Consider the following 56,167-nt stretch of genomic DNA (forward strand, 5'->3'; position numbering starts at 1 on the left):
TTTTTATGGGCGCTGAACCAGGCATTCGAGGCTACCGATGGCACCCTTGGCGTCTATTACGCCGTCAGCGCATTTCCTTTGTCTTCGAGGTCTGATCGCAGCCTGTTGATACGCCCGCCCCCCGGGAACATTGCATTTCGGCCAATCCGCACTAGCTTTATGCCGTCAGGGATGGCACTTGGCCGCAATGGAGGCGGGAGATTCTTGTGGTTCCAAGGGGCGTCCCTGTGCTTGCCGATGTTGTATGGACCTGCTGCCGCTCTGCGGCGGGCCCTATCGTCTGACCGTCCTGGAGCACAGGAGAACACCATGAAAGGATTTAAACCGGCACACGCCTGCGGCGCAGGTGCCGCGCTGGCGCTGACCTGCTTTATGCCCGGCGCCATGGCCGCCGAGGCCCTGCGAAGTTTTGCCAACCCCCCCAGCCTGGAACAGCAGGCACCGGTACAACAGGCCGGGCACAGCACCTTGTTGATGTCGTCCGAACCGGCCTCGGCCGCCCAGAGCCAACCGCGCGCCCATGGCGGCAGCGAGCGGGCCCTGGAGCTGAATATCGATTACACCAACAGCACGATTTTCGATCCCGCCAGCGGGCGCGATGTCGCGGTGCACCTGCGTGGTTACCAGGGCAAGGACGTGGACCCCAAGGCGCCCTTTATCGCCCCCACCATCGATGTAACACCAGGCGACACGGTGCGCGTCACCCTCAACAACAAGCTCAAAAACGACCAGCCGTGCGCCGAACACTCCGCCGAACCCGGCAAGCCCGAAAACCCCGACCAGCCGCAGTGCTTCAACAGCACCAACCTGCACTCCCACGGCCTGTGGGTCAGCCCGACGGGCAACAGCGACAACGTGCTGCTGTCGATCAACCCCGGGGTCAGCTTCCAGTACGAATACAACATCCCGGCGGATCACCCGGCCGGGACCTTCTGGTACCACCCCCATCGCCACGGTTCCACGGCCATCCAGGTTGCCAGCGGCATGGCCGGTGCGTTGATCATCCACGGTGATCGCAAGCCCAGCGAGCACGCCAACGGTGACATCGATACCTTGCTCCGCTCGGACCAGGGTGCAGCGTTCCCGGAGCGGCTGCTGGTGATGCAACAGATTCCCTACGCCTGCAAAGGGGTCAAGGTCGATCCGAAGACCGAGAAAAAGACCGTGGACTGGAGTTGCGGTCCGAAGGAAGTGGGTGTGGTCGAGGACTTCGCCCAGTTCGCCCCGGGAAGTTGGGGCGAGTCCGGGCGCTACACCAGCATCAACGGCCTGGTGCAGCCGACGTTCAGTGCCAGCAGCGGCCAGGTGGAGCGCTGGCGCCTAGTGCACGCGGGGATTCGCGACACCATCAAACTGGAGTTTCGCAAGCTCGCCGACAGTGGCCTGCTGAAAAGCAACAGCGGTGTGGCGGCGGCCGATGCCGACAACTTCGTCAGTCAGCAATGCGTCGGCCAACCCGTGGCGTACCAAGTGATTGCCGCCGACGGCCTGACCCTGAATCAGGCCCAGACCCTGAGCCAGGTTACGCTGCAGCCGGGCTACCGCAATGACCTGTTGATGGTCTTTCCCGAACCCGGCCGCTACTGCGTGGTCGACGCTGCGCAGTCGGCCAACAGCGGTATTTCCCAGGCCGCGAGCGGGCGCCAGATCCTTGGCTTCGTCGACGTGACGGGGGATAGCATCGTCAAGGACACCAAGGCCCACGTGACCCAGGTGCTGGTGGAGTCGGCCAAGCACAACATGCCCACCGAGGTGCAGCAGCAGGTGGTGGCTGACCTGGAAAAAGACCTGCGCCTGAGCAAGTTCGTACCCCACGCGAGCATCGGCGACGAGGAAGTGAAGGGCGTACCGGAGGAGAAACTGGTGTTCTTCATCGACACCAAAGACAAGAAAAACACCAAGTTCGAAGTGGGCACCAGCATGGCCGACGTCAAGCCTTACCAGCCGGGGGTGATCAACCGCCGCCTGACCCTGGGCACGGCGCAGACCTGGGTCTTGCAATCGGGCTTTGCCAGCCATCCGTTCCACATCCACGTCAACCCGTTCGAGGTCGTCAAGATCATCGCGCCGGATGGCGTCACTGACCTGAGCGTGCCGGGGGCTGTGGATAAAACCGACGGCGATACCCAGTACGCCGGGCTCAAGGGCGTGTGGAAGGACACCCTGTTCGTCAAGGGGCCGGTGGAAGGCAAGCCCTATACGCTCTATGTGCGCACCCGTTACGAGCGTTACATCGGCGAGTTCGTGCTGCACTGCCACATCCTCGATCACGAGGACCAGGGCATGATGCAGAACGTCAGCATCGAACTCTCCAATGGCCAGGGCGGCACCGCGCCCGCGCATCACTGAGGTCGGATGGGTAAGTGGAAAAAGGGCGCCGAAGAGGGCGCCTTTTTTTTAATCGTCCGGTTGCATGGCGAACTTCAACTGCCCGCCCTGCAGGTACACCACCGCCTCGCGGCCGAAGATATCCACAGGCCGCGCCGACATCGCCTCATGCTCCGGCACGATCTTCGACAGCACCTTGAGGCGCACATCGACCCGCCAGACACAGGCCTTGGCCCCGCTGTTGTCGAAATACAGCACGGGCCGGGTGGCGCTCCAGGTCGGGTTGACGATGCTCCAGCCGTCATCCGGCTCGTTCTGGTCGGTGATGGTTTCCTGGTAGGAGCCTTGGGTGGGCGCGTCGTACTGGAGCGACAGGCTGTTACTGCTCTCGTTCAGTTGCTCCCGCACTCGGGCCAGGGCATGGCGATGGGTATTGGACGCCGCCTGGAACACGTGCTGGCTTTCCTCGGCAGGGCTGCGCGAGCCCAGCCGGTAGCTCATGGCTTTTTGCAGGTTGCCGCCGATGTGCTGGCGGTAATAGAGCACCCCGTCGACGATCCCGGAGAAGCGGATGCCCTGATCGTTGCTCCCCGGCGAGCTCCAGCCGACAAAGGCAACGTCCTTGGCAATGGCGTGCAGACCCGGACGGTCATCGCGGTACTCGTAGAGGGTGCCCACATACGTCGGCTCGCCGGCCAGGTAACGGCCGACAAACAGCACCACGTGCAACACGTTATCGATCACCTGGGCATCGACGATCTGCTGGTCGCCGGGGATCGAGGCCGGGGTGAACGTGGCCAGGGTGAAGCGCGGCCAGTTATCGCTTTCAGAGACGGTGTAGTGCTGGCCGGGGGCCAAGGGGCGCAGTTGGTCCGGGTTCGGCAGCGCCGGAATCGGCACCGGGCCGAGCAGCTTGACCTGGGCCCGGTAGGTCGCTTCCAGGCAGTCGCTGGTCTCGCAGGAACTGCGCACATCGCTCAGCCAGTACGCCTGCAACTGGCGGATCACCTGCAGGTGTTTGAGCGTCTTGTAGCGGCGGTTCAGCTCGTCTCCTTGGCGGACAGGGTCGGGGTGTCGCAGACCGTCTTCTCAATCAGCGTCGAGGCCTTGCTGCAATCGAAACCGGCGGCTGCGGCCGGCGGCGTGAGCAGGGCAAGGGCCAGGCCGGCAGTGGCCAGGGACAGGCGGGGGAGTCTCATCAAACGTCCTTGTAGGGCAGGGGGAGAGTGACAGGGCAATACCGAAAATAGCTAAAACTGCACCCGCCACCAGGAGTCGGCCCCTGGTGGCAAAACATGAGCCTGGTGGTGGGCGAGTTCCGCGTGGGACGCGCTTTTTTCCGGGCCGTTGTGAAATGATGCTGCGGCGAATTTTACGGGTTTGTTTCCCTTGAGGGACAGAGCCGGTCTATCGTGCCGGCTCACCGAGCGGTGCCTGCCTGCTGTGCTGAGTCACGGATGGGGCGGGAGTGGCAAATGGATGGAATTTTTCAAGAGAGATGGGCATGGGCTATCTGAAGGATCACTACTGGAAGCGCTGGCTGAAAAAGCACCAGTGCAAGTTGGCCGGCGGCCTTTCGCAACTGCACAAGAACACCGAGTTGGTGATTGAGGCGAGCGCGCAAATCGGCCATGTGCCCATTGGCGCCCATGTGCGTGAAATCGGCGCCCACAGCTACATTCGTAGCGAGGGAGAGCTGGCCCTGGTGTCTTCGATCGGGCGCTTTTGCTCGTTTGGCGTGGGCGTGGTGGTCGGCCAGGAAAAGAACAATCACCCGATTGATTGGCTGAGCACTCACCCCTTCCAGTACACCGATACCGCCCATGAGTATCACGCGAAGATGGACATGGCGGTCATTGGGCATGACGTCTGGATCGGCCACGGCGCGATGATCCTGGAAGGTGTGCAGGTCGGTACCGGAGCGGTGATCGCGACACGCGCCATGGTCACCAGTGATGTGCCGCCCTACGCCATAGTCGCCGGCTTCCCGGCGAAGATCCTGCGCTACCGGCACTCTCCGGAGATTATCGAGCGCTTGCTGGCCAGTCGCTGGTGGGAGCTGGAGGTGGAGACGTTACTGACGCTGCCGCTCAATGACCCAGAGGCGAGCCTGGATAAAATGGCTGCCATGGACGCTTTACCCAAAGCCAGCTACCAGAAGATCGGACTCAACCGCCAAGGTTGCCGATTGCTTTGAACGCCCCCCTGCGCGGGCTCGAATGCCCAGCCTTCAGGGACGCCCCCGAATCGTTGCATCGGCGATATGCACAGTTTGTGGCGGCGCCCGAGTATTCATCATCGAGTGCCGGGCCACTGGTAGCGGACCTGCACCAGCACGCCATGAACCTGGGCTGTTCCAAGGCCCATGAAGCGTCGCCGGATATCTATTGGCTGCTGCAAAGCGCCGCCGTGGTTGCACTCTTGGCCTTTGGGCCAGGTTCGGAGATTTTTCGCCGCCAGCGGGTCGAAGTGGCCTATTACGGTGCCTTTGCCGATACCCGGGAACGGGTCCGTGCTTTCGAAGATTTTGTGGCGCAATGGGCGCTCTAGAGCATCAGGTGGGAACTGGGTCACAGATCGGCAGATTAAGGGGGTGATGGCGGAACGATGTTGTTTGGCCATGCTCGAAGCAGTTCCTGAACGGCCGGCCCCAAGCCTGTGGCCGTCAGGAAGGACCGTGGTTTCGCCTTGTCGAACCTCTTCGGCCGGCGCGGGATTCGCGGCTGACTTCCCCCCCACTCTGCTCAGGGACGCTAGAGCTTTATGCAACCATCCTCTTCTGCTCAACCCACCTCCAAAGGCGCCCTGCTCGGGCGCTTCAGCCATAGCCAGGCGCTGCCCATCGGGCTGCTGGTTTTTTCCCTGGTGTTGTTCGGCTTCTCGGCCTTTGTGCTGTACCTGAGCACCATTTTGCCGGTGGACGCGGCCAGCGCGGGCCCGGTCCATTTGCAGGGGCGCCGTGGCTTGGAGATGAACTTCTCCAGCCCGTTGATGCTGATCTACTTCACCAGTGGCCTGCTGGCGGTGCTGGGGGTGTGCATGCTGTTGATGCGGGCCTGGCAAAAGCGCCTGCGCAAATCCAGCTTCGAGGTCTACGAGAACGGCATCGCCGAAGTCACCGGCAACCAGAGCGAGTACCTGGCCTTCAGCGACATCGGAGACCTGTACCTGTTCTCCTCCGGGCAAGTCGCGCTCACCGGCATGATCACCAACCTGGCCTATCGGCGTAATGCCAGCCAGCCTTGGCATCACGCTATTTATTCGCTCAAGGGCTTCAACGACTTCCTCCAACTGGTGCGCGAACGTTATGTGCGCGGGCGCCTGCCGAGTGTGCTGCAGGCCCTGCAGGCCGACCAGGCCGTGACCTTCAACTTCATCAGCAGCAACCAGGTGTGGCGCAAGCGGGTCACGGGCGGCTTCCTCAAGATCAATACCCAGCCGATCACGCTGACCCAGCACGACCTGCAAGTGCAGGGGCGTAGCGTGCCGCTGTCGAGCCTGCGCAGCGTCGACCTGAACACCTGGACCGAGAAGGTGGTGATCCGCGACGAGGCCGGCCACGAAGTGCTGTCGACCCTGGCCACGGGGATCCTCAGCCACGACCTGTTTCTGCATACCCTGGATGCGCTGGTGGGCGTGCCAGACACCGAGCAGCGCCAGGCGCAAACCGTGCTGGTCTGAGTTCGACGGCAGGCCTGAAGCAAAAAAACGCCGCGTGCTCCAACCGCAGCCCGCGGCGTTTTGCCGGGTGGCTGCAGGCGTGCCCGGGTTACAGATCCTGGAAGGTTTGCAGATAGGCCAGCAGGTTCTCGACCTTTTCCGTGTCGCTGATGCCCCAGAAAATCATTCGCGTACCGGGCACCACAGCCCGGGGCTCGTCGAGGTAGGCCACCAGCTTGTCCCGGGTCCAGACGATGCCGGAAGACTTCATCGCGTCCGAGTACTGATAGTCCGCCACGCTGCCCGCCGTGCGCCCGAAAATGCCGTTGAGCTGGGGCCCGAAGGAACTGCGCACTGAAGGCCCGACGTTGTGACAGCCGCCGCAGATGCGGGTGAACAGCTTGCCACCGGCTTCGGCATCGCCGGCTGCCTGGGCCGCGCCGTTGAACAGCGCCAGGCCCAGCAGCAGGGCCAGGGGCAAGAAGGTGGATTTCTGCATGTACGGCTCCGTATCGGCGGTGGCTCAGGGGCGGGCTATTGGAGCATGTCGGGCGGCGATTGTGGATGGTCTGGGGCCTGTGCGGCCGATTCAGGTAATCTGCGCATCCGGTGATCACACACACAGGCCCACGCATCCAGCGTGTCGTTAAGCGAGGATTCATGGCTAGAGCACGGGTAATCGGCACCTCGATCGAGGCCATCCAAGCCGCTGAAAAAGAGTTGGGCCGAACCCTGCCAGGGGCTTTTCGCGATTGGCTGCTGGTGAACAATGGCCGCTCCCTGGGCGCCTTGACCCTGTTTCCGGTGTTCGATGAACGGGATCCGCGCAAGACTTGGGAGTCCATCGTCCGCCACTTCAACCAGGGCTGGCAGGCCTGGCTGGAGGTTCACGCCCAAGGTGCCAGCGACAGCGCCGCGCTGCTGCCTTTCGCCGAGTTCGGCACCGGGGATTACTACTGCTTCGACTACGGGCGACAAGGCCAGGCCGGCGAGCCAGTGGTGGTCTTGTGGTCCCACGAGACGGCGCAAACACGACAGGTGGCCGAAGGCTTTGCAGATTTTTTGCGCACCGTCGAAGGCCCGGGCGAGGCGGACTGACCATGAATATTGCCACCCATCAACAAGCCTTCGCCCTGGCTCAGGCCTTGGTCCACGCCCTGGACCAACGGGATCACCAGGCCCTGCAACGCGACTTCGGCCTCTCGCCTGCCGTGCAGGAAGAGCTGTACCAAACCCTCGCCGACTTCTTCGAGGCCGACACCCGCCTGTCCCTGGCCCCTGAAGCACAAGCCTTTGCCAGCGAGGGCCGGGCCCGTCCCTTTATCGACACCTACATCACCCACGCCCAGACCTTGGGGTTGGAGTGCGTGCTCTTTGCCGACGGCACCCCGAGCGAGGCGATATTGCACCTCGAAGTGCTGGAGCAGGATGGGCAGTGGGCGTTGTACTGCAAGTACATTGGTTCTTGAGGGCGCGCGCCTGGTGTTGCATGACGCGGCACCCGGTGTCGAACGGGGACGTGGCTGAGGGGGAAGCGCCTGCCGACTACTGACTTTTCAGGTATTCGATCACAGGCACTACATGGCTGAGTGGCGGGGCCTGTGCGATGACTTCGTCAGCCTGACACCACGGATAGCGGAGGGGCTGTAACCAATCCATCACCGACACCAGCTCCACGGCCGGGCTGACCTGCATGTGTTCAATGGTGATGCTCAAGTGGCTGACGAGCCCTGATCGAGGATCAAACTGCCAGTGGTATTCACCGCAGCCGACCCGCACTTCCCCCGTGCTTTTGACGGACATTCCCACCAGCCATTTGCAGGTGTGTGCCAATGCGCCCGCCAGCGGTGGTTCGCCGAGGCAGAAGGTGTAGATGTTTTCATAGGTCTGGTTGAAGCGACGCACCAGGACGTCGGCAATGGCTTCGAAGCCTTCGACATCGGGCGGAAAGGCAATCGTGTCCGTATGCACGAGCATTTTGACCGTCGCCTCGGCCGTGAATGCCTGGCGCAGTAGATCAGGTCGATTTCCATCCTTGGCCAGAATGTATTTTTCAATAGCGTGGCGGTTGCTGATCATGCTGGTTGTTCCTCCATAAAAACGTAATGTCGCGCTGGGTATCGGGTTTGATTCCGTGCGATCCAACCAGGGGCGAGTAGTGTGCCCCATCGCTTCATCACTTGAACGTCTGCATCTCACTGACGAACACCAGGGTGGCGATCAGTCCTATCTTCTGGTTGAACTTTAAATGTCGGCTCATGCTATTTGCGCCTATGCCTATGAAGGCGCCTTGAACAGATCGGAAAGTTGCGTTGCAACAGGTAAAAGCATCCTTGCTGTCTCTATCTGTCAGGCGCACGAAGTTGCGCACCTGTGAAGGTCCAGGGTGAAGTTTTAACGGGTGGGATAGAACTTAAGTTTGAGCGTTATTACGGGACCGAGTGCTTACCACAGGGCCAGGGTGTAACTCAGGATCAAGCGGGTTTCGTCCAGGTCATTGCCGAAGTTCGAACGAACCGTGGCATTTCTGACCTTGAGGCCGAGGTTCTTCAGCGAGCCGCTCTGTATCACGTAACCGATATCGGTATCGCGTTCCCACTCTTTGCCGGTGTTGTGGCCGGCGACCAGGGCGTTGTCACCTTGGACATAACGGCTCATGAACGTCAGCCCGGGGATGCCCAGGGCGGCGAAGTTGTAGTCGTAGCGCAACTGCCAGGAGCGTTCCTGGGTGTTGGCGAAGTCGTTGATCTGCACAAAGTTGACCAGGTAGGGGTCGCTGTTGGCGATGTAGGGGAACGGGTCATCACCGCTCATGCGCTGATAGGCCGCGGTGAAGACGTTGGAGCCCAGGGTGTAGGCGACCTGGCCGTTGGCGGCACGGTTGTCGAGGGGGCGGAAGTTGCCGTCGTCGGTGCTTTTTGAATAGCGCAGGTCGAACTTCAGCGACTGTTGCGCGGCAAGGGGAATCTCGTAGACCACGCCGCCAAACAACTGTCGATAGACGTTTTCCAGGTTGCCGTAGTACAGGCTGGTGCTCAGGGCCTTGCTGAAACTGTAGGTGCCGCCGGCAAAGCGAAAGTCATCGCTGACCCCGCCGATGCGGTTGCCGGTGAAGTCCTCGTAGTTGGAGGAACTGTTGAATTTGATTTGTTGCAGCTTGCCGCCTTGCAGGGCCAGCCGGTCAATGTCGTTCGAGGTCAGCAGCGCCCCTTCGAAAGTGGACGGCAGCAGGCGGGTGTCGTTGCTCGATACCACCGGGCTGCGAAAAGCCAGCGAGCCGACCTTGAGTACGGTCTGGGACACCTTGGCTTTGGCCGTCAGCCCCAGTTTGGAATACTCACTCTGGGAGCCGCGGCGGTTGTTCGAACTCAGGTCGGCCGGCAGTAAGCCGGTGCCGCCAGAACCGTCCCCGCCGTCGAGCTTCACGCCGAGCATGCCCAGGGCATCCACGCCCAGCCCCAGGGTGCCGGCGGTGTAACCCGACTCGAAGCGCACCATGGCGCCCTGCGCCCACTCCGCTGCTGAGTCACGCTGGGCGGTAGGCGGGCCGTTGCGAAAGTCACGGTTGAAATAGAAGTTGCGCAGTTCCACGCTGGCTTTGCTGTCAGCAATAAAGTCTGCCGATGCAGTTAATGGGAAAACTAACGCGCACGCACCGGCCAGGGTAAAAACCTTATTGATCAACATGCTCTTTATGCTCCAGATAACGGCAGATTTATTGATTGAGTTTTATCGTTATGTTGAGTGCAAAGTTACATCTACAGTTTTCTGCGGGCAGCACGCAGCAACCGGGTTATTACCCCGTTGCGCGTACTGTCTGCGAAAAGAAAAGCGTTTAAATCAATCAGCGGTCTTGATGCGGCCGATCACGGAACCGGCTTCGAAGTAGGCACCGGCCTGTTGGCCAATCTGCACCTGGCCGGCACAGGGGGCGAGGATCGAGGTTTCCATCTTCATCGCTTCGACCACCGCGATCACTTGCCCCGCGCTCACCGCTTCGCCGTCTGCGACGACCCAGGTATGCAGATTGCCCGCTACCGGTGTCAGTACCGCCTGTGGGTCAGCGGCTTCGCTTGGACGGGGGCTTTCGCCGGCGGGGCCTACTGCAGTCAGGCTGACGCCCCGCAGCAGCGCGGCCGGCAGGCCCAGTTCATGGCGCTTGCCGTCGATCTCGACGAAGGTGCGCAGCACGTCAGGGTCGGCCGACACGGGGTTGCGTGGGGCGATGGTGATCTGCTCGGCGAAATCGGTCTCGATCCAGCGGGTGTGCACGGCGAATCGATCGGCACCGGTGAAGTCGGCATGGTCCATCACGGCCCGGTGGAAGGGCAGCACCGAGGCGATGCCCTCGATCTTGAATTCGGCCAGGGCGCGTCGAGCGCGGGCAATCGCCTGTTCGCGGGTGGCGCCGCTGACGATCAGTTTCGCCATCATCGAATCGAAGGTGCTGGGCACCCGTGAACCACTGACCACGCCGCTGTCCAGGCGCACGCCCGGGCCGGAGGGCGGCAGGAATTCGCTGATTTCCCCGGGTGTGGGCAGGAAGCCCTTGCCCGCGTCTTCGGCGTTGATGCGGAACTCGAAACTGTGGCCACGCGGGGTCGGTGTTTCGCTGAAAGACAGCGGCAAACCGTCGGCGATGCGCAGTTGCTCGATCACCAGGTCGACGCCGGTGGTTTCTTCAGTCACCGGGTGCTCGACTTGCAGGCGGGTGTTGACCTCAAGGAACGACAGGGTGCCGTCCTGGCTGAGTAGGAACTCCACGGTGCCGGCGCCCACGTAGCCGGCTTTGGCACAAATCGCCTCGGCGGCCTGATGAATGCGCTGGCGCTGGGCGTCGTTGATAAAGGGCGCAGGCGCTTCTTCCACCAGCTTCTGGTTGCGTCGCTGCAGCGAGCAGTCACGGGTTCCGACCACCACTACCTTGCCGTGTTTGTCGGCCAGTATTTGCGCCTCGATGTGTCGAGGGCGGTCGAGGAACTGCTCGACGAAGCATTCGCCACGACCGAAGGCCGCTTCTGCTTCACGTACGGCGGACGCGTAGAGTTCGGCGACCTCGTCCAGGCGCCAGGCGACTTTCATGCCACGGCCGCCGCCACCGAAGGCGGCCTTGATGGCAATCGGCAGGCCGTGTTGCTCGGCAAAGGCCAGCACTTCGGCGGCGCTTTCAACCGGCCCGGGGGTGCCGGCGACCAGGGGCGCACCGACCTGCTGCGCCAATTTCCGCGCTTCGACCTTGTCCCCCAGCACGTCGATGGTCTCGGGGTTGGGGCCGACCCAGATCAGCCCGGCGTTGATCACCGCACGGGCGAAGTCGGCCCGCTCCGACAGAAAGCCATAGCCGGGGTGCACCGCATCGGCGCCGCTGCGTTGGGCGATGGCGATGAGCTTTTGGATATCCAGGTAGGTCTCTGCCGGGCGTTGGCCGTTCAGGGAAAAGGCTTCGTCGGCCTGGCGCACATGCAGGGCGTCGATGTCTGCATCGGCATAGACGGCGACCGACTGCACACCGTAGTCGCGGCAGGCGCGGGCGATGCGGACGGCGATTTCACCACGGTTGGCGATCAGTAATTTTTTCATGGGGTTTTCTTCGCATCGGCAGTTGAAAAAGAGGCTTCGGTGCTGGGTTGAATGTCCTGGAAGCCGTCCAGAGGGTTGAAGCGAATCTGCGCATTGATCGGTATCTGCCCCGCTAGGTCCAGATGGTGGCTGGCCACGGCGGCGATCACCGGATAACCGCCCGTCAGCGGGTGGTCGGCCAGGAACAGCACGGGTTGGCCGCTGGCTGGAACCTGGATGGCGCCGACGGAGGTGCCTTCGCTGGGCAGCTCCTGGTGATTGCTGCGCGTCAGCGGCGTGTCACCGGCCAGGCGAATGCCGACCCGGTTGGACTGTGGGGTGACGCGCCAGAGCTGGCTGCTCAAGCGCTCGATGGCGTCTGCGGTAAACCAGTCGGTGCGCGGCCCCATGACCACGTCGAGGGTGATGATCTCGGCCGTCGTCGGCAGTTCGAACGCCGGGGCTTCGTTCAGCGAGACGCTGGTGCCCGTGGTCAGTGTGGTAAAGCCCAAGCGGTCGCCGACGGCCAGCGCCGGTGGGCCGACCTGGGCCAGGGTGTCGGTGGACAAGCTGCCGAGCACCGGTGTGACCTCGAAGCCACCACGAATCGCCAGGTAGCTGCGCAGCCCCGCAAGGGGGGAACCCAGGTTGACGCGGTCGCCCACGTCCAGTTCGATGGGCTGGTAGTTGCTGGCTGGCCATTGCACGCCGCTGGCGTTGGTGATGGTCACCGGGGTGTGTGCGCCGGTGATCGCGATCACGGCGCGGCCATGGCAAACGAAACTCAGGCCGCCGAGTACCGACTCCACGCAGGCCATGTCCGAGCGGTTGCCCACGGCGCGGTTGGCCGCCCGCAGGGCGCCCAGGTCCAGCGCGCCGGAGCGGGAAACGCCTTGGCCGGTTTGTCCGGGGCGCCCCAGGTCCTGCAATACGCTGTGTAACCCGGGGCTGACAATTTCCAGGTAGGCGCCGCTGGGGTCGGCGGCCCGGGCGGGTGCTGCCGGAGCAGGCAGGCCGTTGGCGGGGAGCGGGCCGGCATCGGTAAAGCGCACCTTGTAGCCAGGACGCAGCAGGGCCGGTTCGGCTCGGTTCAGGTCCCACATCTGCAAGGGCGTGACCCCGATGATCTGCCATCCGCCGGGGCTGGCTTGCGGGTAGACGCCGCTGAAATCCCCGGCCAGGGCCACGGCGCCCGCCGGTATGCGGGTGCGCGGGGTTTTGCGGCGTGGCACTTGGAACCCGGCCCCGCCGGTGAGGTAGGCGAAGCCCGGCGCGAAGCCGCAGAAGGCCACGCTGTAGTCATGGGCGGTGTGGCGCTGGATCACTTCATTGCGGCTGATGCCCAGCAGCGTGGCGACCTCGTCGAGGTCTTCGCCGTTGTAATGCACGGGGATTTCCACCCGGCGCTGCTCACCTTCGCGGCGCTGGCTCAGGTCGCGGCCGGCGATGCGGTCGACCAGCGCCTGGCGTTCGATGGCGCTGGGGCGGAATTGGATCAGCAGCGTTCGAGCGGCAGGAACAATTTCCTCCACGCCAGCAATAGGCTCCGCCATCAGGGCGTCGAACAAGGCCAAGGTCTCGTCGAGGTCGTTCAGTTCGACGAGCAGGGCGTCCAGGTTGACCGGTAGAAAGCGCACAGGAAACTCCTAGACGTGGTAGGTGCTGTCGGGCACATCGGTGATGAACATGTGGCCGGGCGCATGGGTGATCGCGAAGGGTACACCCGAGGCCGCCACTGCCGCCTGGGGCGTCACACCGCAGGCCCAGAACACCGGGACCTCGCCCGGCTCGATGCGCACGGCATCGCCATAGTCGGGTCGGCTCAGGTCCTGGATACCCAGCAGTGCCGGCTCACCGATGTGCACCGGGGCGCCGTGGACCGAGGGGTAGCGCCCGGAAATCCCGCTGGCCTCGGCCACGCGATCGGCCGGGATCGGCCGCATCGACACCACCATTTCACCCTGCAGGCGTCCCGCCGGGCGGCAGGCGCGGTTGGTCCGGTACATCGGCACGTTGCAGCCGTCCGCGATATGCCGCACTTCGATACCGGCTTCTTGCAAGGCGGTTTCAAAGGTGAAGCTGCAGCCAATCAAGAACGCCACCATATCGTCGTGTTCGGCCCAGGCCTGGGTGGCGTCGCTGACTTCTTCGACCATTTTGCCGTCACGCCAGATGCGATACAGGGGGATGTCGGTGCGCAGGTCGGCGCTTTCCGCCAGCAGGGTCCTCGGGCTGCCGGCATCGCTGACGTCGAGGATCGGGCAGGCTTTCGGGTTGCGCTGGGCGTACAGCAGAAAGTCGTAGGCCCATTCGCGTGGCAAGGCGATCAGGTTGGCCTGGGTCATGCCCGGGGCAATGCCGGCCGTGGGCGTGATCAGGCCGCCACGGTAAGTTTTGCGTGCTTCCTGGGCCGCGGCGATGGCCGCCTGACGGGCGCGGGCGAGGGCATTCATGGGCGATCTCCAGCAAAAGGCCGCAGGGACAGGTTGGCGTTTTCCAGCACTCGGCGCAGTTCGCGGGCCATTTCCACGGCGGCGGGGCTGTCGCCATGGACACAGATCGAGTCGGCCTGGATGCGGGTCCGGCTGCCATCGATGGCTTCGATGGTGCCGTCTTCCACGAGGCGTAGCATGCGTTGGGCCACGAGCTTGGGGTCGTGCAGCACGGCCCCGGGCTCACGTCGCGAAACCAGGGTGCCCTGGGGCGTGTAGGCACGGTCCGCGAAGGCTTCGGCGACACACTGCAAACCTTCGTTGCGTGCCAGCTCAATCAGCTCGGAACCGGCCAGGGCCACGAGCACCAGCGTGGGGTCGATGGCACGGATGGCCTCGATCACCGCCAGCGCCTGGCGGCGGTCGTGGGCAATGGTGTTGTACAGGGCGCCGTGGGGTTTCACGTAGCGCACCGAGGTGCCGGCGGCCTTGGCCAGGCCTTGCAGCGCACCGATCTGGTAAATCACGTCTGCGGTCAGCTCATCACTGGCCACGTCCATGTTCCGTCGGCCGAAGCCCACTTTGTCCGGGTAGGCGACATGGGCACCGATGGTGACATTCTTGGCCACCGCGGCTTTCAGGGTCCGCAGGATGCCGGCCGGGTCGCCGGCGTGGAAGCCGCACGCGACGTTGGCGCTGGTCACCACATCGAGCATCGCAGCATCGTCGCCCATGCTCCAGGCGCCGAAGCTTTCTCCCAGGTCGCTGTTAAGGTCAATTGCACGCATCTGAATAATCTCCGGTTAAATCACGCTGCGCCGATGAACGCAAAGATGGCACCTGCCGACTTGTAAGCCATGAACCACGACAGCAGGCAAGTCAGGATGCCCAGCACCAGCAACCAGCGAGGATAGTGATAGCCGTCCATCAGGTCGGAACGGCGCCAGCCCACGTACATGAAGATGCTCAGGCCCAGCGGCAGGATCAGGCCGTTGAAGCCGCCCGCGAAGACCAACAGGGCCGCCGGTGGCTTGCCCAGCACCATATAAACAATCAGCGAAATGACAATGAAAACAACGGTGGCCAGGTGGCGCACCCGCTCAGTAATACGCTTCGAGAACACGGTGATAAAGGACATCGAGGTGTAAGACGCACCGATCACACTGCTGATCCCCGCCGCCCACAGCACCAGGCCGAACATCATCATGCCAATGTTGCCGGCAGCCGCCTGGAACGCCTGGCCCGCAGGGTTGGCGCCTTTGCCCGACACGTCGATGACCACGCCGCTGGCCACGACCCCGAGAATCGCCAGGAACAGAACGTAGCGGGCGACGCCGGTGACCAGAATGCCGGTCAGCGCAGCCTTGGAGACGGCCTCGATATTTTCCACACCCACCGTGCCGCGATCGAGCAAGCGGTGCGCGCCGGCGTAGGTGATGTAGCCGCCCACGGTGCCACCGACGATGGTGGTGATGGAGGCGAAGTCGATGAAGTCAGGCCATACCGATTGACGCAGGGCTTCGCCCAACGGCGGATGGGTCGCGAAGGCGGCGAACAGGATCAGGCACACCTTGAGGATGCCCAGGCCCATCATGATGCGGTCCATGGCAATGCCGGCGCGGTGGGACGAGAAAATCGCGATGGCCAGCAGCGCACTCAACGCGCCTCCCCATTTCGGGTCCAGGCCGGTCAAGGCATTCAAGCCCAGGCCCGCGCCGGCAATGTTGCCCAGCATGAACACCAGGCCGCCACACAGCACCAATAACGTCAGCAGGTAGCCACTCCCCGGGATGGCCGCGTTGGCCAGGTCCGCCGCGCGCATTTTGGTCAGCGACACAATGCGCCAGACGTTCAGCTGCACGACGAAGTCGATCAGGATCGAGGCCAGGATACCGAACGCAAACGCAGCACCCAGGGTCGCGGTGAACGTCGCCGTTTGGGTCAGGAAACCTGGCCCAATGGCGGACGTGGCCATCATGAATATGGCGGCGACCAAAGAGGCGCGCCGCGCTTTTGTGAACTCTTGAGTGGTCTGTGTCACGGCATCATTCCTACGGTGAGAGATACCTGGGCTGAGCAATGAGCATGCCAAGACTCAAACATCATCCCTGTAATGTAGGTGTATCAAGCATTTATTGTTGAACAATCCATATATTTTGAGTGAGTCATTTGCACCAAGTTGTTACTTCAAAACCCAGCGGTGCTACTTAATGAAGCACGCTTCATGCTTGATCCTTGTGCCCTGCACTAAGCTCTGATGGAATACCGGCGCGGTTTTTCTCATCCTGGATCTTTTATGAACGACGCCTCTCCCGCTCTTCCTCGCACACTGGGAGAAACCATTACCCAAGAGATACGCAGAATGCTGGTCGAGGGTGAGCTGGTACCCGGCCAACGCCTGTCAGAAGCCGCCCTTGCCGAAAATCTGGATATCTCTCGCAACACCTTGAGAGAGGCGTTCAGGGTCCTGACCCGCGAGGGCTTGCTCAAGCACGAACCCAACCGTGGGGTGACCGTGGCAGAGCCGGACATGGGCTCGATCATCGACATCTACAGGGTGCGCCGCTTCATTGAATGCAAAGCGATCGCCCAGGGTTATCCCCAGCATCCAGGCACACTGCACATGCGCGAAGCGGTCGAATCCGGCGTCCGCGCGCGGGAAACCAAGGACTGGGTGGCGGTCGGCACCGCCAACATGATGTTCCACAAAGCAATCGTCGAACTCGCCGACAGCCCCCGCCTGGTGGTGTTCTACGGCCAGATCTCGGCCGAATTGCGACTCGCCTTCGGGCTGCTCAACGACCCGCAGTTCCTGCACCTGCCGTTCCTCGACATGAACGCCTCGATTCTCCAATGCCTGGAAGAAGGCCGGCCCAACGACGCCGCCACCATGCTCGAGAGCTACCTGGTGCAATCGGAACGCACCGTTTTGGCGGCGTATGAGCGTAGTACCAAGCGGTAGACGATTTGATGGGGGGGGAGCCCATACACGCGGCGATCAATGCGTAGCGCGTTCTGTGCCTGAGTCATAACGGGTGGTACTGCGCTGAGCATATGGGGCTTACTCCTGTGAGGTCAGGTTGCGCTCTTATCATTGCAGGAGTTGCCCGTCGTACATGCAGCAGACGGTCAGAAGTGGACACCTGGATGCCACCGACCTTTGCATCGCCTTGGAAGAGGTCACATTGGCCAACCCAAAACGCACCTTGAGCAAACGCGGCTAGGCGCGTTCACGCCGTTATAGTCGACTCTATTGCCGACCGTACTTCCCGGAGGCTTTTCCCAGTGTCTGACATGCCGACCAACGTCGCTTACACAAAACGCTTCAACGCCGTACTCGCCTACATTGATGCCCATCTCGAAGGTGACCTGTCGGTGAAGACGTTGAGCCATGTGGCGAACTTTTCGGCGTTTCACTTCCATCGGCAATTCACCGCGTTCGTGGGAGTGTCTGTCTCGCGTTATGTGCAACTGATGCGGCTACGACGCGCGGCACATCGCCTGGCCTCCCTCGCGGATCACTCGGTACTGGACGCCGCACTCGGTGCCGGCTTTGAAAGTCCCGAGGCATTTTGCAGGGCGTTCAGGCGGGCGTTCGGTATGACGCCGAGTGCGTTCGGGAAGGAACCGAACTGGCAGGTCTGGAGTACGGTATTCGCAATCCCTCACTTTTCCAGGACCATCATCATGCAAGTACGAATCGTGGAATTCCCTGAAGTCAGGGTCGCAACGCTTGAACACTGCGGACCCGCCGGGCTCGTCAATGAGAGCGTATGCAAGTTCATCGAGTGGCGTATGCAGAGCGGACAGTCGCCGGTGGCATCGAGTCGCACCTTTGGCATTCCCTATGGCAACCCCGATACGACACCTCCACAAGAATTCCGCTTCGCAATCTGCGGCGAGATTCACGAGGCCGTGGCGTCGAATGCGTTCGGCGTGCACGAGATCGTCATTCCTGGCGGTCGCTGCGTCGTGGTGCGACACGCGGGGTCACCGGATCACATCGGCGAAACGATCTATCCGATTTACCGCGATTGGCTTCCGGCCAGTGGAGAGGAACTGCGTGACCAGCCGCTGTTCTTTCATTACCTGAGCGCCTATCCCGAGACACCGCAGGATCAGTGGCAAACTGATGTGTATGTTCCGCTGCAATAGCGGAGCAAGCAGCTTTCGACCCTGACGGACATTGACGAGTGTCCGCGCAGCAATGTGACAGGCTCTAGGGGGCGTTTCCAAACCCCAGAAACAACAAAGCCCTCGTATTTCTACGAGGGCTTTGTTTTGTATGGTGCGGCACCAGGAGTCGAATCAGAAGTTAACTTCATGTAAATAAATAGTTTTTATCAAAAATGAGCTTCTTCTATCCCTAAAACTATCCTGATTAACTGTTCGCTCGTTGGATGGATTGTTTACTGTCTCCGGTCTATAGTTGCATTTTGCAATCATGGAGCGAGCGCATTGTGACCAGCCCTTTCGAAACTCAGCAACCAGACATTGAGAACAATGCGCTAATCCGTGAACCACAGCGTGAAGCCTACGCGGCAATTGTGGAGTTCGCGACAGGGGAAGACCGTGAAGCTGGAGTGGTTCTTCCTGTTGGTTGTGGCAAATCCGGAACAATCACGCTTGCCCCTTTTGCGTTCCGCTCTCGGCGCACACTTGTTGTGGCTCCGAATCTTGCCATAGCAAAACAGCTCCATGATGACTTTGATCCAGCACTATCTGACATGTTTTATCAAAAATGCAGAGTCCTCCTTGCGGGACCATGGCCGGAACTTGTTGAAATACGAGGTACTTCAACAAATCGAGGTGATTTAGATGCGTCCGAAGTCGTAGTTACTAACATTCAGCAACTCCAAGGTAGCGAAAACCGATGGCTTAACAATTTGCCCGAGGATTTTTTTGATCTCATTCTTTTTGATGAGGGGCATCATAATGTGGCGCAGTCTTGGAATCTTCTAAAATTAAAGTTTCCTCAAGCACGAATTGTGAATTTTAGCGCTACTCCCTTACGGTCAGATGGCCAGCTAATGGCCGGGCGCATAATCTATTCGTACGCTGTGGCCCGTGCGATCAGGAATGGATACGTCAAGAGGTTGAAAGCGCTGGTTTTAAATCCCCAAACACTTCGGTATGTGCGTCAAGAAGATGGTCAAGAAATTGAAGTGACCTTGGAAGAGGTTAAGCGTCTGGGTGAGGACGACGCCGATTTTCGTAGGAGTATTGTATCTTCGACTGAAACTCTTAACACAATCGTGGACGCTTCAATCAGGGAGCTTGATCGACTTCGGCTTGAATCAGGTAATACAAACTTAAAAATAATTGCCTCAGCACTAAATTTCGCCCACTGTGGCCAAATCGTAGAAGCCTATCGGGCTCGTGGTCGCCGGGCCGATTATGTTCACTCTCGAGAAGAAGGCGACGCGAATAATCGAGTGATGAGGCGTCTTGAAAATCACGAGCTAGATGTCATTGTTCAAGTTCGAAAGCTTGGTGAGGGTTTTGACCATCCTTTCTTGGCAGTGGCAGCAATTTTCAGTATTTTCGCTAATTTATCGCCATTCATTCAATTTGTCGGACGTATTATGCGTGTCGTTCGTCAAAACGCTCCTGAAGACTTGGTTAACCGTGGAGTGGTAGTGTTCCATGCCGGTGCCAATTGCGCTAGAAGGTGGACAGACTTTCAAGAATACACTGAAGCCGATAGAGAATTTTTTGATCAACTCTTACCGATGGAAAGTTTAGATTTTACTTCAGCTGAAGAAATCGGAATTGAGCCGGTGTCACGGGTGATCAATGAGGGCCTAATCGTGCGCTCACAATCCGAAATTCATCTGGAGGAGATTCCGCTCATTGAAGAGGATTCTGAGGCGCTGGAGCTGCTCCAGAGGCTTAGTGATCGAGGCTATACCCCTGATCAAGTGGCGGGCGCAATGGAAAGATTGCAGCCCATCCCCGTAACGCGCGTACGGCGTAGGCAAGCTAGCCGTGCAGCTCTCGATTCAAGAATACGAAATGAGGTGGGGCGTATTTTAGGAGAGCGTGGTGCAAGCTTCGAAGGGCGTAATCTTGATAGGCAACGTCTAGGTCGGAGTAACTTTGTCGTCATGAAATCTGCTATTGATCGGCAGGCAAACTCTATTGTTGGGCGCGGCGCACGGGAAAGGAGTGAGTTTACCCAAACTGAACTTGATGCCATTAGTGCCGGATTCGAAGGGATGATTAGCCAAGCGATTGTGGAGGTGTTTGGTGCCTAGGGTTCGCTCTCTGTTGACAACTGTAAAAGTTGAACTAGTAATACGTTCCCACGACTGCCAAGGTAATTCAACCCATCGGCTGCAAAAAGGTGACCGGCGTCTTGCTGTCAGAAACGAACGTGGCTGGGATAACTATTGTCTATCCTGCGGTAAGAAAATTCTCGAGGGGGATGCCACCAAAATCAACCAGGTTCTACAAGTTATCGACTCTGGCGCGGTTGATTCATCGTCATAAAATTTTATTTATGGGTAGTACAGTTTCGGAGGCATAAAAATCAAAAATAGAACCTTTGGCCTCAATCGATTAGAAGTGGTAATCGATGTTTGACAACATCGATTGCCACTTTTTCTGTTGTCTAGCAGCGGCTAAGTGACGTTAGCTGGGAAAAAACCGTACCTTCCAATATTATTGTTTTTCGAAAAGTGGGTATAGTTTATTTTTGGAATCAAGGCCATGTCTGGTTCTTGGTTGTCAAATATTATGATCTGACTATTTTTATAGTTTTCTGCGATATCACTGTAGAATGAGTATATTAAGTCTCCTGATATTGCATCAACTTCGTCTTCATTTTCTTGGTCTTGGTCAGCTTGTTTGTAGGTTGTTAATGGTGAATCCAATACTACAAATCCTGGATGTCTTCCTTCTTGCAATAGGTGTTGCATGAGCCCGATGGCTACTGCGGAGAACCCAATAGCGCGATACCCTTTACCAAAATGGGATCTAGGTTTTCCAGCTAATTTTATATCTCTAGATTTGAAGTCGAATACTGTCGGATGATGATTTGGGAAGTCCCATCGCTGCAGTATCGACTCGATAGACGTTGACAAAGCTGCGAGCTCAGAATTGATTTCATCTGTGGTATAAATTTCTTGCTCCTCGGAAAGTCCGTCTGCCAGTCTTCCGAGTTCTGATATTAGTTTATTCTTGGAATTGATCTGATGTTGAGCGCCAAGTATTTGCCTTGTGAGTTCGGCCGCTTTCGATTTCAATAGGCTGACTTTTCCGATTTTTTCTTCAAGCGCACCTTCTAGTTGAAGGTCGATCTCTCTCAGTTTTTCCTGTTGGTTACTAACCGCCTCGTTGTCACTCTCAATACTTAGAGAAAGTGTTTCACGTGCCAAGAACAATTCTTTTATGTTGAACTCTATCTTGCGAACCTCAACTTGAATTCCGGCCAAAACATGCGATCCGATTAGTTCTGGATTATCATTGGAAATTTCACTTCCACAAGTCGGGCAGACGATGTCTTCGTATAGCTCAAGTAAGCCCGTCGCCTCTCTAATACCAATAAGGCGCTCTTGATCTGACTGATACTTTTCTTCCAGTGATCCAAATCTTTGCAGCAGGGCAGAGCTTTCATTGAGTTTAGAGTCAGTTGCAAGTATTTTATCGGTCAATGATCTTTTTTGATTTATGAGCGTGTTATTGTTTGAAATAGCTATGGTTAATTCTGCCTCAGCTTTTTCGAGCTCTCTCTCCTCAGTTTCGAGAGCTAGCTCAAGCTCTTCGATAATACTTTCCTGTTCTATAGTGTTCTCAGGATATAAGTTGGTTATTAATTCTTGTATTGCTTGTACTTTTTGTTGGGTGGAGACTCGTGAAGATAATTCTTTTTTTAACTGTTTGGCTTCAGAATCATCGACTCCTGTGAGTAAAACTTTTAGTAAAGCTTGCTCAGAGGTTGAGCCGTTATTTTGTCCCGTTCCAAGTGGCGAGTACTCGGCAACAATTCTGGCTTCGTCGATTAAAAATAGTTTTTCTAGGTTTCTTAGTGACAAAGAACTCGTTCTAAGACTTTCTTTGCCCTGCAGAAGAAGCTTGTCATTCAGCTTTAGTTTTCTAGAAAAAATTAGATAAGTTATCGAGCTTGCCTGCTTGATGCTTGGCTTTAAGAGGTCTTGGTGGCTTTTCAGTCTCGACAAGTATAATTGGAGCTTCGTCTCTTAACTCTCGAACTAAGCTGAATAAGCTTGAGTCTTCGTTTTCAAATGTGACAGTTAAAGTGGTATAGCCTTTCGCCTCATCAATAGTTTTAGGCGAGTTTTTTGCCCCAAGAATAAATGCTAAACACTTAACTACGTATGACTTTCCAGTATCAGAGGCCCCTGCTACGATATTCGCGCCGTGCTGAAAATATAGGGATGCATCTGCTTTGTTCTCGCCACTTACTGTGATGCTCCTGATTATCATGCTTCCTGCATCCTGGTAGTAAAAAATGTTTTTTGTTTGGCGATGATTGAATCAAAGTTCTCTTCAATCCAGGCTAGATTTCTAAAGAGTTTTTTGTAGTAATTTGTTTTCAGGGATCCGGCGAAATAAATTGCTTTGTCGGTAGCATGATAAAAAATGCCCTGCTCACTTATAGAGGAATTTATAATGCCTTTTGAGATAAAAAGCTTTAGCGCGTCAGGCAAAGTTTCCCTTCGTCTAATTAACTCGGCGAAGTGGTTTGGTAGAGGAGGATGAATATTTCCGAGTCCGCAAAATTCTTCGGCATAAATCAGCGCATAATCAAGAAAAGCCAGTTGGTCCAAGTCCAGTTTGGCTTCATGTAGGTAGGTCAGAATAAGAGAGGCCCTAGTTCCTATTTCGACTGTGCTATTGAAGATGTCGGTTTCTAAGTTCATTTTTTAACCCAGCTGATTTTCTTGTCATTAACAAGGTGATGGCAGAGTCCTTTTTTATCTTGAATCTTTATAAATGAGGATAAAGGATGGGAGCTGTAATCAACAACAACTGATAGTTCGCAGGTTTTTAGGTAGCAAGCATACCCGTCTGGGTATTTTTGATTTACGGTAGCCATGACTGCCTCATGGCACTCTTCCTTTAGTTCGTCAAAGCAGCCGGTAGGTAGCCAGTCTCTTGAGAATAATTTTAATGCTTCAGCCGAGTAAAAATTGTTTCGCGCACTTTTAAATTCGCTATAAAAATTTGTATCGTCGGATAGATTGTCAATAATAATCTCTTTGTTGCTTGCTTGAGAGAAAGCTTCCAGTAAAGCGCTTGTGTACTCGTGCTCAACTAGTTCTATATCAGTAGGTGCTTTAGGGGTGGCTGGTCTTGTTTTGTGATACAGGCCGAATCTAATTATATGAAATGGAGTTGTGCTGTGGAGTTCTACGAGCCGAAGAGGAGGGATGTCATCAAATATTGAAAAATCAATTGAGTTGATATGTTCTAGGAGTTCTTTGTCTAGTAGGATTGTTTGCTTCTTCGTGATTGCTGTTGCGCAGGACTTTTCCCATCTATCAATCAGCTCTTGTTTTAATTTCTCAGGAGACCGTAGGGTTTTCGTCAGGTCCGTACTACTTCCTTGAGGCGAGACGAAATAGTATTTCTCTGGGACCTCATAATGTCCATGATAACTATAATATGCTATTTTTCCTATTTCTAAGACGGCGTCGGCTACGCTCAATTTGTTTGCGTAGTGTTTGCACTGATAATTGTGCCATCCGCTATCGGTGTAGGCGATAATGTCTCTTCCCATATCTCCACCACCACCGCATTTTGTTACTTTGTTATATCTACTCTTTATATAGTGAACTAACTCAAGAGTGAAAACCTCCCAATCATCGGAAGACATGATGAGAAGCCGGTCGAGCACGGATATTGGCCTCCCCATCTGTACGTCAAGAGCTGTGATTTGGTGAGGCGGTGCGCTCGGCTCATCGATGTCGGCTTCAGTCAAGTCGGCTATTCCTTTGCACTGGTATACGGACTTCCTTTCATCCCGGACTACCGAGGGGACCTGTCACTAGTCGCATGCCAAGCCTTTTCAGAGATTCGTCGGATCAGTCCTGCGTAGCTAGACGCTACTACAAGTCTCCGTGCTCATAAAGTAGCAATTGCCATTAGTGAGCCACTATTCCAGTTGCGTAAAGCCAGACCGGAGTTTTCGGAGTGCTACTTTCTAAATCGCTACACGGGTTGATGGGGGCGAAGGCGCCTAAATCCTGAGATCGCATCTGTTCTCAGTCAGAATTCTCATGGTAGCGACCAGGCTTTTCCAAGGCGGACAGCGATTAATTTCGCAGTCAGTCGATAGTAGTAGCGCGTCGTTTCGGCTCGGTTGCTTATCTCGTTATTCAGGAACCATACGAGATGTTTTCGCTGCCACTTCCATGGGTTGTCTAGCTGCCAGCGATCGAAGATTGCGGCCTGTATGGCGTCAGCCTGGCGAAGGTGCCGTTGACGGGTGACACTCGACCCTACGAGCACGCCGTTAAGGAACAACGCCATGTCGAAAGGCTTGTTCATACCCAACCGCCGATATACGCCGAAACAACATCAATTCGACTGTGCCCCAGCTCATGACTGATTTGTAGTCGAGCACTTTGATCGAGGTATCGGGCTTGTCGAGAGCAATTGCCACCATTGACGGGTGCGCTATGCCCAGTGATCCACTCGTAGCGTTCACAGGCATAGGCGGCACGTAGTTCATGCAAGCCTTTCAGGCTGTGCTCATGCAGCACTTCTCGGGCAGGTCGTACGGTCTTTTGTAAGAACTGGGCATAGCTTTCCTCCGTCGCCAGCAAATTTCGGCTTCCGCTCGGTGATATTCCGAGGGCGAAGTTCAGCGCGTTTCGGATGTGATCGTTCACCGTAATCCAGCGCGGGGCTGATGCGCCTGAGCGACCACCTTTGGTTCCGTCTTGGATATTGATTCTGCCAAGTTGTTCGGCTTCTTGTTTTAGTCGGGGCAGGTCGGCCAAGATGGCCTCGCGTAAGCGCATTCCGGTTTCGCGTGCCAACTGTGCGATGGCAGCTACACGAGGATGCTGTTCGCGGAGCGCGTCGACGATGCGCATCATGTGTTCGCGATCCTGGCCTTGTGGAACTGTCGTGCGGATTGCGGTGCGCTGAATTTTCAACGCCTTGCTCGGACTCGGCACTTTCACGTACCGATCACCGCGAAGCGCTGCCATGGTCCGGTTGACGCTGGATAATCGATTTTGTGCGGTGGCGATAGCGATGTCGCCGTGCTCGACTAAGTGACGCAGATGCGACGCGTAATCCGACAAGATCTGGCGATCTATCTGTCGTGCATCGTTGAGTCCTGGTCCATCGTCTGAGCGGCACCAGCGCACGAATGCCTGCCAACGATCACTGTGCGCTTTGACGGTCCCGTAATGCCCTCCGCCGAACATGTCTTTTAACGCCTGCGGCCCGGCATAACTCAATTGCCGGCCATAGCCAAAATTGCGCCCGTCCCGTCTACCTACCAGTGCCATGATCAAACTCCTCTCGAAGCCAAACCTTTGAGACTTTCCCCACGTCATCCCGCCAAGGATGTTGAGTGTTATCAGGGATCAAGGCCCCTGCGACCTGTGGGGTGTGTCCACTAACGCGGGACTGGCGGCTCTTTACGACCGGGAGCTTGGGCATCTCATGATCTGGCCTCCTGAGCACTTCCGAAGAAGTGGGCGGGTGGAGGCTGCACTGGCTGACGAGACCAGCGCCGCGAGATCCTGAGTCAGGTGAAGGCAGTGAAGCGATGACCGGGGCGTGCCTGACTGTCAGTCAGGTGTAGTCCATTCCGTAGGCTGCGGCACCATCATCTGCATCGCTGTTGCTGGTGACTTCGGTGTTTGTCACGCCGATTGTCACGAGGGGGAATGCCGCAAAGCCTTGTCCGAGGTGGGCTGCAGCAGCGGTAGGAGCGCCCGTCTCTTTCCGGGAGAAAGAGACGGGCGCAGGTTGGCGCACGGGAATGGCCAAGCGGATAGGTTGCTGCAGGGCAGCTATGAAAGGGATGAGTTGCCGCAGTGGGCACACTGGTAAAAGTAGGCATCCATCACATCGCTGTGACCGTGCGAGCCGCCGGACGCTAATCGCACTTGGGGAGAACCACCACGGTGTGGCGTAGCCTCAAAGGTTCTGGCTACCTGGGTTGCTGTCAACGACAGCGCTTTGCCCGATCTTTTCTACGCTTGTGGATAATTTGGGTCAAGGCTCGAATTTTCGGGAGTTCTGCGGCTGTGGATGAAATTATCCACCGGTGGAAATCAGTGGTTTTCCACAGACAGTTGCGTGGGCTTTAGATTTTTTAAGTGAGGTCCATCCAAGCAGGGCGGCTTTGCAGCCCTGTTTGGATGGACCCGCGTGGAGAAGCGGATCACTGAGATTTGAAGACCGAGCGCTTACTCGGTTGCGCCACGTTTTGCTTTTAGGCGAGTGACGTTCGCTCCGGTCTGGTTCGCGAATTCGTGTGGAGTGACATGCTCCTGCCGGTTGGCCTCCAGATACCGGCTCCACCAGTTCATGATCAGCCTGCGCTCCTCAATGAACTCAGCCTTGTGGATGTATGCGGCGCGGACGTTATTGCGTTCCTTGTGGCTCATCTGCCTTTCAATAGCGGTCTCGGACCACAGTCCTGATTCAATCAGTGCGCTACAGGCCATTGAGCGAAAGCCATGACCGCAGATTTCGGTTTTGGTGTCGTAGCCCATCTTTCGAAGCGCGCTGTTTACCGTGTTTTCAGACATGGGCTTCCAGGGCTTGGCATCGCCTGCAAATACCAGGTCGAATTTGCCGGTGAGGGCGTGGATCTGTTCAAGCAGGGCCACGGCTTGCGGCGATAAGGGGACTAAATGGATATCCCCTGCCATCTTCGTACCCCTAGTAGAAAAGGGTACTCCGTCCAGCGCGGGTCGAGTGTCGGGTATCTCCCAGGTGCCGCGCTTGAGGTCGAACTCGCTCCAGCGGGCAAAGCGCAGTTCGCTGGAGCGGACGAACACATGCAGCGAGAGCATGACCGTCAGCCGGGTAAGTGCGCGGCCTCTGTAGGTGTCGATACGCTCCTGCAATTCAGGCAGACGCGATAAGGGTAAAGCAGGGCGGTGAATCACCCTCGGGGCTTTGATCAAACCTTCAAGGTCGGAGGCAGGGTTGGCCGCGATCTGTCGAGCACGTTTCGCCTCGCGCATGATGCTTTGTAGGTAGTTTTGTACCCTTAAAGCGACGTCAATCGTGCCGCGTTTCTGGATCGCTTCCAGAGGTTGCATCAGGTCATGGGTGTCCAGATCGATAATAGAGCGAGCGCCGATCAGCGGGAAGACATGGGTTTTGAGGCGGCTCAGGACGGTCTTGGCATGGCCCGGAGCCCATTTGGCAGACATCGCTTTGTGCCAGTCCAGTGCGGCGCTTTCAAAGGTTCGGCCTTTGATTGCGGCCTGCGTCTTGGCTTGGTGTTTGGTCTCTATGGGGTCGATGCCTTTCGCCAGCATCCGCTTGACCTCCAGGCGCTTGTTGCGAGCATCGGCGAGGCCGACCACGGGATAGCTGCCGAACGAGGTCAGTCCTTCGCGGCCATCAGGTTTTACATACCTGAGACGCCAGCCTTTACGGCCATTGGGTTGGACTAGAAGGTAGAGGCCGTCGCCGTCGAAAAGCTTGTAAGCGCGGTCGGTGGGCTTGGCTGAGCGGCAAGCCGAATCGGAGAGTGGAGCAGTGGTGCGCGACATAAGGGTACTCCCCCTTTATCGAATTACCTTACCCCTAACACTACCCCTAAAACGGATGGAATCCACCAGTTTCTGACGGAAACCGATGGAACCCCAAAACGAAAAAACCCGCCAGAAGGCGGGTTTTTCGGGGGTTCCAGAGATTTTGAAAGCCTTCTCTGGAACCTTGTATGGTGCCGGCACAGGAGTCGAACCCGGGACCTACTGATTACAAGTCAGTTGCTCTACCAACTGAGCTATACCGGCGTGTTAGGGCGACGATTATAGCGATTGGCGGGCGTCTGTAAACCCCTGAAATATGACTATTTTTGCATGGGCCTTTGGCGTGTCGCAGGCACCCTTTGTGAGGACGCCCATGGCGCCGTTGGCGGACGCCTGTGCGGTGGCTTTAGAGGCTGGCTTGCCAGCGATAACGTCCTCAAGGTTTGTGCCGGATTTGAGGGGCGTTTCGCTGGCAAGCCGGTTTCTACAGGAAGCTTTAATCGGCGGTCATGCCTCCCAGCCTGCGCCTTTGACTGCGTTTTGCACCAGGGGGTGCAGGTCTGCGCCTTGCTGCTCGGTTTGCCAGGCCAGGAGTTCTTTGCGCATGCCTGGGGTCCAGAACATTTGCAGGTGGTTGCGTACGCTGAGCATGGCCTGGTCCTGGTCGGGTTCGTTGGCGAAGTAGGAGGCGATCTGGTTGGCCATTTTGATCAGGTTGGCGGTGCTCATCGGCGTACCTCGGCTTTGGCGCTGCGGGCCTGGCGCCGCTGGTCGAGCAGGCGCTGTTGTTCTTCGCTGAAGGCCTGGAAGCGTTTCTGCCATTCGGAAGGGTGGTAGACGCGGCTGACTTCCACGGCCGTGACTTTGTATTCCGGGCAGTTGGTGGCCCAGTCGGAGTTGTCGGTGGTGATCACGTTGGCCCCCGATTCGGGGAAGTGGAAGGTGGTGTAGACCACGCCCGGAGCTACACGCTCGGTGACCCGTGCGCGCAGGACGGTTTGCCCGGCGCGGCTGCCGATGCCGACCCAGTCGCCTTCGTTGATGCCACGGCTTTCGGCGTCGCTGGGGTGGATTTCCAGGCGGTCTTCGTCGTGCCAGGCGACGTTGTCGGTGCGTCGGGTCTGGGCGCCGACGTTGTACTGGCTGAGGATGCGCCCGGTGGTCAGCAGCAGCGGGTAGCGCCCGTTGATTTTCTCTTCGGTGGGCACGTAGCCGGTGAGCATGAAGCGGCCTTTGCCGCGCACAAAGGTGTCGATGTGCATGGTTGGCGTGCCGTCCGGCGCCGCTTCGTTGCACGGCCATTGCAGGCTGCCGTGGCGCTCCAGGCTGGCGTAGCTGACGCCGGTGAAGGTCGGGGTCAGGCGGGCGATTTCATCCATGATCTCCGAGGGGTGGTTGTAGTGCATCGGGTAGCCCAGCGCCGCGGCCAGGGCCAGGGTGCCTTCCCAGTCGGCCTTGCCGCCCAGGGGTTCCATGACCTTGCGTACCCGGGAGATGCGCCGCTCGGCGTTGGTAAAGGTGCCGTCCTTTTCCAGGAACGAGGCGCCCGGCAGGAACACGTGGGCGAACTTGGCGGTTTCGTTGAGGAAGATGTCCTGCACCACCACGCATTCCATGGCCGACAGCGCGGCCGTCACGTGCTGGGTGTTGGGGTCGCTCTGGGCGATGTCCTCGCCCTGGCAGTACAGGCCTTTGAAGCTGCCGCCCAGGGCCGCTTCGAACATGTTGGGAATGCGCAGACCGGGTTCGGGTTGCAGGCTGACGTTCCACGCCTGTTCGAACTGGTTGCGCACTGCCTGGTTGGAGATGTGCCGGTAGCCGGGCAGTTCATGGGGGAAGGAGCCCATGTCGCACGAGCCCTGGACGTTGTTCTGCCCGCGCAGCGGGTTCACCCCGACGCCTTCACGGCCGATGTTGCCGGTGGCCATGGCCAGGTTGGCGATGCCCATCACGGCGGTGCTGCCCTGGCTGTGCTCGGTGATGCCCAGGCCGTAGTAGATGGCGGCGTTACCACCGCTGGCATACAGCCGGGCGGCGGCGCGGATGTCGGCGGCGGGCACGCCGCAGATCAGGCCGAGGACTTCAGGCGAGTGCTCGGCACGGCTGACGAACTCACTCCAGCGGGTGAAATCTGCACCTTCGCAACGGGCGTCGATAAAGTCCTGTTTCAGCAGGCCTTCAGTGACGATCACATGGGCCAGGGCGTTGAGCATGGCGACGTTGGTGCCCGGGCGCAGGGCCAGGTGCAGTTCGGCGCGGGCATGCACCGAGTCCACCAGGTCGATGCGCCGGGGGTCGATGACGATCAGCCGTGCGCCCTGGCGCAGGCGACGTTTGAGTTGGGAGGCGAACACCGGGTGGGCGTCGCTGGGGTTGGCGCCCATCACCAGGATCACATCGGCCTGCATCACCGAGTCGAAGCTCTGGGTGCCGGCGGATTCCCCCAGGGTTTGTTTCAGGCCGTAGCCGGTGGGCGAGTGGCAAACTCGGGCACAGGTGTCGACGTTGTTGTTGCCGAAGGCGGCGCGCACCAGCTTCTGCACCAGATAGGTTTCTTCGTTGGTGCAGCGGCTGGAGGTGATGCCGCCGATGGAATCGCGCCCGTATTTGAACTGGATGCGCCGCATCTCGCTGGCGGCGTAGCTCACGGCTTCATCCCAACTGACCTCCTGCCACGGGTCGCTGATGTGCTTGCGGATCATCGGTTTGGTGATGCGGTCCGGGTGGGTCGCATAGCCCCAGGCAAAGCGCCCTTTGACGCAGGAGTGGCCATGGTTAGCCTGGCCGTTTTTGTCCGGGACCATGCGCACCAGTTGCTCGCCCTTCATCTCGGCGCGGAACGAGCAGCCCACGCCGCAATAGGCGCAGGTGGTGATCACGCTGCGCTCGGGCTGGCCCAGCTCCACCACGCTTTTTTCCATCAGGGTGGCGGTGGGGCAGGCCTGCACGCAGGCGCCGCAGGACACGCATTCGGAGTCGAGGAAGTTGTCGCCGCCGGCCGCCGCCACCCGGGACTCGAAGCCCCGGCCGGTGATGGTCAGGGCGAAGGTGCCCTGGGTTTCTTCGCAGGCACGCACGCAGCGGTTGCAGACGATGCACTTGCTGGGGTCGTAGTCGAAGTAAGGGTTGGAGGTGTCTTTCTGCTCTTGCAGGTGGTTGGCACCGTCATAGCCGTAGCGCACTTCCCGCAGGCCGACCTGGCCGGCCACGGTTTGCAGTTCGCAGTTGCCGTTGGCCGAACAGGTCAGGCAGTCCAGCGGGTGGTCGGAGATGTACAACTCCATCACGTTGCGGCGCAGGGTCGCCAGCTTCGGCGTCTGGGTGTGCACGTTCATGCCCTGGCTGACCGGGGTGGTGCAGGAGGCCGGGTAGCCCCGCATGCCGTCGATTTCCACCAGGCACATGCGGCACGAGCCGAACGCTTCCAGGCTGTCGGTGGCGCAGAGTTTGGGAATCGTCGTGCCCATCAAGGCCGCGGCGCGCATCACCGAGGTGCCTTCGGGCACGCTGATGCTGCGGCCGTCGATGTTCAGGGTGATCTGCACCTGGCTGTCGCGGGCGGGCGTGCCCAGGTCGATGTCTGTCGCAGGGTCGAAAAGAGTGATCATTGGTCGGCCTCCGAGGGCTGCAGACCGAAGTCAGCGGGGAAGTGCTTCAACGCGCTGGCCACCGGGTAGGAGGTCATCCCGCCCAGGGCGCACAGCGAACCGTATTGCAGGGTGTCGCACAGGTCTTTGAGGATCAGCGCCTGCTCGTCGCGCTGCCCCTGATCGGGGGCGGCCAGCAGGCGGTCGATGACCTCCACGCCGCGGGTCGAGCCGATGCGGCACGGTGTGCATTTACCGCAGGATTCCTCGGCGCAGAACTGCAGGGCGAAGCGCGCCATATGGGCCATGTCCAGGCTGTCGTCGGCCACCACCACGCCGCCGTGGCCTAGCATCGCGCCCATGGCGGCGAAGGCTTCGTAGTCCAGGGGCGTATCGAATTGCGAAGGTGGCACCCAGGCGCCGAGTGGGCCGCCCACTTGCGCGGCTTTCAGGGGGCGACCGCTGGCGGTGCCGCCGCCGTAGTCATCCACCAGTTCCCGCAGGGTCAGGCCGAAGGCCCGTTCCACCAGGCCGCCGTGGCGAATATTGCCCGCCAATTGGAAGGGCATGGTGCCCAGTGAACGGCCCATGCCGTAGTCGCGATAAAAGGCTGCGCCCTTGGCCAGGATCAGCGGCACCGAGGCCAGGGTCAGCACGTTGTGCACCAAGGTCGGCTCGCCGAACAGGCCTTGCAGCGCGGGGATCGGTGGCTTGGCGCGGACAATCCCGCGCTTGCCTTCGAGGGAGTCCAGCAGCGCGGTTTCTTCGCCGCAGATGTAGGCCCCGGCGCCGACTCGCACTTCCATGTCGAACGCCAGGCCGCTGCCGCACACATTGTTCCCGAGGTAGCCGGCGGTGCGGGCGATCTCCAGTGCTGCGTTGAGTGTTGCCACTGCCTGGGGGTATTCCGAGCGCACGTAGATATAGCCGTAGCTGGCACCCACGGTGACCCCGGCAATGGCCATGCCTTCAATTAGCAGGAACGGGTCGCCCTCCATCAGCATGCGGTCGGCGAAGGTCCCGGAGTCGCCTTCGTCGGCGTTGCACACCACGTACTTTTGCGCCGCTGTGGTGCCGCGCACCGTGCGCCACTTGATCCCCGCAGGGAAGGCCGCGCCGCCCCGGCCACGCAGGCCGGAATCGAAGACCGCGGTGGCCGTCGCTTCGCCGCCCAGGGTGATGGCGTTGGCCAGCCCTTCGAAGCCGCCGTAGGTGCAGTAGTCCTCAAGGGACAGGGGGCGGGTAATGCCAGCGCGGGCGAACAGCAAGCGTTGTTGGCTGTGCAGGTAGGGCAACTGTTCCACCCGCCCGAGAGCCAGCGGATGGGCCGCGGCGTCGCCGAGCAGCGCATCGAGCAGGCCCGGCACATCGGCGGCGCTCAGGGGGCCGAAGCCGACCCGGCCTTCCGGGGTGTCCAGTTCCAGCAGCGGCTCCAGCCAATACAGGCCCCGGGAACTGCTGCGGCGCAGGTCCAGTGGCAGGTTGCGTTGTTGGGCCTGGGCGATCAGGGCCGCCGCCACCTCATCGGCGCCGACGGCGCGAGCCAGGGAATCACAGGGCAGATGAAGGCTGAGCATCAGGTGTCCTCCTGGCAGCGATCGAGCAGGGCATCCAGGCGCTCGGCGCTGAGCCGCGCGTGCACTTGGCCATCCAGTTCCAGGGCTGGCGAACAGGCGCAGGCGCCCAGGCAATACACCGGCCGCAGGCTGATGCTGCCGTCGGCGCTGCTGCCGTGGTCGTCCAGTTGCAGGCGTTCGCGCAACTGCGCCGCCAACTGCTCGGCACCCCGGCTCTGGCAGGACTCGGCCCGGCACAAGCGCAGGATGTGGCGCGCCGGCGGGGCGGTGCGGAAGTCATGGTAGAAACTGATCACCCCACGCACTTCGGCCTGACTCTGGTTCAGGGCGTGGGCAATCTCGGTAACGGCGGCATCGGGGATGTAACCCAGGCTCGCCTGGATCTCATGCAGGATCGGTAACAGCGCCCCCGGAGAGCCTTGGTGGCGCTCCAGCAGGCTGTTGAGCATCGGCAGTTGCAGCGTGTCATCAGGCATACAGCAATCCTCACGGTCACGGACACACCAATAAGGCTGTCGGTTGTCCGAAAGTGTCGGCTGCGGCATTCACACCACGTCACGGTTTTCGCGGCATGTTCAGGCCGGTGGCCAGGCACCCTGAGCGGGCATCTTGTTGGACCCGGTGCGGTCTTTGCCGCACCTATTCAGGGCATAACAGGCAGCTTGCCACGCTGCCCTCGAAGGGCCGGTACGAAAGCGACGTGTTCGGTTCCGTCCACGACCCCCTTGAAGTCTAGAAGAGGGGAGCGCGCAGTGCCGGTCGATCGGATGGAGCGTTGTTACGGCCCGAATCAGGCCCTTTGCGGGGCCGCTGGTTGCGTCTACAAGGGGCCCTTATGCCCGTTGCCTGCAGTGTTTATGCACAACGGGCGGGTATTTCCGGCGTTTTACCGGCCAATCTGTGAAGCCCTTCACAGCAGCCTGCAACTGGCTGTTTTTTCGAAGATTTATTTTATGAACAAAAAATGACCAATTGCGAATGCCTCCTGAAAGCGTTGTTTTTCGAGGCTTCGCCAATTATTCATCAACAGACTTATCCACAGCTTGCGACGCACTGTCGCAGTGCGTTATCGGCGTTCGGCGAGCAGCAGCAGATTGCGCGGGGTCAGGGGCGCCGGGCAGAACGAGCCGAGGCGCACGGCATACCCCTGTTCCTCCAGAAATAGCGCCCGATCGAGCACCAGCCACAGCTCCAGGGGCCGCCGGAACAGTCCGCGCAGCAGTTCCAGGTTGCGCACTTGGGCCAGGCGTTGCCAGCCGGCGGCTTCCAGGGCTGGCCAGTCCTGCGTGGCGGTTGTGGATAACCCTTTGAGCGCCGCCAGGTCGCGGCAGTAGTCGGCGAAGGGCTTGTCCAGCCAGGCGCTGGGCAGCGAAGGCGTGGGCAAATAGGTGTCGACGCCGCGCAGTTGGCGTTGCAGCAGGTCGAAGCCCAGGCGCCGGGCCATGGAGGTGTCGCGCTGGCGGCGGACCCGGGCCCCGGCGGTCACGGTTTCGCTCAGGGGCAGCCCCAGGTCTTCCAGGGACAGTTGCAAGCGGGAGGCCTGGGCGGCTGTGGATAAGCCCTGATAGCGCTCAGCCGCGATGCGGTTGTAGCAGCAGGGGGCGATTGCCAGGTGCCGGCAGCCGGCGGCGCTGGCCAGGTGCATCAGGCGCACGTGCAGGTCGCCGCAGGCATGCAGGGCCACCGGGGTGTGCTGGGCGCCCAGGCGCGCGGCGGCGTCGGCGGCCATGACGTCCTGCTGCACATGCTGGGCCGGCAGTTGCAGGTGCTGGCTCAGTTGCTGGCCGCTGGCGACCAGGGCTGGGTCGTATTCCAGGCAGGTCAGTTGCTGCTCGCCTTGCAGCAGGCGCCGGCCCAGGTGGCCTTTGCCGGCGCACCAGTCCAACCAGTGTTCGGGGCGGTGGGCAAAGTCCAGGCGGCTGGCAAAGGCCTCGATCTGCTGCCATTTGCGTCCGGGCACGTCGACGTTCAAGCGTGGGTGGGCGGCGTGCAGCGGTAGGCTCGGCAGTTCGTCAACCGAGCCCAGGGCCAGCGACTCGGCAGCCAGCGCGGGAAAGGGGCCTGGGGCGTCGAGCTGTTCCGGGTGGTTGTGGGCGCTTTCGGCGTCCGCCAGTGAGCGCTCGCGTAGCCAGCAGGCCAGTTCGGGGTGCTGGGCTTCCCAGGGCAGTTGCAGGTGGGTGAAGGGGCGCGGGCGCCAGAGCCCTTGGTGGGCCAGCAGGAAGTGTTCCAGGGCCTGAAAGCGGGTCAGGAGTTCGGGGCCTTGGAGGATCGCGGGCATGCTTGGCGCTCGGGGTATTGAAAGGGGTGTTCAGGCCCAGCAGTGCCCGGCCGCTCCGCCAGGCCAGGGCCTGGGGAGCGTCAGGGTGTTTAGCGGCCCTGGCAGGCGTCGACCCGCAGCCAGCGCTCCAGCAGCTTGAAGCCGCGCACCAGGATGTATGCCATCAGCAGGTAGAACATCCCCGCGGCGAAGAAGATCTCCACCGGCAGGTAGGTCCGGGCAATGATGGTCCGCGCCATGCCGGTCAGCTCCAGCAGGGTCACGGTGCTGGCCAGGGCGCTGGCCTTGAGCATCAGGATCACTTCGTTGCTGTAGGCCGGCAGGCCGATGCGCGCCGCCCGGGGCAGGATGATGTAGAACAGCGCCTTGGGCTTGGACATGCCCAGGGCCCGCGCCGCTTCGATCTCGCCCGGTGGAATGGCCTGGATCGCGCCCCGCAGGATTTCCGCGATATAGGCCGCGGTGTGCAGGGTCATGGTGGCGGTGGCGCACCAGAACGGGTCCCGCAGGTAGGGCCACAGGGCGCTATCGCGCACCGCATCGAACTGGGCCAGGCCGTAGTAGACCAAAAACAACTGCACCAGCAGGGGCGTGCCACGGAAGAAGAAAATGTAGCCGTACGGAAAGGCCCGCACGTACCACAGGCGCGACGAGCGGGCGATGCCCAGTGGAATGGCCAGCAGCAGCCCGGCGATGACGGCGATGGCCACCAGTTCCAGGGTCAGGGTCGCGCCCTGGGCCAGCTTGGGCAGCCACTTGATGATCACTTCCCAGTTCATTGGGTGCTCCTCGCGAAGCCGCGAGCGGCGCGTTTTTCCAGGTAGTGCATGCCGGTCATGGCCAGCACGGTGAGGCCCAGGTACATGAAGGCCGCCACCATATAGAAGGTGAAGGGCTGTTTGGACACGGTCACGGCGATCTGCGAGTGACGCATGATTTCTTCCAGGCCGATCACCGAAACCAGGGCGGTGTCTTTCATCAGGATCATGAACAGGTTGCCCAGGCCGGGCAGGGCGATGCGCCACATCTGCGGCATGATCAGCTTGGTGAAAATCCGTGTCTTCGACAGGCCCAGGGCCACGCCGGCCTCACGGTGGCCCTTGGGGATCGCCAGGATCGCGCCGCGGAACACTTCAGTGGCGTAGGCGCCGAAGCACAGGCCGAGGGCGATGACGCCGGCGGCGAAGGCGTTGAGTTCCAGATCGGGGTTGCCGAAGAACTCGCCCAGGGCGCGCATCAGGTTGACCGTGCCGAAATAGATCAGCAGCACCCAGAGCAGTTCGGGGATCCCGCGCACCAGGGTCGAATAGGTCCCGCCCAGCCATTGCAGGGGCTTGTACGGGGAAGTCTTGGCCAGGGCGCCGAGCAGGCCGAGCACCAGCCCCAGGCACAGCGCCGAGAGGGCCAGTTTGACGGTCATCAACGCGCCCGCGGCGAGCGCCGGGCCGAATCCGTAGAGGTCGATATTCATGGGGTTTGCCAGGCTTTGCTAAAGGCCGGCGCCCAGGGGGCGGGCGCCGGTCAGGACCGTCAGGATCAGTAGATGCTGAACGGGAAGTACTTGTCGTTGATCTTCTTGTACGTGCCGTCAGCGACGATTTCTTTCAGGGCGGCGTTGAGCTTCTCGCGGATCGGGTCGCCCTTGCGTACAGCGATGCCGATCTTGTCGCTTTCTTCCACTGGGTCGCCCTTGAACTCGTAAGGCTTGCCGGCTTCGCTTTTCAGCCACTCGTAGTTGACGTACTTGTCGGCCAGGATCGCGTCCAGGCGGCCGGACGTCAGGTCCAGGTAGGCGTTTTCCTGGGTGTCGTAGAGCTTGATGGTGATGTCGTCGCCCAGGTTGTCTTCCAGCCAGGTGCCGGCCAGGGTCGCCCGTTGTGCGCCGATGATCTTGCCCTTGAGCGAGGCTTTGTCCGTCTTGAAGCCGGCCTCGGCTTTAGGCGCGATGAACTGCAGCTTGTTCGAGTAGTAGGGCTCGGTGAAGTCCACCGCTTGCTTGCGCTCGTCGGTGATCGACATCGACGAGATCAGGAAGTCGAACTTCTTGGCGTTCAGGGCCGGGATGATGCCGTCCCAGTCGGAGGTGACGATGCTGCACTCGGCTTTCATCTTGGCGCACAGGGCTTCGCCGATGTCTTTGTCGAAGCCGACCACTTGGCCGCTGGCGTCTTTGTTGTTGAACGGTGGGTAGGCCGCTTCGATGCCCATTTTCAGGGTTTCGGCAGCGGCCGTGGCGCTGAAGGCCAGGCTGACGGCAGCGGCCAGGAGGATTTTCTTATAGCTCTGCATGCGTGTAGCTCCGTTAGCGGTTGCTGGACATGAATTGTTTGCAGCGCGCCGAAAGCGGGTTGTCGAAGACCTGCTGTGGCGATCCTTGCTCTTCTACCAGGCCCTGGTGCAGGAACACCACTTCACTGGATACCTGGCGGGCGAAGCTCATTTCATGGGTGACCAGCAGCATGGTACGGCCTTCTTCGGCCAGGGCGCGGATCACGTTGAGGACTTCCTGGACCATTTCCGGGTCCAGGGCCGAGGTCGGCTCGTCGAACAGGATGACTTTAGGCTGCATCGCCAGGGTGCGGGCGATGGCGGCGCGCTGTTGCTGGCCGCCGGACAGTTGGGCTGGGTAGGCGTGGCGCTTGTCGGCGATGCCGACCTTGGCCAGCAGGGCTTCGGCCACCTCGATGGCTTCGGCCTTGCTTTGGCCCAGCACCCGGCGCGGCGCCTCGATGATGTTGTCGAGCACGCTCATATGCGGCCAGAGGTTGAAGTTCTGGAACACGAAACCGATTTCACTGCGCAGGCGGTTGATCTGCTTGCCGTCGGCGGCCACCAGCTCGCCGTTTTTCGCCGGCTTGAGCTTGAGTTCTTCACCGGCCACCAGGATCTGCCCCTGGTGCGGGTTCTCCAGCAGGTTGATGCAGCGCAGAAAGGTGGACTTGCCGGAACCGGAGGAGCCCAGGATCGAGATCACGTCGCCGTCGCGTGCGGTCAGCGAGACACCTTTAAGTACCTCCAGCGAACCGTAGCGTTTATGCAAGTTGCGGATTTCAAGCGCGGGCGTGGCCTCAGCCATGTGCGGTCCTCATAGAGTTCATTGCGCTCCTGCTGTTGGCTGGCCTTCCTGGCGAGGCGCCAACCTAGCATAGGGGTCCAAGCGCAGCCAACAGCGTCACCGGGGGTAAACGGAAGGGGCGTGACAGGTTGTCGCATCGGCGCAGCAGACTGTCGCGCCATCTACAACCCGACGCCCGTTTCATCCGTGTTTGCGGCCGGTGTCGCGTAAAAAAAGGCGCGATGTTGCCAGCTTTGGCCGGGTGTTGGAAGCAGCAACGGGCCAAAGGTCACGGAACCGCCCCTTTATTGTGCGTAGCGCACTTTTCGGGTGTGTTTCGGGTGCGCGGTTTCGTCTAGCAGATGGGTGAACCGGTAACGCTCTGGCGAAATGCCATTAATCTCAATGACTTGCGTAAAACCGTCGGTCGCCTTGCAGCCCGCGGAATCCGGGAGCCTGTAACATTTTGGCGCAAATCTTGCGTAAGAAATAAACAACGCCCTGTTGGATTCTTTTTACGAGAAGGAATGCAGACCGGGTGGAATGAATTTTTATTTCGTTGCAAAGGTGCTTTTCATGAGCGGTACGCAACTCTCCAATGACCTCGAACAGGGGCTCAAACCGCGGCATGTGACCATGCTGTCGATCGCTGGCGTAATCGGTGCCGGGCTGTTCGTCGGCTCCGGCCACGCCATCGCCGAAGCCGGCCCTGCTGTTCTCTTGGCTTACGCCGCTGCCGGCACCCTGGTGGTGCTGGTGATGCGCATGCTGGCGGAAATGGCCGTCGCTTCGCCGGACACCGGGTCGTTCTCTACCTATGCGGACCGCGCCATCGGCCATTGGGCCGGTTTCACCATCGGTTGGTTGTACTGGTGGTTCTGGGTCTTGGTGATTCCGTTGGAAGCCAACGCCGCGGCGACCATCCTGCATGCCTGGTTCCCCGACATTGCGATCTGGGTCTTCACCCTGGTGATCACCTTGCTGCTCACCGCCACCAACCTGTTCAGCGTGAAGAACTACGGCGAGTTCGAGTTCTGGTTCGCCCTGATCAAGGTCGTGGCCATCATCGGCTTCGTGATCCTCGGCTTGCTGGCGATCTGCGGCTTGCTGCCCACCAGCCAGGTCAGCGGCGTGTCCCATCTGTTCGACACCCAGGGCTTCCTGCCCAACGGGATGGGCGCAGTGCTGGCGGCGATGCTGACCACCATGTTCTCGTTCATGGGCACCGAGATCGTCACCATTGCGGCGGCGGAATCGAAGAACCCGGGCCAGCAGATCTCCAAGGCCACCAACTCGGTGATCTGGCGGATCGGCCTGTTCTACCTGGTGTCGATCTTTATCGTTGTGGCCCTGGTGCCGTGGAACGACCCAAGCCTGGCCAACGTCGGTTCCTACCAGACCGTGCTCGATCGCATGGGCATCCCCAACGCCAAGCTGATCGTTGACCTGGTGGTGCTGGTGGCCGTGACCAGTTGCTTGAACTCGGCGCTGTACACCGCTTCGCGCATGCTCTTCTCCCTGGGCAAGCGCGGCGACGCGCCGGCGGCTGCCAAGCGTACCAACCGCAGCGGCACGCCTTACTGGGCGGTGATCCTGTCCACGGCTGCGGCCTTCCTGGCGGTGTTCGCCAACTACGTGGCGCCAGCGGCGGTGTTCGAGTTCCTGCTGGCCAGCTCCGGCGCCATTGCCCTGCTGGTGTACCTGGTGATTGCCGTGTCCCAACTGCGCATGCGTCAGAAACGCGTGGCGGCCGGTGAGAAAATCGCCTTCCGCATGTGGCTGTTCCCGGGCCTGACCTACGCGGTGATCGTATTTATCGTTGCGGTGCTGGGCATCATGCTGTTCCAGGAAGACCACCGGGTGGAGATCCTCGCCACCGGTGTGTTGAGCCTTCTGGTGATTGCGGCCGGCCTGTTTGTGGCACGGCGTCGCAAGCTGGAACGTGCTGGCGCGGCGGTGCTCAACTGATTCCCTGAGCCGTCGCTCCACTGAAAAAGCCGCTGTCGATACCGACCGCGGCTTTTTCGTTTTATCGGCGCTGTCCCCGGCATTCGGTGCTGGGTGCCGGTTCCACCCCTGGCGGCTTATGGCTATAGTCCGGCCCTCAGATTCTCAAGCCGGGGCACGCAGGAGCACGCATGGCATTCACCAAGATCATCTTCAAGCACCCGGAGTCCGGGGCGGTACGGGCAGCGCCGGTGGGCTTTTCCTGGACGGTGCTGTTTTTCGGCTTTCTGCCGCCGTTGTTCCGGGAAGACTGGAAATGGGGCGCGATCCTGTTTGCCCTGGGGATCTTCACCTTCACCTTGAGCAATGTGGTGTTCGGTTTTACCTACAACAGGCTGCACATCGCCGAGTTGGTCGGCGCCGGCTTCAAGGCGCAGTCCGTCGCCAGTGGCAACCTCGACGCCATCAGCACACGGATCGGCGTGGCCATCCCCCCACTGGAAGCCGCTTGAGGCCTGAGTGTTTCGGGCGATGCAAAAAGGGCGCATTCATCACTGAATGCGCCCTTTTTTTATCGCAGGCAGGGCTCAGTCGGCGGCGTCAAGCAGGGCTTGGGAGGCGGTGACATAAGCGGTCTGGAACGCCGGCGATTCGATCCACGCCAGGGCGCTGGCTTCGTCCGCTTCGGTGGACCATTGGCGGTACTCGATCAGCGCCGCGAGAATGAAGTCGGTGGCGCCTTCCTCGCCTTCCTGCTCCAGCACCAGGGCCAGCAACGGGTCTTCCAGGAACGCCGTGCACAGTGCTTGCAGGCTGGTCTGCTCGGCATCGCGCATGGTTTTGAACAGCTCGGTCAGATCCACCGACTCGAAGTCGATGCGGTCATCGTTCGGGTCCAGCTCCACGGGCGCAACGTTGCGCTGGGTGCGGTTTTGCTTGGCTTTGGTCTTCGCCCGCTGGGCTCTTTTGTGTTGCTTGTTCGCAGATGCCATGGGCGCCTTACCTGTTGCAGAAGGGGGGAGCTGAAACTCAGGTGCAAAAGGATGCCAGTAAAAGGTCGCCCCGGCACCTTTAGATGACCACAGGCGGCACGGGGCGCCCCGGCGTGCCTGCCGCCAGGGTGCCGTGTTGCAGCCAGTGCAGGGCAATCGGCCACAGGCGGTCTTGATAGTGGCTGCGGAAAAACGCGAAGTGCCCGACGTCCTGTTCGCCAATGTCTTCGGGCGCAATGCGCCAATGGGTGCAGCGGCTGCCGGTGAAATACCCCAGCAGGCGCTGGATGGCCGGCACGGTGCCGTAAGGGTCGTCCTCAATGCTGATGGCCAGCAGGTCGGCCTCGACCCAGGCGAAGGGCAGGCCAGCGTGTTGGCGCACCAGCTGGCGACCGCTGGGGCGCTGCTCGTAGCGTGCGCGCGGCGTGGCCCAATCGCGCACCACGCCGGCCGGGGTATCTTCGAGCCAGCCCAGGCGCTTGCCTGGGAAGTAGCCGCACAGTGCGGTGACCAGGGGCATCAACAGGTGCCATTTGCCGAACATCTGCCAGCGTTGCTGGGGGCTGTAATCGCGCCAGTAGGCGAATTGCGCACCGACTGTCACCAGCCGGCGGATCGCTGCGCCCGAGGCGCCGAGGCCCGCCGCGCAGCCGCCAAAACTGTGGCCCACCACGTCGATCGGCTGCCCGGGAAACTCGCGCTGGGCGCGTTGCAAGATGGCCTCGAAATCCAGCACGCCCCAATCCGACCACGACGCGTGCAACCCCTTCAGCGAGGTCGGCCGCGACTCGCCGATGCCGCGATAGTCATACAGCAGCACCTCGAAGCCATGGGCGAATAGGTACTCGGCAAACCGCGAGTAGTGCCGGCAGCGCACCGAGGTGGCCGGGTTGATGATCACTACCGGGCGCTCGCGGTCTGGCTGGCAATGGCGCCAGCTGAAACCGCCCAGCAGGAAGCCGTCAGCCGCCGCCTCGCTGAAGGCCACATCGGCGCCAGGCAGCGTTGTGGCGTTCAGCGTCGGCAAGGGGGTGGGTGGCGTGTGCACGGTCATGATCGGGGCTCCTGTGGCGCAATGGCGCGCCCTGAGCGTGGTCGGGGCTAGGGGTGTTTGGCGGCCGTGCCCATTAATACCCGGCTTACCCAGAACGCTGCAACGGCGAGGGCGGCGAGCACCAGGGCAATCAGGCCGTGCATGACGATTTCGAACCAGAAGCGCCCGGGCTCTGTGGCCAGGGTATAAATCCGTCGTGGGCCGACCCGGTTGCCCGTGACGATCTGACCTTGCACCACGCTGTCCACCAGCAGGAAACCCAGGCCGCCCACCAGCAGCAACAGGAACACCCCGATCAACACAAACACCCAGGCGCCGCGTCGCGGGTTGTCGGGGGCGGGGTGGGGCAAGGGGACGCGAACTTTTTTCTGGCTCATGGGCAACATTCCTTTGTGGCAGTCTGCGGCGGCCCCCTGCGATGGGGCGCGGCGGGTAACTTTACTCGCCCCCGGCCGATCACGATAATCGGCGCCTCTGCCACCTTGGACTACCGCACATGGAATTGCTGGAAAGGGATCTTGCCGATTGGGAGCCATTGGCGCTTGAGTGGCATCAGGGTTATGGGTTTGTGCAGGGCGAGTTGCTGGGCGATGCCCAGGCTCGCGACACCTACATCCTGCTCAACCCGGAGGGCAAGGCGCCCCAGGTCGTGGCCGAAGAGGCTGCGGCCGGGGGCTTTTGGCCGACACCGCTGATCCCCGGAGAGCCGGTCTGGCGCCATCGCCGCAACCGCCACTTGCTGGCTGATGCGCGCTGCGTCTTTTACTGCCAGCCGCATTACGACGGACGCTACGGCTTCCAGGCGTTGCTTGCCTTGCCGTTCCAGTTCCGCGAGCCCTTGCATAGCCTGCTCCATGGGTACTGGCGCGATCGCCTGACCCTCTATTTCTTTACCGATTACGAAGTGCGCGCGATGCAGGACGTGCAGCATGAGGCGTTTGCCTTGCTCGAGCAGGACCTGACTGAAGGGGTCGTGCCTGCACCGCTGTACACCGACGGGGTGGGGCTCTTTCTCTATGGTCGTCGCGTGGCCAACGCGGGCGATCAGGTGCGGGCGACCAACTGCCGGGCTTACCAAGTGGTCAATGGCCAGGTCTGCCGAGGCTTCAAGCCTCTGCACCAGAAGGACGGCAGCCCGTTGCCCATCGCCAACCCGGAGGGCTTTCATCAGGTCGCGGGCCGCTGGTTCAGCGATGGTCAGTCGATCATCGTCCAGGCACAGCAAGGTTCGAGCGTGAGCTACGAATACTTCTACCGCATCGATGACGTCGACCTCGCCAGCTTCACCGTGCTCAACGAACGCTATGCCAAGGATGCCCGACGCGCCTATTACATCACCGGCAGAACCCTCCGCAATGTCGGCGAGTTCCGTCTGGTGAAGGAGCAGTACCCGCAGTTCGACGCCGGCGGGCGTGTGGTGGCGAGCACGGAGAGCGACGATCGCTATTTTGCCGTGGACGAGCAATACGTCTACGCCGCCGGCACCCGATTGCGCGGCGCTCACGGCCCGAGTTTTCGCTCCCTGGGCTTCAACCATTACTGCGATCAGCAGCGCGCTTATCTGGGCAAGCAACTGCTGGAGCTGGAGGTGGACAGCCTGGTGGTGGCCAAGCTGTATCGGGGCGAGGGCGAATACGCACCGGTGCTGGTGGGCGACCGGCATGGCCCCCTGAACGCTGGTGGGGTGCTTAATAACGCGATGTTCGAGCAGTGGGCGCCGTACTTTGCCGCGCACCCTGAGCGAGAGGATTACTGGTGGCACCGCATGCAGGCGCAACGTGAGCAGCCTGAAGCAGAGGAAGACCCGGCCAGCCTGCGGGATATCGGTCAGGGCTTCAGCCTGGGGCGCAGTGTGTACTTCCAGGGGAATAAGATCGAAGGCCTGGACGCGGCCAGCTTCAGGTTGCTCAACGAAAGCCTGTGCGGCGATGCCAATGGCTTGTACCGCATTGATTACTATTCGAGGGCCAACATGGCCGCCGAGCGTTTTTCGGCCCAGCCTGTAGAGCATTTCCGGTTCCTGGATGAGGTGTACATCACCGATGGCAAGGCCGTGTTCAAGCACTGGATTCACTACCACCTGCCAGAACTGCTGCGCAAAGCCGATCTCGCCACTTTCGAAACCTTCGGCCATGGCTGGGCCAGGGATGCGTCGGCGGTGTACTGCTACGGCGAAATAAAAAAACACCTCAACCCGGCGACCACGCGCTTTTTGGGCAGTTATGCCTTCAGCCCCGAACTGATGTCGTGGGCTGGCAAACCGCTGGATGTGGAATTCACCATGGACGAAGTGTCGGTGCCGCACCCGGAGTTTCTGCAGCTGGGGACCCGCAAACTGTTCTGCGGCCGCCGCCCGCAGAGCGCCAAGCGTATCGACCTGCCGACCCTGGAGTTTCTCGACGCCAAATTCGCTCGGGACAAGCGAACGTTCTATCGCTACGAGCGCGACGTGGGGCTGACCGAAACCAGCGAAGACGAGTACCGACAAGCCTTGGCCAAGGCCGGCGAAACTTTGAAGAAATAGTCATTCACTAAGGACTGCACACATGGACGCGACAAAAACGCTGCAACCCCAGGAATGCCAGGGCATGGACGATATCCGCCGGGAAATCGACCGCCTGGATCAGAGCGTCATTCAACTGCTGGGCCAACGGTTCCAATACGTGCTGGCCGCCTCGAAGTTCAAGACCTCGGCCACCTCGGTGCGCGCCCCGGAGCGCTTCAAGGCCATGCTCGCCACCCGTCGCGAATGGGCGGCGGCCGAAGGCCTGAGCCCGGATGCGATCGAGAAAATGTACAGCGACCTGGTGCAGCATTTTATCGCTGAAGAGATGAAGCACTGGCAGGCCGAGCAGCCCACGGCCAGCGCCTGATGTCGGGTGCGGTGAGTGAGCCGCCGGTGCCCGACGAACAGGCGTCGTCACCGGCTCCGGAGATCACGATCAAGCTGTTTCCCGAGGATGTGGTCCTGTTGGACGAGCGCGGGCATCCGTTCCTCCTTCCTGTGCCCCGCTCCTGGGCGGCTCGCCTGTTCCCGGCACTCTGGCTGCTGCTGGCCCTGGGCTTTGTCGCCGCGCTGTTCACCGGCAGCACGCTGACCTTGCCCTTGGGCTTGTCGACCCTGTGCTACCCCGTGGTCTTCTTGCTGCTGCACCACTGGCTGAGCCCAGCCGAGCAGCGCCTGGCCTGGTTCGATGCCCAGGGCCTGCACCTGCTGTGCGGCACTGAACAGGCGCCCTGCGCGAGCTACCAGCACTTCATCGCGTTCGAGGACATGGTCCAGATCAAGACCTTCAACGAGTACCGCAACATGGGGCGCTCGGGGATATTCCATTTCCGCAGCTACCAGATCCAGCTGAGGGTGCCGCTGTTCGAGCGATACAGCCTGCGCATCAACACCCATCGCAGTGAATACTCGGTGCTGCGGATGATCAAGCGCGTGGCGCAACTGCCTGCGGCGCAACACATCGAGATCGTGCCCATGGTGCGTTACGGCAAATTTCCGCCCACCCGGATCGAAGCCCGCCGGGAACGTGCGCGGCGCTTGGAGGGGGAGGTGTGAGCGGGGCGCGATTGAGCCTGGGGCGCGGGTTGGCCCTGTAACGTTCAGTCATCAGGCGAGGGCTTGCGCTCACCTGACCCGCTCTTTACTCTGCGCCGGTCGCTGCCAAATCAGCGACCGGGCGTAGGAACCCGATCATAAGATGCGTACAGGCACCCAGCCTTTTGGGTGTCTTCTGCTGCCTATGCGTTATGGCGGCTGTACGCGGGCACGCTTCGGCGTGGCCGGATCTTGTGACCGGTTCCTACCCCCGCGTGCAGCTGCCACCTGGCCGGTAGGAAGTTGGGTGGTAGCTCCTCACACACAAGGAGTTTCGCCCATGAACGGATATATCCCTCTTCAAAGCACCGCCGCAGACAACCCTGTCTTGCTGATCAATCCCCATGCACCGCTGCTGGACCTCCTGGCCTGCGCCGATCAGCGCATCCGCGCCATCCACAAACTGATGAACAGCCTGTCCTGCATGACCGCGCAAACAGCCGACGACAGCGACCTGTTCCAGATCGCCGACATCGCCGCACTGTTGCTCGGTGATGGCGTAGCCCTGCTCGATGTGGCGCAAGGCAGGGCGACGGAGTGGGCTGACAAAGCGTCCTGACCTGCGGACGCAGGCCATGTGTCAGTTCAGCCAGGATCGATTCGATCCTGGCTGCTCAAGGGCGTTCGTCATAGAGCGTGCCGATCTGGCGTTCCAAGGCACGGCTGGACACACCCTGTGTAGCGGCATGCCGGCCCATCTGCCTGCAGGTTTGCACGTGCAATGTGTCGACGGTACGCAATACCTGCTTGCGTGACTGGCGGATCAATTCGCTGAGGCTGTCGATCAGTGGACGCCGAGTCAGGAGCCCCCAAAATGCTCCGCAATCAAACGGTTGTTCTGTGCTCAGCCACACAGATACTGAGAGACAGCAGCAAAGCGATAGTGGCGAACCCGCCGGCTACCCAGAGGTTACCGGTAAGGCCGATCCCATCTAAAACGAGACCACCCGCCCAGGCTCCTAATGCAATTCCGACATTGAAAACGCCTACATACAGCGCCGTAGCAATTTCCACGGCACGCGGCGCGGCTTTCATCATCCACGTCATCAGGCCGACCGACACGCCGCCATAGGCTAACCCCCAAACCAGCAGCACAATGCCGCCAATGTTGGAGTGGCCGATGATCAGGAACAGCACTGGCACCAGTAGCAGGCCCAATGAGATGGCTATCAAGGTTTGCGCTGTGCGCTGCGCTGCGATGATCCCTGCCAGGAAGTTGCCGGCTATGCCCGCTAAGCCATAGGCGAATAACAGTGCGCTCACCCATTGGCTATCGAACCCCGATACCGATATCAGTAACGGACGCACGAAGGTAAAAACCATGAAGTGTCCGGCCACCAGTGCCAGTGTCAGAAGTAGCCCGGCTTGTAGCGTCCGGTTGCCTAGCTGTTCGCCAAACTGGCGCACGGTCACCGAACCAGTAACGGGGAGTTCGGGGATAACAGCAAGATGCAACGCCAACACTAACCCGCTGAATAGCGCCATGCCGCCGAAGGCCCAGCGCCACCCAGCAAAGTCACCGACCAGTGCGCCAAGTGGAACACCCAGCACTGAAGCAGCTGCCACTCCTCCGAAGATGATCGAGGTGGCTAAACCAACAGAGTGACCAGGGACAAGCCGACAAGCTAGCCCACCGGCGATCGCCCATATACCACCCATGCAAAATCCGACTAGAACACGGGCGGCCAGCATCCAGGCCATGCTGGGTGCCAAAGCCGACGCAATGTTGGCAACCACTAACAGCCCTAGTAACCCGCATAGAATTCTGCGCCGGTCCACGCCGCCCGATGCGATCACCGCCAGCGGTGCGAACAACGCCGCCAGCAATGCTGGCAATGAGATCATCAGGCCCGCTGTTCCGGGGGAGGTGTCCAGCGTTTTGGCAATCGGCGTCAGCAGTCCGACCGGGAGCATTTCAGTCGTCACAACGGAAAAGGTGGCAAGCCCTACGGCGGTCACTGCCAGCCATGGGTGTTGAACAGAGGTTCCAACGAGTTTGGCTGAAGACGTGCTCATGATTCAGATCCTTGGAATAGAGAAACACGCAGTACCGTCAGTTAGCGTCACCTCCGGCCGGGGCACTGATGAGAAGTGGTTATTCGGTTTCCTCGGTGCGACGGCTTCCCTTGGTGATAGAGTGTGGGAAGATACATACGCGGCGTATGAATAAGACTGTATATTCATACGGAGAGAATGTAAATAATCATACGGAATGTATGTAAGAGGGGTGGTAATGGTTCGTCGCACGCGTGCTGAGATGGAAGAAACACGAGCCACATTGCTGGTCATTGCCCGGAAGGTCTTTAGCGATCGCGGCTACGCCGATACGTCTATGGACGACCTCACCGCTCAAGCGAACCTGACACGTGGCGCGCTCTATCATCACTTCGGCGACAAGAAAGGGTTGCTGGCAGCGGCGGTGGAGCAAATCGATGCGGAGATGGACGAGCGCCTGCAAGCGATCTCCGACGCTGCCGATGATGAGTGGGACGGTTTCCGTAGCCGCTGTCGGGCCTACCTGGAGATGGCACTTGAGCCTGAAATTCAGCGCATCGTGCTGCGCGATGCCAGGGCTGTGCTAGGAGGGGCGTCGCCTGACTCACAGCGTCATTGTGTTGAATCTATGCGTCGACTGATCGACAGCCTCATGCAGGGCGGTATCGTTGCCCAGGCCGATTCGCAGGCCTTGGCATCGCTGATCTACGGCAGCCTGGCTGAAGCCGCGTTTTGGATCGCCGATGGTGAAGATGGCAGCACTCGGCTTGAGCAGGGCGTCGTTGCCCTGGAGTTGCTTCTGCGTGGGCTGCTAGTTAGGCAGTAATAGCAACGGCTGGGAGGGGCGGCTTGCAGCGAGTCTTTTTTCAAAATCCGCTGGGTTTCCCAGTGAAACCATAGTGGAAACCAGCGGCTGACAATCCACCGCGTTAGATAACGGGGTGGCTCACCTACGTTTGGGTTTGCAAGGGAGCGATTACCAACCGCAGAAAGCAAAAAACCCGCACTAGGCGGGTTTTTTGTGTGCTTTCACGTGATGTAAACACCACCTGAAAGCTGAAGGTGGTGCCCAGAGACGGAATCGAACCGCCGACACGGGGATTTTCAATCCCCTGCTCTACCGACTGAGCTATCTGGGCAACGGGGCGCATTAAACGGGTTTTTCGGAGGGTCGTCAAGCAAGTTTTGAAAAAAATGTTTAATTATTACCGTCGCTTACGTCCGCCCCCCGATTTCACGGGGTTTATTCCGCTGGCGGCACGTAGCCGTCGGCCTTGGCGTATTCCTCGCCAGAGAAAAACTTATCCATCTCGCCCTGCAAATATTTGCGGTCTTCGGCGTTCATCATGTTCAGGCGCTTTTCGTTGATCAGCAGGGTCTGGTGTTTCTGCCAGTCGGCCCAGGCCTTGGCGAGACGTGTTCGAAAATATCCTGGCCTTTGGCACCCGGGTAGGGAGGGCGCTCAAGGGCGGGCAGTTCTTCCTGGTACTTGCGGCACATTACGGTGCGGGTCATGACGACTCTCCTGCATTCAAGACATCGGCCGCGCGTTTAAGCAGTGTTTTCACTGGGGCGGCAAGGCCCAGGCGCGGCGGGGTGGCGAGGTTATACCAGAGCCAATCGGCCTCGGCCACGTGCAGGGCCGAGGCCTCGACCCGTACCAGCCAGGGTTCGATGGCCAGTTGGAAGTGGCTGAAGGTGTGGATCAGGTTGGGCAGGGCCTGTTGCTGGCCCAGCGCCAGGGAGTGCTGCAGTGCCAGGTGTTCGAGGTCACCCAGGTCATCCAGTTCCGGCAGGCTCCACAAGCCGCCCCAGAGGCCGCTGGAGGGCCTTCGGTACAGCAGGATGGCGCCGTCGCGGTTGGCCAGCATCGGCATCAGGGTGCGCTTCTGTGGCACCGCCTTGCGCGGCTTGGGAATTGGGTAGCGCGTCTCCAGGCCGAGCATGTGGGCTTCGCAGCCTCGCTCCAGGGGGCACAGCAGGCAGCTGGGCTTGCTCCGGGTGCAGAGGGTGGCGCCCAGGTCCATCATCGCCTGGGTGTAGTCGTTGACTCGGCTGTGGGGCGTGAAGCGCTCGGCGGCGGCCCAGAGCTGTTTGGCCACCTTGGGTTCGCCCGGGTAGCCCTCCTGGGCAGTAAAGCGCGCCAGCACCCGTTTGACGTTGCCGTCGAGGATCGGCGCACGCAGGCCCATGCTGATGCTGGCGATGGCGCCAGCGGTGGACAGGCCGATGCCCGGCAGGTCGGTGAGTTTTTCCACGTCACGGGGAAACTCGCCGCCGTACTCGGCCACCACGATCTTCGCGGTCTTTTGCAGGTTGCGGGCGCGGGTGTAGTAACCCAGGCCGGTCCACAGGTGCAGCACTTCGTCTTCCGGTGCTTCGGCCAGGGCCTGCACCGTGGGCAGCGAGGCCATGAAGCGGTCGAAGTAGTTGAGCACGGTGCTGACCTGGGTCTGCTGCAACATGATCTCCGAGACCCAGACCCGATATGGGTTGATGTCCTGTTGCCAGGGCAGGTCGTGGCGGCCGTGGCGGTCGAACCAGCCCAGCACCGCCGTTGAAAATTCCTCGGCTCTCATCGCTTGAACAGCCCCTTGAGCGCGTTTTTCAGTTCCGGGCTGACTTTGTCGCCAAGCTTTTCATCGATCTTGTCGCTCAGGCGTTCCCCGGCCAGTTTGGCGGCGACCTGGCCCAGGCCGTCCTTGTCCAGGCGGCAGGCCTTGGCCCCGAGTTCCAGCGGGCCACGGCAGCGCAGCGGCAACTCGATACCGGCAAAGCGTTCGCCGACCTGGCAGGCCGGGTCGGGCATGTCGCTCTTGTCGCCTTCGACGACGATGCCAACGCGGTAGTCCATGCCCAGCACCCGCAGGTCGATGTCGCCATTGCCGCTGACGCTCATGCCGGGGATGCGCACTTTCAGGTCGGGGTTGCTGGCCACGCCGTTATGGAATGTCAGGTTGCCCTTGAGCTCCTGGAAGGGGGTGTCCTTGCCGCGTGGCGTGCCACTCAGGGTTTTGCGGTTGAGGGTGGCGATGCCCTGGCACAGCTGTTGTTCCAGGTTGGCGTTGAGCAGCACGCCGTTATTGATCACGAAGCTGGCGGTGCCGTTGAGGCTGTCGATCAGCGCTTTCTGGCTGTTGCCGCTGCCGCTCAGGTTGCTGTTGAGGGTCACCAGGCCTTTGACTGGCGGGTTCTGGCCCTGGCTTTCGAGGATGCGCTCCACCGGCACCCGGCTGATCTTGGTCTGCAGGTTCAGCAGCGGGGTGGGTTGGCGCACATCGAGGTTGCCATTGGCGTCGAAGCTGCCGTTGTAGAGCTCGCCGCGCAGGCTTTCCAGCTTCAGCAGGCCGCCCTGGCCGGTGGCCTTGAGCGCGGCATTCTGGATCGGCAGCTTGTCCAGGGTCAGTTGGCCAAAGCTCAAGTCGGCGATCACGTCGAGCTTGCTCAGGCGCTCCACGGGCAGCAGGCGCTCGGTGCTCCAGGCGCCCTTGGTCGGGGCGTCAGGCAGCGGCGTGGTGCCGGCGCCGGCCATGGCTTCGCTGCTTTGCACTTCGGCCTTGCGCGCGGCGGAGGCGCTATTGGCTTCGGCGGATTTGGGCGGCAGGTAACGGTCGACATTGAAGGTGTCGGCCTTGAGCTGGGCCCGCAGCGATTGCTTGTCGAAGTCGTCCACGGCCAGGCGCCCGTTGAAGGTGCTGTCGTCGAGCTTCAGGTTCAGGTCTTCCAGGGCCAGGCTGGTGGGCGTGGCCTGGATCCGGCTGACCAGCTCGACCTTGCTCAGGCTGCCTTCGGCCATGGCCGGCAGGGTCTGGCCGAGGCTGTCGACGAATTTCGCCAGGTCGAACTGGGCGATGGACAGGCCGCCGCTGATTTGCGGGGTCTTGTCCAGGTCGTTGACCTTCAGTTCACCCAGGGCGCGCAGTTGGTTGACCGAAACTTTCAGCCCGCTCCACTGCGCCACGTTGGCGGCCTTGTCCAGCAACAGCTGGCCTTGGGCGGCAAAGGTCACGGTCTTGCCTTGCAGCGGGTCGCCGGCCACTTCGCCCGACAGGCGCATGTCTTCGAACTGGTAGCGCTGCAGGGCACGGTCGAAGCGCAGTTCGCCGTTCAGCTCGGTGCGCACCCGCACCGCTGGCTGGTTGCTGCCCAGGAAGGCGGTGAGTTTGACCGGGGTATTGGTGGCTTCGTGGATCGGCCCGGTGCTCAGTTGGATGCTCTCGGCGGTGAATTGCTTGCCGGTCTGCTCATCGTTGTATTCAACCCGGGCGTTGTTCACGGTCAGGCTGTCGATGTCCAGGCGGATCGGCTGGGCCGGTTTTTCCACCGTGGGCGAGGGTTCGCTGCCGGTGCCAGTGCCCGCAGTGGGCGTTGCCGGCGGCTCGGTAGACACGGCCTTGCCGATGTCCTGCCAGTTGCCGTGGCCGTCCTTGTCGCGGTTCAGGCGCAGGTTCAGGCCTTCGACGCGCACATCGCTCATCTGCACTTCACGGCGCAGCAGCGGCAGCACGCGCACCGACAGACCCAGCATCTGCAGGTCGGCAAAGGGTTCTGTGGGTTTGGCCAGGGTGGCGACGCTGGCTTCATGCAGCTCCAGGCCCAGCCAGGGGAACAGGCTCCAGCCGATGTCGCCATTGAGCGTCAGCTCGATGTGGGCCTTGTCGCGGGCAATCTGGCGAATCTCGTCTTTGTAGTCGTTGGGATCAAACAGATGGGTCAAGGCAAAGCCGAGAGCCACGATGATCAGCAACAGCCCGAGAATGACCAGACCCAGGATTTTGCCGAACGCTTTCATGGGCGAGTCCTTGTATGTCGAATTCAAAAAATGAGCGGGGCAGTATAGCGCCCGAAACCTGACGACTGGTCAGCGATCACGCTGGCAGCGTCTCCAGTGGCAGATGCAGTTTGGCAGCCAGGGCCTGGGCGTGGGGGTTCCCGTTGGGCGCCCGCAGATGCAGAGCAGCGCCTTGTTCCCGGGCCATGGCCTGGGCCTGGCGCACCAGCCGTTCGGCCACGCCGCGGCGGCGGGTGATGCTGCGCACGCACAGATGGGACAGGCGCCAGGCCTCAGGGTGCCGTTGCAGGCGCGCCGCGCCGAGCAAGCGGCCGTTGACGCGTCCCACCAGTAGGCTGCCGTCGCCCAGGCTGGTCTCGATCAGCTCGCGGGCATCGTTCAGCGGTGCAAATAGCTCGGGCGGCGCGTCCTGATAAATCTTCAGCAGGTCCTGTTGATCCTGATAGCTGGCTTCGTGCAATGACTCGACAACGATGGTCATGGGATGTCCTGTTGAGGCGGGTGGACCCTTCGCTGGCAAGCCAACGCCTACAGGGTGATGACGGCGCTCGGAGGGCATCGATCATCAGGCTGGCAATGCCGAGCGGCGCAGTGGTTGCAAAAAAGGTGATGTCAGTTTGGTTTTTTAGCGCGTTGCAAATGGTAACCTCTCGCGGTTCGTGCGTCCTTCCGCGACTTAATGTCGCGCCTGCCAAAATGGAGCTTTACTCAATAAAACGACCCCGCCTGCGTGCCAAGGTCGTCGCAGGAGAGTGGTCGACGAATAATTCTAATAAATTGGGGGAAACATCCATGAGCACTAGCACTGCGGCGGGCAATCCTGCCGCTCAGTCAGCGTTCCTGTCCAAAGAACGCATCATCGCCAAGCCCGGTTTCAACCGCTGGCTGGTTCCACCGGCCGCTCTGGCCATCCACCTTTGCATCGGCATGGCCTACGGCTTTTCGGTGTTCTGGTTGCCGTTGTCCAAGGCGCTTGGGGTAACGGCCCCGGTGGCTTGTGCACCGGACATGAGCTTCATCGCACAGATCTTTTCGTCCCAGTGTGACTGGCCGATCTCCATGCTCGGCTGGATCTACACCCTGTTCTTCATCTTCCTGGGCTGCTCGGCAGCGATCTGGGGCGGTTGGCTGGAACACGCCGGCCCGCGTAAAGCCGGCGTGGTATCGGCCTTGTGCTGGTGCGGCGGCCTGCTGATTTCCGCGCTGGGCATCTACACCCATCAAATCTGGCTGATGTGGCTGGGTTCCGGGGTGATTGGCGGTATCGGCCTGGGCCTGGGCTATATCTCGCCGGTCTCGACCCTGATCAAGTGGTTCCCGGACAAGCGCGGCATGGCCACCGGCATGGCGATCATGGGCTTTGGCGGCGGCGCGATGGTTGGCGCTCCCCTGGCCGCGGCCTTGATGGGTCACTTTGCCTCGCCGACCGGCGTTGGCGTGTGGCAGAGCTTCCTGGTGATGGCGGCGATCTACTTCGTGTTCATGATCGGTGGCGCGCTGTCGTACCGGGTGCCGCCAACCGGCTGGAAGCCTGAAGGCTGGACCGCCCCGGCGAAAAAAGCCGCCAACGCAATGATCACCCACCGCCATGTACACGTGAATGTGGCCTGGAAGACGCCGCAATTCCGTCTGGTATGGCTGGTGCTGTGCCTCAACGTTTCGGCGGGCATCGGCATCCTCGGCATGGCCTCGCCACTGTTGCAGGAAGTGTTCGCCGGCAAGCTGCTGGGCAATAACCTGACCTTCAGCCAACTGGACGCCGGGCAACTGGCGCAGATCGCCGCGATTGCTGCCGGGTTTACCGGTTTGCTCAGCCTGTTCAACATCGGCGGGCGCTTCTTCTGGGCGTCGTTCTCCGACTACCTGGGGCGTAAAAATACCTATTTCGTGTTCTTCGCCTTGGGCTTTGCCCTGTATGCGCTGATCCCGAACCTGGGCCACCTGGGCAATATCGCCCTGTTCGTGGCGGCGTTCTGCATCATCCTGTCGATGTACGGCGGTGGTTTTGCCACGGTGCCGGCTTACCTGGCGGACTTGTTCGGCACACAGATGGTCGGTGCCATCCACGGTCGCTTGCTGACTGCCTGGGCGGCGGCGGGTGTGCTCGGTCCTGTGCTGGTCAACTACCTGCGTGAGTATCAGTTGAGCATCGGCGTGGAACGCGCCGCGGCCTACGACATCACCTTGTACATCCTTGCCGGCCTGCTGGTGCTGGGCTTCCTGTGCAACCTGCTGGTGCGCCCGGTGGCCGACAAGTACTTCATGACCGACGAGCAACTGGCGGCCGAACAGGCCCTGGGCCATGACAAGGGCGCCGACACCAGCACCGTGCTGGAGTGGAAAGCCTCGTCGAGCAGCGTGCCGTTGGCGGTTGTCGCCTGGCTGGTGGTGGGTATTCCGTTGGCGTGGGGCGTGTGGGTCACCCTGCAGAAAACCGCGGTGCTGTTCCACTAAATCCGGCCGTTTCCGGCTTGCCGGGCATCGCGCTATCGCTGGCCAGCCAGCTCCTGCAGGATGTGTGATTTTGTAGGAGCCGGCTGGCCGGCGCTGGCGATGTGGCTAATGCCGGCTCTTCTTTGCTTGTCATGACAGGTATAGCCCCAGTGCTATTGGGTTCAGCCCGTCAGGATATTGTCCTGCGTGTTTCTGTTTGGCCGCCGTCGGGCCTATAATGTTCGCCTTTTTCGCCCAATGATTTTGCGGAGCTGGTGATGGCCGAACGTAAGGCATCTGTCGAGCGCGACACTCTGGAAACCCAGATCAAAGCCTCGATCAACCTGGATGGCACCGGAAAGGCCCGATTCGATATCGGCGTGCCCTTCCTTGAGCACATGCTGGACCAGATCGCCCGTCACGGGCTGATCGACTTGGATATCGAAAGCAAGGGCGACCTGCATATCGACGACCACCACACCGTGGAGGACGTGGGTATCACCTTGGGTCAAGCCTTCAGCAAGGCCATCGGTGACAAGAAAGGCATCCGTCGTTACGGCCACGCCTATGTGCCGCTCGATGAAGCCCTGTCCCGCGTCGTGATCGACTTCTCTGGCCGTCCTGGCCTGCAGATGCACGTACCCTTTACCCGCGCCAGTGTCGGCGGCTTCGACGTTGACCTGTTCCAGGAATTCTTCCAGGGCTTCGTCAACCACGCCAACGTCACCCTGCACATCGACACCCTGCGTGGGCACAACACTCACCACCAGATCGAAACCGTGTTCAAGGCTTTCGGCCGCGCTCTGCGCATGGCTGTGGAGCTGGATGAGCGCATGGCCGGGCAAATGCCATCGACCAAGGGCGTCCTGTAATGCAGACGGTCGCCGTTATCGATTACGGCATGGGCAACCTGCACTCGGTGGCCAAGGCCCTCGAGCACGTGGGTGCCGGCAAGGTGATGATCACCAGCGACGCCAACGTGATTCGCGAAGCCGACCGGGTGGTGTTCCCCGGTGTGGGCGCGATTCGCGATTGCATGGCCGAAATTCGTCGCCTGGGCTTCGACAGCCTGGTGCGTGAAGTCAGCCAGGACCGTCCCTTCCTGGGGATCTGCGTGGGCATGCAAGCCTTGCTTGACCACAGTGAAGAGAACGACGGCGTCGATTGCATCGGT

General features: G+C 60.4%; 52 protein-coding genes, 2 tRNA genes and 1 pseudogene (1 of these 55 cut by a window edge). 19 read left to right on the forward strand and 36 right to left on the reverse strand.

Annotation, left to right across the window (positions count from 1 at the left end; genetic code table 11):
• Positions 1-309: 309 nt before the first annotated feature.
• Entirely contained in the window at positions 310-2,349 is a 2,040-nt protein-coding gene (locus M1B34_RS12165) for a multicopper oxidase family protein (protein WP_268265265.1), read from the forward strand.
• A gap of 48 nt (positions 2,350-2,397) precedes the next feature.
• Here M1B34_RS12165 and M1B34_RS12170 read toward each other — a convergent pair whose 3' ends face one another.
• A complete protein-coding gene (locus M1B34_RS12170; RefSeq protein ID WP_268265266.1) occupies positions 2,398-3,324 on the reverse strand; it encodes a hypothetical protein in 927 nt (308 codons plus the stop codon).
• 44 nt (positions 3,325-3,368) lie between these two features.
• Positions 3,369-3,527 (reverse strand): lysozyme inhibitor LprI family protein, encoded by a 159-nt coding sequence (locus M1B34_RS12175; RefSeq protein WP_268265267.1) that lies wholly within the window; start codon positions 3,525-3,527, stop codon positions 3,369-3,371.
• Positions 3,528-3,832: 305 nt separating this feature from the next.
• On the opposite strand from M1B34_RS12175, the gene M1B34_RS12180 reads away from it, so the two are divergent.
• The 3 genes from M1B34_RS12180 (at position 3,833) to M1B34_RS12190 (ending at position 6,009) form a co-directional block, all read left to right on the forward strand.
• Positions 3,833-4,525 carry a CatB-related O-acetyltransferase gene (locus tag M1B34_RS12180; protein WP_268265268.1) on the forward strand — a complete coding sequence of 231 codons (693 nt, stop codon included), beginning with the start codon at positions 3,833-3,835 and terminating at the stop codon, positions 4,523-4,525.
• Positions 4,526-4,602: 77 nt separating this feature from the next.
• Entirely contained in the window at positions 4,603-4,878 is a 276-nt protein-coding gene (locus M1B34_RS12185) for a hypothetical protein (protein WP_268265269.1), read from the forward strand.
• A gap of 213 nt (positions 4,879-5,091) precedes the next feature.
• Positions 5,092-6,009, forward strand: a complete 918-nt coding sequence (locus tag M1B34_RS12190) for a hypothetical protein (protein WP_268265270.1) — start codon at positions 5,092-5,094, stop codon at positions 6,007-6,009.
• Between the two features lie 88 nt (positions 6,010-6,097).
• On the opposite strand, the gene M1B34_RS12195 is transcribed toward M1B34_RS12190, so the two are convergent.
• On the reverse strand, positions 6,098-6,487 hold the full coding sequence (locus tag M1B34_RS12195; RefSeq protein WP_268265271.1) for a c-type cytochrome: 390 nt from the start codon (positions 6,485-6,487) through the stop codon (positions 6,098-6,100).
• Between the two features lie 161 nt (positions 6,488-6,648).
• On the opposite strand from M1B34_RS12195, the gene M1B34_RS12200 reads away from it, so the two are divergent.
• Together M1B34_RS12200 and M1B34_RS12205 are read left to right on the forward strand one after the other, a co-directional pair.
• A complete protein-coding gene (locus M1B34_RS12200; protein ID WP_268263562.1) occupies positions 6,649-7,086 on the forward strand; it encodes an SMI1/KNR4 family protein in 438 nt (145 codons plus the stop codon).
• A gap of 2 nt (positions 7,087-7,088) precedes the next feature.
• On the forward strand, positions 7,089-7,457 hold the full coding sequence (locus M1B34_RS12205; protein ID WP_268265272.1) for a hypothetical protein: 369 nt from the start codon (positions 7,089-7,091) through the stop codon (positions 7,455-7,457).
• A 76-nt stretch (positions 7,458-7,533) separates the two neighbouring features.
• On the opposite strand, the gene M1B34_RS12210 is transcribed toward M1B34_RS12205, so the two are convergent.
• From M1B34_RS12210 to M1B34_RS12240, 7 genes are all read right to left on the reverse strand, one after another.
• Entirely contained in the window at positions 7,534-8,067 is a 534-nt protein-coding gene (locus M1B34_RS12210; protein WP_268263564.1) for a hypothetical protein, read from the reverse strand.
• Positions 8,068-8,433: 366 nt separating this feature from the next.
• The gene (locus M1B34_RS12215; RefSeq protein ID WP_268265273.1) at positions 8,434-9,675 is read right to left on the reverse strand and encodes an OprD family porin; all 1,242 of its coding nucleotides are present in this window, start codon (positions 9,673-9,675) and stop codon (positions 8,434-8,436) included.
• A 153-nt stretch (positions 9,676-9,828) separates the two neighbouring features.
• Positions 9,829-11,568 (reverse strand): acetyl/propionyl/methylcrotonyl-CoA carboxylase subunit alpha, encoded by a 1,740-nt coding sequence (locus tag M1B34_RS12220; protein WP_268265274.1) that lies wholly within the window; start codon positions 11,566-11,568, stop codon positions 9,829-9,831.
• Complete coding sequence (locus M1B34_RS12225; protein ID WP_268263567.1) at positions 11,565-13,184, reverse strand: 5-oxoprolinase subunit B/C family protein; 1,620 nt, start codon at positions 13,182-13,184, stop codon at positions 11,565-11,567. Before M1B34_RS12225 ends, M1B34_RS12220 begins: the two co-directional genes overlap by 4 nt.
• Before the next feature lie 9 nt (positions 13,185-13,193).
• On the reverse strand, positions 13,194-14,000 hold the full coding sequence (locus M1B34_RS12230; protein WP_268265275.1) for a putative hydro-lyase: 807 nt from the start codon (positions 13,998-14,000) through the stop codon (positions 13,194-13,196).
• Positions 13,997-14,767, reverse strand: coding sequence for a LamB/YcsF family protein (locus M1B34_RS12235; RefSeq protein ID WP_123329143.1), 771 nt, complete (start codon positions 14,765-14,767; stop codon positions 13,997-13,999). Before M1B34_RS12235 ends, M1B34_RS12230 begins: the two co-directional genes overlap by 4 nt.
• A gap of 20 nt (positions 14,768-14,787) precedes the next feature.
• A complete protein-coding gene (locus M1B34_RS12240) occupies positions 14,788-16,020 on the reverse strand; it encodes an NRAMP family divalent metal transporter (RefSeq protein ID WP_123329145.1) in 1,233 nt (410 codons plus the stop codon).
• A 255-nt stretch (positions 16,021-16,275) separates the two neighbouring features.
• Here M1B34_RS12240 and M1B34_RS12245 point away from each other — a divergent pair, with 255 nt between their 5' ends.
• From M1B34_RS12245 to M1B34_RS12255, 3 genes are all read left to right on the forward strand, one after another.
• Complete coding sequence (locus M1B34_RS12245; protein ID WP_123329147.1) at positions 16,276-16,941, forward strand: GntR family transcriptional regulator; 666 nt, start codon at positions 16,276-16,278, stop codon at positions 16,939-16,941.
• Positions 16,942-17,264: 323 nt separating this feature from the next.
• Positions 17,265-18,134, forward strand: a complete 870-nt coding sequence (locus M1B34_RS12250) for an AraC family transcriptional regulator (RefSeq protein WP_268265276.1) — start codon at positions 17,265-17,267, stop codon at positions 18,132-18,134.
• Positions 18,135-18,439: 305 nt separating this feature from the next.
• Complete coding sequence (locus tag M1B34_RS12255; RefSeq protein WP_268265277.1) at positions 18,440-20,236, forward strand: DEAD/DEAH box helicase; 1,797 nt, start codon at positions 18,440-18,442, stop codon at positions 20,234-20,236.
• Between the two features lie 366 nt (positions 20,237-20,602).
• Here M1B34_RS12255 and M1B34_RS12260 read toward each other — a convergent pair whose 3' ends face one another.
• From M1B34_RS12260 to M1B34_RS12340, 17 genes are all read right to left on the reverse strand, one after another.
• On the reverse strand, positions 20,603-22,015 hold the full coding sequence (locus tag M1B34_RS12260; RefSeq protein ID WP_268265278.1) for a coiled-coil domain-containing protein: 1,413 nt from the start codon (positions 22,013-22,015) through the stop codon (positions 20,603-20,605).
• Between the two features lie 61 nt (positions 22,016-22,076).
• Positions 22,077-22,427, reverse strand: a complete 351-nt coding sequence (locus M1B34_RS12265) for a hypothetical protein (RefSeq protein ID WP_268265279.1) — start codon at positions 22,425-22,427, stop codon at positions 22,077-22,079.
• Complete coding sequence (locus tag M1B34_RS12270) at positions 22,424-22,864, reverse strand: ABC-three component system middle component 2 (protein ID WP_268265280.1); 441 nt, start codon at positions 22,862-22,864, stop codon at positions 22,424-22,426. Before M1B34_RS12270 ends, M1B34_RS12265 begins: the two co-directional genes overlap by 4 nt.
• Entirely contained in the window at positions 22,861-23,925 is a 1,065-nt protein-coding gene (locus M1B34_RS12275; protein ID WP_268265281.1) for an ABC-three component system protein, read from the reverse strand. Before M1B34_RS12275 ends, M1B34_RS12270 begins: the two co-directional genes overlap by 4 nt.
• Positions 23,926-24,221: 296 nt before the next feature.
• The gene (locus M1B34_RS12280; RefSeq protein WP_268265282.1) at positions 24,222-24,494 is read right to left on the reverse strand and encodes a hypothetical protein; all 273 of its coding nucleotides are present in this window, start codon (positions 24,492-24,494) and stop codon (positions 24,222-24,224) included.
• Positions 24,491-25,468 carry an integrase domain-containing protein gene (locus tag M1B34_RS12285; RefSeq protein WP_268265283.1) on the reverse strand — a complete coding sequence of 326 codons (978 nt, stop codon included), beginning with the start codon at positions 25,466-25,468 and terminating at the stop codon, positions 24,491-24,493. The genes M1B34_RS12280 and M1B34_RS12285 overlap by 4 nt, the downstream gene beginning before the upstream one ends.
• 909 nt (positions 25,469-26,377) lie before the next feature.
• Positions 26,378-27,700: a tyrosine-type recombinase/integrase gene (locus tag M1B34_RS12290; protein WP_085654464.1), complete on the reverse strand. Its 1,323-nt coding sequence runs from the start codon at positions 27,698-27,700 to the stop codon at positions 26,378-26,380.
• Between the two features lie 171 nt (positions 27,701-27,871).
• Positions 27,872-27,946, reverse strand: a tRNA-Thr gene (locus M1B34_RS12295).
• A gap of 243 nt (positions 27,947-28,189) precedes the next feature.
• Positions 28,190-28,411, reverse strand: a complete 222-nt coding sequence (locus tag M1B34_RS12300; RefSeq protein ID WP_123329156.1) for a formate dehydrogenase subunit delta — start codon at positions 28,409-28,411, stop codon at positions 28,190-28,192.
• A complete protein-coding gene (gene fdhF, locus M1B34_RS12305; protein ID WP_268265284.1) occupies positions 28,408-31,290 on the reverse strand; it encodes a formate dehydrogenase subunit alpha in 2,883 nt (960 codons plus the stop codon). The genes M1B34_RS12300 and fdhF overlap by 4 nt, the downstream gene beginning before the upstream one ends.
• Complete coding sequence (locus M1B34_RS12310) at positions 31,287-32,846, reverse strand: formate dehydrogenase beta subunit (protein ID WP_268265285.1); 1,560 nt, start codon at positions 32,844-32,846, stop codon at positions 31,287-31,289. Before M1B34_RS12310 ends, fdhF begins: the two co-directional genes overlap by 4 nt.
• Positions 32,846-33,322, reverse strand: coding sequence for a formate dehydrogenase subunit gamma (locus tag M1B34_RS12315; RefSeq protein ID WP_268265286.1), 477 nt, complete (start codon positions 33,320-33,322; stop codon positions 32,846-32,848). Before M1B34_RS12315 ends, M1B34_RS12310 begins: the two co-directional genes overlap by 1 nt.
• Positions 33,323-33,912: 590 nt before the next feature.
• Positions 33,913-35,124 carry a methyltransferase gene (locus M1B34_RS12320; RefSeq protein WP_268265287.1) on the reverse strand — a complete coding sequence of 404 codons (1,212 nt, stop codon included), beginning with the start codon at positions 35,122-35,124 and terminating at the stop codon, positions 33,913-33,915.
• A gap of 89 nt (positions 35,125-35,213) precedes the next feature.
• Positions 35,214-35,903, reverse strand: a complete 690-nt coding sequence (locus tag M1B34_RS12325) for an ABC transporter permease (RefSeq protein ID WP_268265288.1) — start codon at positions 35,901-35,903, stop codon at positions 35,214-35,216.
• Positions 35,900-36,595, reverse strand: a complete 696-nt coding sequence (locus M1B34_RS12330) for an ABC transporter permease (protein WP_123329168.1) — start codon at positions 36,593-36,595, stop codon at positions 35,900-35,902. The genes M1B34_RS12325 and M1B34_RS12330 overlap by 4 nt, the downstream gene beginning before the upstream one ends.
• 65 nt (positions 36,596-36,660) lie before the next feature.
• Entirely contained in the window at positions 36,661-37,413 is a 753-nt protein-coding gene (locus tag M1B34_RS12335; RefSeq protein WP_123329171.1) for an ABC transporter substrate-binding protein, read from the reverse strand.
• 13 nt (positions 37,414-37,426) lie between these two features.
• Complete coding sequence (locus M1B34_RS12340; protein WP_123329173.1) at positions 37,427-38,200, reverse strand: ABC transporter ATP-binding protein; 774 nt, start codon at positions 38,198-38,200, stop codon at positions 37,427-37,429.
• Positions 38,201-38,755: 555 nt separating this feature from the next.
• Between M1B34_RS12340 and gabP the strand changes: the two genes are divergently transcribed.
• Positions 38,756-40,147, forward strand: a complete 1,392-nt coding sequence (gabP, locus tag M1B34_RS12345; RefSeq protein WP_268263575.1) for a GABA permease — start codon at positions 38,756-38,758, stop codon at positions 40,145-40,147.
• A 170-nt stretch (positions 40,148-40,317) separates the two neighbouring features.
• A complete protein-coding gene (locus tag M1B34_RS12350) occupies positions 40,318-40,638 on the forward strand; it encodes a hypothetical protein (protein ID WP_123329175.1) in 321 nt (106 codons plus the stop codon).
• Positions 40,639-40,713: 75 nt separating this feature from the next.
• Here M1B34_RS12350 and M1B34_RS12355 read toward each other — a convergent pair whose 3' ends face one another.
• From M1B34_RS12355 to M1B34_RS12365, 3 genes are all read right to left on the reverse strand, one after another.
• The gene (locus tag M1B34_RS12355; protein ID WP_123329177.1) at positions 40,714-41,118 is read right to left on the reverse strand and encodes a hypothetical protein; all 405 of its coding nucleotides are present in this window, start codon (positions 41,116-41,118) and stop codon (positions 40,714-40,716) included.
• 79 nt (positions 41,119-41,197) lie between these two features.
• A complete protein-coding gene (locus M1B34_RS12360; protein ID WP_268265289.1) occupies positions 41,198-42,172 on the reverse strand; it encodes an alpha/beta hydrolase family protein in 975 nt (324 codons plus the stop codon).
• Between the two features lie 47 nt (positions 42,173-42,219).
• Positions 42,220-42,549, reverse strand: a complete 330-nt coding sequence (locus M1B34_RS12365) for a hypothetical protein (RefSeq protein WP_123329181.1) — start codon at positions 42,547-42,549, stop codon at positions 42,220-42,222.
• A 119-nt stretch (positions 42,550-42,668) separates the two neighbouring features.
• On the opposite strand from M1B34_RS12365, the gene M1B34_RS12370 reads away from it, so the two are divergent.
• The 4 genes from M1B34_RS12370 (at position 42,669) to M1B34_RS12385 (ending at position 46,332) form a co-directional block, all read left to right on the forward strand.
• Positions 42,669-44,696 carry a DKNYY domain-containing protein gene (locus M1B34_RS12370; RefSeq protein WP_268265290.1) on the forward strand — a complete coding sequence of 676 codons (2,028 nt, stop codon included), beginning with the start codon at positions 42,669-42,671 and terminating at the stop codon, positions 44,694-44,696.
• A 22-nt stretch (positions 44,697-44,718) separates the two neighbouring features.
• Complete coding sequence (locus M1B34_RS12375) at positions 44,719-45,045, forward strand: isochorismate lyase (protein WP_268265291.1); 327 nt, start codon at positions 44,719-44,721, stop codon at positions 45,043-45,045.
• Positions 45,046-45,071: 26 nt separating this feature from the next.
• Positions 45,072-45,734 carry a hypothetical protein gene (locus M1B34_RS12380; protein WP_268265292.1) on the forward strand — a complete coding sequence of 221 codons (663 nt, stop codon included), beginning with the start codon at positions 45,072-45,074 and terminating at the stop codon, positions 45,732-45,734.
• Positions 45,735-46,053: 319 nt separating this feature from the next.
• Entirely contained in the window at positions 46,054-46,332 is a 279-nt protein-coding gene (locus M1B34_RS12385; protein ID WP_268265293.1) for a hypothetical protein, read from the forward strand.
• Between the two features lie 266 nt (positions 46,333-46,598).
• On the opposite strand, the gene M1B34_RS12395 is transcribed toward M1B34_RS12385, so the two are convergent.
• Positions 46,599-47,789 carry an MFS transporter gene (locus M1B34_RS12395; RefSeq protein ID WP_268265294.1) on the reverse strand — a complete coding sequence of 397 codons (1,191 nt, stop codon included), beginning with the start codon at positions 47,787-47,789 and terminating at the stop codon, positions 46,599-46,601.
• A 217-nt stretch (positions 47,790-48,006) separates the two neighbouring features.
• Here M1B34_RS12395 and M1B34_RS12400 point away from each other — a divergent pair, with 217 nt between their 5' ends.
• Complete coding sequence (locus M1B34_RS12400; RefSeq protein WP_268265295.1) at positions 48,007-48,594, forward strand: TetR/AcrR family transcriptional regulator; 588 nt, start codon at positions 48,007-48,009, stop codon at positions 48,592-48,594.
• A gap of 237 nt (positions 48,595-48,831) precedes the next feature.
• On the opposite strand, the gene M1B34_RS12405 is transcribed toward M1B34_RS12400, so the two are convergent.
• The 5 genes and pseudogenes from M1B34_RS12405 to M1B34_RS12425 all read right to left on the reverse strand — a co-directional run bounded on the left by M1B34_RS12405 (position 48,832) and on the right by M1B34_RS12425 (position 53,041).
• Positions 48,832-48,907 (reverse strand) — tRNA-Phe (locus M1B34_RS12405).
• 104 nt (positions 48,908-49,011) lie between these two features.
• Positions 49,012-49,283, reverse strand: a pseudogene (locus tag M1B34_RS12410) (oxidative damage protection protein).
• A complete protein-coding gene (gene mutY, locus M1B34_RS12415; protein WP_268265296.1) occupies positions 49,280-50,347 on the reverse strand; it encodes an A/G-specific adenine glycosylase in 1,068 nt (355 codons plus the stop codon). The pseudogene M1B34_RS12410 and the gene mutY overlap by 4 nt, the downstream one beginning before the upstream one ends.
• Positions 50,344-52,560 (reverse strand): AsmA family protein, encoded by a 2,217-nt coding sequence (locus M1B34_RS12420; RefSeq protein ID WP_268265297.1) that lies wholly within the window; start codon positions 52,558-52,560, stop codon positions 50,344-50,346. Before M1B34_RS12420 ends, mutY begins: the two co-directional genes overlap by 4 nt.
• 76 nt (positions 52,561-52,636) lie before the next feature.
• Entirely contained in the window at positions 52,637-53,041 is a 405-nt protein-coding gene (locus M1B34_RS12425) for an acetyl-CoA sensor PanZ family protein (protein WP_268265298.1), read from the reverse strand.
• Between the two features lie 311 nt (positions 53,042-53,352).
• On the opposite strand from M1B34_RS12425, the gene M1B34_RS12430 reads away from it, so the two are divergent.
• From M1B34_RS12430 to hisH, 3 genes are all read left to right on the forward strand, one after another.
• Entirely contained in the window at positions 53,353-55,014 is a 1,662-nt protein-coding gene (locus M1B34_RS12430; protein ID WP_268265299.1) for an OFA family MFS transporter, read from the forward strand.
• A gap of 257 nt (positions 55,015-55,271) precedes the next feature.
• Positions 55,272-55,865: an imidazoleglycerol-phosphate dehydratase HisB gene (hisB, locus tag M1B34_RS12435; protein WP_123329204.1), complete on the forward strand. Its 594-nt coding sequence runs from the start codon at positions 55,272-55,274 to the stop codon at positions 55,863-55,865.
• Positions 55,865-56,167 carry the beginning of an imidazole glycerol phosphate synthase subunit HisH gene (hisH, locus tag M1B34_RS12440; RefSeq protein ID WP_268265300.1) on the forward strand. 336 nt of this gene lie beyond the right edge of the window, so 303 of the gene's 639 nt are visible here — the first part of the coding sequence; it begins with the start codon at positions 55,865-55,867; its stop codon lies off the right edge, out of view. Before hisB ends, hisH begins: the two co-directional genes overlap by 1 nt.

The sequence above is a fragment of the Pseudomonas morbosilactucae genome, from assembly GCF_023241715.1.
In the GTDB taxonomy this organism is placed as follows: domain Bacteria; phylum Pseudomonadota; class Gammaproteobacteria; order Pseudomonadales; family Pseudomonadaceae; genus Aquipseudomonas; species Aquipseudomonas morbosilactucae.

Coding starts and splice junctions, on each gene's coding strand:
- M1B34_RS12165 (WP_268265265.1), top strand. CDS start 310: ATGAAAGGATTTAAACCGGCACACGCCTGCGGCGCAGGTGCCGCGCTG.
- M1B34_RS12175 (WP_268265267.1), bottom strand. CDS start 3,527: ATGAGACTCCCCCGCCTGTCCCTGGCCACTGCCGGCCTGGCCCTTGCC.
- M1B34_RS12180 (WP_268265268.1), top strand. CDS start 3,833: ATGGGCTATCTGAAGGATCACTACTGGAAGCGCTGGCTGAAAAAGCAC.
- M1B34_RS12190 (WP_268265270.1), top strand. CDS start 5,092: ATGCAACCATCCTCTTCTGCTCAACCCACCTCCAAAGGCGCCCTGCTC.
- M1B34_RS12195 (WP_268265271.1), bottom strand. CDS start 6,487: ATGCAGAAATCCACCTTCTTGCCCCTGGCCCTGCTGCTGGGCCTGGCG.
- M1B34_RS12200 (WP_268263562.1), top strand. CDS start 6,649: ATGGCTAGAGCACGGGTAATCGGCACCTCGATCGAGGCCATCCAAGCC.
- M1B34_RS12205 (WP_268265272.1), top strand. CDS start 7,089: ATGAATATTGCCACCCATCAACAAGCCTTCGCCCTGGCTCAGGCCTTG.
- M1B34_RS12210 (WP_268263564.1), bottom strand. CDS start 8,067: ATGATCAGCAACCGCCACGCTATTGAAAAATACATTCTGGCCAAGGAT.
- M1B34_RS12215 (WP_268265273.1), bottom strand. CDS start 9,675: ATGTTGATCAATAAGGTTTTTACCCTGGCCGGTGCGTGCGCGTTAGTT.
- M1B34_RS12220 (WP_268265274.1), bottom strand. CDS start 11,568: ATGAAAAAATTACTGATCGCCAACCGTGGTGAAATCGCCGTCCGCATC.
- M1B34_RS12230 (WP_268265275.1), bottom strand. CDS start 14,000: ATGAATGCCCTCGCCCGCGCCCGTCAGGCGGCCATCGCCGCGGCCCAG.
- M1B34_RS12235 (WP_123329143.1), bottom strand. CDS start 14,767: ATGCGTGCAATTGACCTTAACAGCGACCTGGGAGAAAGCTTCGGCGCC.
- M1B34_RS12245 (WP_123329147.1), top strand. CDS start 16,276: ATGAACGACGCCTCTCCCGCTCTTCCTCGCACACTGGGAGAAACCATT.
- M1B34_RS12265 (WP_268265279.1), bottom strand. CDS start 22,427: ATGATAATCAGGAGCATCACAGTAAGTGGCGAGAACAAAGCAGATGCA.
- M1B34_RS12270 (WP_268265280.1), bottom strand. CDS start 22,864: ATGAACTTAGAAACCGACATCTTCAATAGCACAGTCGAAATAGGAACT.
- M1B34_RS12280 (WP_268265282.1), bottom strand. CDS start 24,494: ATGAACAAGCCTTTCGACATGGCGTTGTTCCTTAACGGCGTGCTCGTA.
- M1B34_RS12285 (WP_268265283.1), bottom strand. CDS start 25,468: ATGGCACTGGTAGGTAGACGGGACGGGCGCAATTTTGGCTATGGCCGG.
- M1B34_RS12290 (WP_085654464.1), bottom strand. CDS start 27,700: ATGTCGCGCACCACTGCTCCACTCTCCGATTCGGCTTGCCGCTCAGCC.
- M1B34_RS12300 (WP_123329156.1), bottom strand. CDS start 28,411: ATGAGCACCGCCAACCTGATCAAAATGGCCAACCAGATCGCCTCCTAC.
- fdhF (WP_268265284.1), bottom strand. CDS start 31,290: ATGATCACTCTTTTCGACCCTGCGACAGACATCGACCTGGGCACGCCC.
- M1B34_RS12310 (WP_268265285.1), bottom strand. CDS start 32,846: ATGCTCAGCCTTCATCTGCCCTGTGATTCCCTGGCTCGCGCCGTCGGC.
- M1B34_RS12315 (WP_268265286.1), bottom strand. CDS start 33,322: ATGCCTGATGACACGCTGCAACTGCCGATGCTCAACAGCCTGCTGGAG.
- M1B34_RS12320 (WP_268265287.1), bottom strand. CDS start 35,124: ATGCCCGCGATCCTCCAAGGCCCCGAACTCCTGACCCGCTTTCAGGCC.
- M1B34_RS12325 (WP_268265288.1), bottom strand. CDS start 35,903: ATGAACTGGGAAGTGATCATCAAGTGGCTGCCCAAGCTGGCCCAGGGC.
- M1B34_RS12330 (WP_123329168.1), bottom strand. CDS start 36,595: ATGAATATCGACCTCTACGGATTCGGCCCGGCGCTCGCCGCGGGCGCG.
- M1B34_RS12335 (WP_123329171.1), bottom strand. CDS start 37,413: ATGCAGAGCTATAAGAAAATCCTCCTGGCCGCTGCCGTCAGCCTGGCC.
- M1B34_RS12340 (WP_123329173.1), bottom strand. CDS start 38,200: ATGGCTGAGGCCACGCCCGCGCTTGAAATCCGCAACTTGCATAAACGC.
- gabP (WP_268263575.1), top strand. CDS start 38,756: ATGAGCGGTACGCAACTCTCCAATGACCTCGAACAGGGGCTCAAACCG.
- M1B34_RS12350 (WP_123329175.1), top strand. CDS start 40,318: ATGGCATTCACCAAGATCATCTTCAAGCACCCGGAGTCCGGGGCGGTA.
- M1B34_RS12355 (WP_123329177.1), bottom strand. CDS start 41,118: ATGGCATCTGCGAACAAGCAACACAAAAGAGCCCAGCGGGCGAAGACC.
- M1B34_RS12360 (WP_268265289.1), bottom strand. CDS start 42,172: ATGACCGTGCACACGCCACCCACCCCCTTGCCGACGCTGAACGCCACA.
- M1B34_RS12365 (WP_123329181.1), bottom strand. CDS start 42,549: ATGAGCCAGAAAAAAGTTCGCGTCCCCTTGCCCCACCCCGCCCCCGAC.
- M1B34_RS12370 (WP_268265290.1), top strand. CDS start 42,669: ATGGAATTGCTGGAAAGGGATCTTGCCGATTGGGAGCCATTGGCGCTT.
- M1B34_RS12375 (WP_268265291.1), top strand. CDS start 44,719: ATGGACGCGACAAAAACGCTGCAACCCCAGGAATGCCAGGGCATGGAC.
- M1B34_RS12385 (WP_268265293.1), top strand. CDS start 46,054: ATGAACGGATATATCCCTCTTCAAAGCACCGCCGCAGACAACCCTGTC.
- M1B34_RS12395 (WP_268265294.1), bottom strand. CDS start 47,789: ATGAGCACGTCTTCAGCCAAACTCGTTGGAACCTCTGTTCAACACCCA.
- M1B34_RS12400 (WP_268265295.1), top strand. CDS start 48,007: ATGGTTCGTCGCACGCGTGCTGAGATGGAAGAAACACGAGCCACATTG.
- mutY (WP_268265296.1), bottom strand. CDS start 50,347: ATGAGAGCCGAGGAATTTTCAACGGCGGTGCTGGGCTGGTTCGACCGC.
- M1B34_RS12420 (WP_268265297.1), bottom strand. CDS start 52,560: ATGAAAGCGTTCGGCAAAATCCTGGGTCTGGTCATTCTCGGGCTGTTG.
- M1B34_RS12425 (WP_268265298.1), bottom strand. CDS start 53,041: ATGACCATCGTTGTCGAGTCATTGCACGAAGCCAGCTATCAGGATCAA.
- M1B34_RS12430 (WP_268265299.1), top strand. CDS start 53,353: ATGAGCACTAGCACTGCGGCGGGCAATCCTGCCGCTCAGTCAGCGTTC.
- hisB (WP_123329204.1), top strand. CDS start 55,272: ATGGCCGAACGTAAGGCATCTGTCGAGCGCGACACTCTGGAAACCCAG.